This window comes from Occallatibacter sp., assembly GCF_049582745.1.
In the GTDB taxonomy this organism is placed as follows: domain Bacteria; phylum Acidobacteriota; class Terriglobia; order Terriglobales; family Acidobacteriaceae; genus Telmatobacter.
On record NZ_JBAUUO010000062.1, the window covers coordinates 115,138 to 159,378 of the forward strand.

Here is a 44,241-nt window from a genome sequence, read left to right on the forward strand (position 1 = left end):
CTTGTCTGGGTCCTTCTTCAGATCGATGGTCTTGGTCGCGTCCCCACGCCAGATCAGATCATCCAGTGTGGGGTCATACAGGTCCACAACTATGGTCCCGATTGGGACGCTGGAAGTCTGGGCCTGCATTGAGCCGTTCCACGTCCCTGAACCGCTGCCCCACCCACCCCAGCCCCTTTCGCCCCAGCCCATGCCTGAGAGATAGAGGCTCTGTTCCTGGCGGATCGCGGCGTGGTAACTCACGTGAAGGTCCGCGTTCTTCTCGACCTTGATAAGACCTTTTTGAGCCAGTTGCTCGTCAATCGCACGCTTTATCTCGTTGTTAATCAACTGATCCTCAGACGGGTTATCGGGGATCTCGGATGCGGTCGGAGGATTTGGTACGGCGCCTAAAAGGATCGTCGGAGGATCTGGCAAACCTGGAGGAACGGCGAAAGTCACTGGAGCGCCTGGTTTCGATTCCTTTGTGGCACCTCTTTTCACTGTGGCAACGGGAGTCTCTACCCATTGATAAGTTTTGTAAGCGGAAAAATTCGCTGCTCGATCGTAGTTGTAATGGACCTCCTGCCCATACGCGAGCGCAGTGGTGACGGGGAACGTCAACACCAATCGCAATAGCATTGTCAGTCTCATTTCGAAGGCCTTCCTTCTCCGACGACGTTCGTTCCATCTCTTGAACTGAACGACTGGGGAAGACAATGCCGGCAAGAATGTCAGATGTTGTGTCAGTCTCATTCGAACTCCTTTCAGGGTCGCTGTCTCAAGACGGCGCATTAACGCGTTTGATTTCGGATTGGACAGGGTTCCAAACCCCAGATCTCGGTTGCGTACTCATGGATTGTGCGATCGCTCGAGAATTTACCGGACGCGGCAACGTTCAAGATGGCTTTGCGAGCCCATCCATCACGATCTTGATAGAGGGTCCGAAGCTGCTCGTCAGCATCCAGATACGATTTCAAGTCAGCCAGATGCATGTAGTGATCGGTCTCTAGCAGAGCATCGCGCAAAGGGGTAAATACTCCTGGCTCATTCCGACTGAAGAAGTCACTGAATATAAGATCGAGGGCTTCGCGGGTCTCGTGCTCGTTCTCGTAATGCCACAGCGACCTGTACCATGAGCGGCCGTTCATCACTTCTTCAGCGTTGAGACCGAACAAGAAAAAGTTCTCCTCCCCTGCCTCCGCGGCCATCTCTATCGTCGCGCCATCACGCGTACCGATTGTCAGGGCGCCATTCATCATGAATTTCATGTTGCTGGTGCCGCTTGCTTCGTAGCCGGCGGTCGAAATCTGATTGGAAACATCGCTGGCCGGAATCAGATGTTCAGCTACGGAGACGCAGTATTCGGGAAGGAACAAGACCTTGAGACGACCGCGCACTGCGGGATCGCCGTCGATCGTTCCAGCAAGGTTGTTGATGAATTTGATGATCAGCTTCGCGAGCCGGTATGCCGGAGCGGCCTTACCTGCGAAGAGGAAGATGCGGGGATGCATGTCGAGCCCGGGATTCTGCCGCAGCCTGTTGTAGAGCACGACGACCCTGAGCGCATTAAGCAATTGCCGTTTGTACTCGTGTATGCGTTTGATCTGAGAGTCGAAGATTGCGTCCGGATCGAGAATCTGCCCTGTCGAATACTTGTACCAGGCGCAGAATTGATTCTTCGCAGCTTGCTTCGCATTCATGAATGCAGCACGAAAGCCGCTGTCATCTGCGTAGTCTTTCAGCCTTCGCAGCTCCATCAGATCGTTTATCCATGCGTCCCCGATCGCCTCGGAAATTACGGCCGAGAGCGCGGGGTTACACAGGTTCAGCCAGCGACGTGGCGTAATGCCGTTGGTCTTGTTATTGAAGCGTTCGGGATACATTTCGGCAAGGTCCCTGAGTGTTGTCTTGCGCAAGAGATCCGAGTGGATCTCGGCGACTCCATTGGTGCTGTGGGATCCAACAACGGCGACATGAGCCATCCGAATTTTCTTTCCGCTTCCCTCTTCGACGAGGCTGATGCGGCGGACGCGCTCTTCATCGCCCGGGAACCGTCTGCGAACGTCGCTGAGGAACCGGCGATTGATCTCGTGAATGATTTCGAGTTGGCGGGGAAGCATGTCTTCAAGCCATGAGACAGGCCACTTTTCGAGCGCCTCCGGCAACAAGGTGTGGTTGGTATAGGCGAGCGTGTTCTGAGTGATGTGCCAGGCGTCATCCCACGCCAGGTGCTCCTCGTCAACGAGAATCCGCATGAGTTCCGGCACCGAGAGTGCAGGATGCGTGTCATTCATCTGAAAGGCTACCTTGTCTGGGAACAAGCTCCAGTCAGAATTGAGAGCTTTGAATCGGCGGACAGCATCTGCGAGAGAGCAAGCGACGAGGAAGTACTCCTGCATGAGGCGCAGGCCCTGCCCCAGGAACTGTGAATCGTCGGGATATAGAACGCGGGTCAGGGTCTCTGCAGAGAGTGCCTGTGCAAACGCCTCGATAAAGTCACCATGAGAGAACTCCTCGAAGTTGAAGTAGTCCGATGCAGACGCAGCCCAGAGCCGCAGGGTGTTGATCGTCGATCCTCCGTAACCAATGACCGGCCGATCGAATGGGATTCCGATCAGAGTCGAAGGTCGACCCGGAACCGGGCGCAGACTGCCTCCGGTCAGTTCGAAGGAGCAGCCCAGGTGGACTTCTACTTGCTCGTTGGGACGAGCGATCTCCCATGGATCGGGGGAACGGAGCCAATTGTCTGGCGATTCCTGCTGCCATCCATTTCGAATGATTTGCCGGAATATCCCGTATTCGTACCGAAGTCCACAACCCATCGCGGGAAGCTGCATGGTTGCAGCAGACTCGATGAAGCAAGCTGCCAGTCGCCCTAACCCACCGTTCCCTAAACCGGCGTCGGGCTCCTGCTCGAGGATTTCCAGAAGGTTCAGCCTCCTGTCCTGAATCACATCGTTTGCAAGCGGGCCAAGAAGAAGGTTGGCAACATTGTTTGCCAGCGATCGGCCGATGAGGAACTCCATGGAGAGGTAATAGAGCCGTTTGCAATTCTGCTGCTGATAGGTCTTCTCAGTGAGCAGCCAACGCTGCGAGAGGATGTCTCGCACAGACCTAGCCAGAGCTTCGAAGCGGTCGCGCATGGTTGCAGCCGTTGGATCCACGCCATTGTCGAAAAGAAGATGCCGTTCATACAGCGCGTCTCTGGTTCCCGCAAACTGTACAGGTCCGCACCCATATTGAGCCTTTAAAAGCGCCAGCGGGTTTGTGGGCGCCAGCCTTTGCTCTGTCCTATTAGTTGCCATCTTTTCCCCCTCCAATGACGCCACACGCTGGGTGTAACGAGTCCTCGCAATCAAACGGCGACGCAACGCGAGTGGTGCGGGTCTTCTGGATTTGCTGGGTTAACTTCCTCACGAGCAAGTATCCGCAGAACCCGATGATCGCAACAACAAGGAGTAGCTTTCCTGCGTGGGAGAGGTATCCCGCTGCGCGATCGAGATCGTGGCTGAATACATAGCCGGCCCCGCCGTAGACGCAGGCGTAGAGAGCCGCTCCCATAGAGTCGAAGACCAGGAATCGGATTCTGCTGGTGTGCGAGAGTCCTGCGAGGGGGGGCGAAACAGCGTCCAGCAACGGCACAAACTTTGATACCAGCAGGATCGGTGGTCCATACCGCGCGAACACGCGCTTGGCTCTCCGGTCGTGGAAATCGGGATCACGCGTGAAGCGGTGGATCAAGTGCAATACCTTCGCGCCGCGGCGCCGTCCTGCCTCGTACCAGATCCAGTCTGCTGAGACGCAGGCGATGATGGTCAGACCGATCACGGCGGGAAGGTCGAGTTTCCCTGCCGAGGCAAGCGCTCCTGCAGCAAGCAAAAACAGCGGCCCAGGCAAGGGTATTCCCACCTGATGTGCGAACAGGGCAACGAACAGGAACGAATACCCGTGTTTGAGGACAAACTGGAGGATGGCCGTCACTGGCGACCTACCGTGCGCAGCAGTTCGGCTTGAGCTACGACGCGTTGCATCTGCGCATCGAAGAGAGTCGCTTTGGCGTCGGCGAGTTGAGCCTGCGCTTCCTTGAGAGCGGATTCCGTGGCCGTTTTCGCTACCACCTGGTTGTTGGTGATACGAACCAGCTCTGCACGAACCGATACGTTCTCACGGGCAGCGTCTAATCCCGTCTCCGATCGATGAATCTTGCGAACCTCGGAGTCAACATCCATGTGGACCCTATTCTGCGTCGCATGAAGGTTCTGTTCCGCCTCCGCCACCTGGCTCCTGCGCTCGCGAACCAGTCCTATGCGCTTGCCGAATTCGGAAATCGTCCATTCGCTGTGGAAGCCGAGGACATAAGCGTTCTGCGGCAGCAGGGGCGCTCCATTCTGATAGGTGTGCTGAACGATGAATGAAACGTCCGGTATGTACTCCGCGCGTGCCGCATGTAATCCCGCGCGTGCTTTCTTTACTTCCTGGCGGGCTGAAAGCAACTCCGGATTGTGCGCCGCAGCCAGGATCTCGGCATCCGTTGCACCTGATTCAACAGCAAAGACTACTTCCGCCTGCTCCATCGGTTCGACGAGCTCCGTGTTGGTTTGCAGGGGTAGACCAGTCGTGTCGTTGAACGAATTGGTCAGGTCCGCAATCTGGTCTTCAAGCGAGCCAAGCTGATGGCGTGCTTCTGCGATTTCAGCCTGCCCCTCGAGAACCTTGACCTGAAGCACCACACCGCCGTGAGCCGCGTCCTGAGCTTCCTTCAGGCGTGATTCGCCGGCCATCAGGCGCAACTCAGCTGCGTGCTTGCGTTGCTGTGTTGAAAGGAGCCCGTAATAGAGCCTCTTCAGGTTCAACGAGACTTCATTGCGTGCGCGACCGAGGTCATTGTGCGCAATACCTGATTCAGCTTGGGCTGCGCTAACGCCTGGCTGAATCTTGAACATCTGCGTTAGCGGTTGGGACACGGTAGTCTGCGTCACCTGAAAGTCCTGCTCGCCGAGCTCAATCTTGACGTCCTTGCCCGGCAGCGGTCCTGTCGCGGAGTAGGTTCCAAGCACACCCTGCTTTATCGTCAGGAATTCGGTTTCACCAGTGTGCATAGCGTTAGTCTCGTTCTTCGCTGTCGGGAAATAGTTGGCTCGTGCCTGGACCACTCTGGCATCTGCTTCGCGCGCCTTCTGCTCGGCGATTCGGACTGAAGAGTTCTCTTTCATTGCCAACTGCAAGGCTTCTTCCAGTGTGACGGTTCGGCGCTCCGGTGCAGTGGAAGACGGCTGAGAGCCGGAGGTGGTTACTTTCTGTGCCTGGCTCTGTGATGAAAACCCGACCATGAGCAAGAGCCCTGCTGCAGCCGCAATCGCAGATTTCGACACTTGGGTCTTTTTGGTGTTGACCACAACGAACAACACCGGAATGACCACAAGGGTGAAGAACATCGATCCCAGCAGGCCAAATGCGATGACGCTTGCCAGTGGCGACCACATCGTTGACCGGGAAAGAATCATTGGAGTGACGCCGACTGCCGCCGCCATCGTAGTCAGGAAGATCGGGCGAAGCCGCCGTTCTCCCGCTTCGAGAGTGGCCTCCTCCAGTGGAATCCCGTGCTTCATCCGCTCGTGAATGTAATCGACGAGAATGATCGAGTTGCGAACAACCAGACCACCCAGGCTGATCACGCCGATGAACGCTGTGAAGCCGAAGGGATTGTGTGTAACGAACAGCCCCAGCGCTGCTCCGGGCAGGGCCAGAGGAAATGCAGCCATGACGATGAGCGCGTCTGAAAGAGTGCGGAATTGCAGCAGCAGGATGAGGAAGATCAGCACCAGGCTTATGCCGAGGGCAACTCGCATCTCGCCGAACGTCTCGCGCTGGTTCTCATTCTCACCGCCATACTCGATGTGGTATCCGGCTGGCATGTCCAGGCCACGAATCTGCTTTTTGGCGTTCGCGAGAATCTCGCTGGCGAGCACTCCGTTATCCGGAAAGGCGCGCACCGTCAACGTTCGGACACCGTTGCGGCGCACAATCCGGCCTGGGTGCCATTGAGGAGAGAGAGAGGCCACAGCATTCACGGGCACCCGAGCCCCCGTTACCGGCGACAGCACATAGGTATCGGCAATGTTCTGGAAGCTTTGCCGCTGCGCAGGATTCAGGCGAAGGTCAATGTCCACATCGCGATCTCCTTCCCAGAACGTCGAAACCGTCTCGCCGTCGAAGCTGCCAGCCAATTCATTCGCAATCGTTGTATTCGTGAATCCGAGCCGGTTTGCGACTTCCTGACGTAGATCCACTCCCGCAAGCATCTGGTCCTCATGCCAATCCGTGTGGATGTAGATCGCACCGGGAGTGTGGCTGAGGATGTTCTCCACCTGATCTCCCAGAGCGCGCAATGTGTCCAGATCTTCGCCCACAATGCGGACTTCGACAGGAGCCTCCATTACATCGCCTTGCTGGAGCTCTTTCACGAACACCTTCGCTTCGGGCACGGCGGCCGGCAGTTGCTCTCGGAGCCGGTCGACTAGCTTTGGCGTGCCCTTGACGGTGTGCGTGTTGACGAGGATCTGCGCGAAGTTCGATGCGGTAGGCACCGGGTTCACGTTGTAGTAGAACCGTGGAAAGCTGGACCCAAGGAAGCTTGTATAGCTATGAACCTCCTTTTCCTTGCTCAGAGCGGATTCAATTTTGCGCACAGTGGCGTCCGTCGCTTCGATGCGCGTTCCCTCGGGCAGCCACACGTCTAGGACGAACTGATCACGTTCGGCCAGGGGGAAAAACTGCTGGCGAACCAGCGTAAGGATGCCGATGCCGGCGATAAAGGAAATTATCCCCGCGAGCAGTACTTGCTTACGATGTCCCATCGCCCAGGAGATGATGCGGTTGTAGTAATTCTGCATGTAGTCCAGCGCGGTGGGTTTCTTCTCCTTCTGCTGAACAGTGGGGTCATGCAGGCCTTTCTTGATGAATGCGCCATTGATCATTGGCGTAAGCATCATCGCGACCACAAATGAGACGCTCAGGGCAACTGCAACTGCAATGGGGAGAGCGCGAATAAATTCACCGCATGCTCCGCTCAGCAGCAGCAGAGGAAGAAACGATGCAATGATCGTCAAGGTTGCGGCTAACACTGGGACGGCCATATCGGTAGCGCATCTCCAGCATGCCTCCGCGATCGGCACCTTGTGATCGAGCAGTTCGACATAGTTGTCGGCGATTACGATCGCATCGTCCACCACCATGCCGAGCACGACGATAAGGCCTGCGATTGATACCTGGTGTAGTTCGATTCCTGCGGCGTTGAGCATTCCAAAGGTGACGGACACAGTGACAGGAATCGCAATCGCGGATACGAGTGCAACCCGCATGGGAAGCAGCACCATCGTGACAAGAATGACGGATATGATGGCAATCCCGAATTCGCGCGTGAAGTCTCTGACGCGTTCGGAAACAACTCGGGGTTGGTCGGCAACAAACTCCAGCTGAACGTCTGGCGGCAATGTAGATTGCACTCGCGCCAGGGTTTCATGTAATTGTTTGCCGAACTCCACGATATTGTTGCCTTCGTGCATCTCCACTGAGAGCAGGATGGTCGGTTCACCACCCATTCGCGCATACTCTGTTGGGTCCTTGTAGACACGGTGAACGGTCGCGAGGTCTCCGAGGTAGATCGGTTGACCTGCGGGAGACACGTCGACCATGATCTGACGAATTTGATCTTCGGTCTGGAACGGACCATTTGCTTCGATAGGAAGCTTGCTGTCTCCTCCGGGAACACGGCCGCCAAAAGCTATGGTGTTGCGTCCCTGCAAAGCCTGCTCAACCTTCCGCGGATCGACTCCGTACTGCGAAAGTCTCTCCCACGAGCCTGTAACCTCGATGCTTTCCTTCTGATCACCGATGCGCTTGATTTTTGACGCAGCGGGAATCGTGCGAATCGCGCTCTCCACGCGCTGGGCATAGTCCTTCAACTCGCGATAGCCATAATTGCCGCCCTTGACCGCGATGAGAGCAGCCACAGTATCGCCGAAATCGGAGTCTACGATTGGCCCTCGCACGCCGGAAGGAAGTTCTGTCTGCTTCAACTGAGCCATGTCGAGGCGAAGCTTCGACCAGAACTGGTCGGAGTTCTTGACCGACTTGTTCAGCTCCACATTGATGATTACGAGGCCATTGCGCGATGTGGAGTAGGTCTTCTCCCGCCGCACTTCCTCGAATCGAAACAGTCGCTCTTCAATTTTGTGAGTGACCTGGCTTTCCACTTCTTCTGCCGTGGCGCCGGGATAAGCCGCGATCACGAGACCGGTGCGGATGGTGATCTTGGGGTCCTCGCGGCGAGGCATGGTCAGGAACTCCATGACGCCGCCAATGAAGAGCATGGCCGTGAGAACAAGTGTTACCTGGGGGAAGCGAAGAGATGCGCGGACCGGATTCACTGGCCACCTCCAGCAACGCGAACCAAAGAGCCTTCGTGAACGTTTTGCTGGCCGGCCACGACGATCTGGTCATCCGGCTTCAAACCGGTCTTAATCTCGACCTCATCGGCGATCAAGTCACCTACTTCTACACGGCGAGCAAAGACGCGCTGTCGAGTGGGATCGTAGACGTATACGAATGGGAGGCCGCGAACATCGCGGACGATAGCCAACGTTGGAACTGCGAGTACGTCAATCATTGTCGAGTCGTAGACACGCGATTCGCTGATCATGCCGGCGCGAAGAACATGGTTAGGATTGGGGACAGCAATCTTCGTAGTGAACGTGCGCGACACAGAATCGGCGAAGTAGCCGACCGCTTCGACTGTTCCGTCAAATTGACGATTGTCGAGCGAGGGTATGGTCACAACCGACCGCGCGTGCTCATGCACCTTTCCAACTTCCGATTCAGGAATTCCGACCCGCACCTTCACGGGATCCAGGTCGAGAACGGAGAAGACGGGATACCCGGGAGCTACGGTGTCGCCAACGTTCACATGACGCATACCGACGAAGCCGCTGATCGGCGCTCTTAATTGGCAGTCGCCGAGGTGCTTCGTAGCTTCGCTCAACTGGCCATTTGCTGCATGCGCTTGAGCCCGTGTTGCCTGCTTCTCCTCCGCGCGTGCTCCCTCGAGCGCCATGTTGAAGCGTTGCTGTGACACGAGATAGACGGCTTCGATCTTGTGGAAGTCGTTGGCTGCGAGGCTCTGATGATCGTAGAGGTACTTCTGCCGCTGATATTCGTCTGCAGCGCGCTCGTAGTCGACATGCGCCTGCTCGAGTTCCTGCGCACGGACGCCATTTCTCGCCTGGAGTGCCGCAGCTTCGGCAGCATCCGCTTGGCCGAATGCCGACTCGTAGGCGTTGCGGTAGTCGGAGCAATCCAGCTCAGCCAACACCTGGCCGCGCTTTACGAGCTGTCCCTCTTCCGCGAGGACACGCGCCACACGCCCGCCAACCTGGAAGGCGGTTTGCGCTGTTACGTTCGCTTCCACGGAGCCGCTGGCAGCAACCGAAGACGGCTGATGCAGACGGTGTGGAGCGCGAAGCTCAACGGGCGTAGGCTGATCCGCTGCGGCAACAGGCCTGGTATGACAGCCGGCAATCGGCACAACCGAAGCGCAGACCAGTGCAAGTGTCCGCATTAAAGGTAGGGAACCGGTTTTACGATCAATGCAGAAGAAATTCATTTCGACACCTTTCGGGTGCATATGCACGCCGGGAGAATATGCAAATTAGCGTCGCACGGGCGCTGATGATTTACGTCGAGATCCGAAGGGCCCTAGCGACCTCACGAGCCCCACGTCTATGTCCTTGCAGGCAAGATGCCAAACCGGTCGAACAAGTCAGGTGCCTTGAAAATCAATCGACTGAGCGAAACCGCGATGTGACTGATATTGTCAAGAGTCACAACTGTCGACGCCGCTTTGACAGTCATACGAGTGAAGCGGGAGAGCACGAACGTCGAGCATGTCGATTGGTGAATTGTTAGTTCGCTCGACGCTTCCACTCGTGCTCCCCAGGGTGGCATAATCAGTTCGCCACTTAGCTAATGAATGGTCTCTACCCCATTGGCTGCCACTTCCACCCGCTTATCTCCGAACTATCAACTCCGTGCTGATAGGCATGGTGCTGGCAGGCAATCTGCTGATCGCGGAAAGCTTCTTTCGCGTGTGATCCGATGCGCTGCAGCTTGGGGATGCGATCGATTGCATCAATTGCCAGGCTGAAACGATCGGTCTGGTTGTTGATGGCCAATTCCATGGGCGTGTTGATATTGCCTTTCTCCTTGTATCCGCGCACGTGCAGGTTTCGATGATTGGTGCGACGGTACGCGAGACGGTGGATGAGCCACGGGTAGCCATGGAAGTTGAAGATGATGGGCTTGTCAGTGGTAAACAGCGCGTCGAAGTCCGCGTCCGTAAGACCGTGCGGATGCTCCGTGCTCGGCTGCAGCTTGAACAGATCCACGACATTGACGAAGCGGATCTTCAGGTCAGGGAATTGGCTCATCAGCAGCTCGGTGGCTGCAAGCGCTTCCTGAGTCGGAATGTCGCCCGCCGCGGCCATCACAACATCCGGCTCGCTGCCCTCATCGTTGCTGGCCCACTTCCAAATTCCGATGCCTTTGGTGCAGTGGGTGATGGCAGCGTCGATGTCAAGGAACTGCAGGTGCTTCTGCTTGTCGGAGACGATTACGTTGATGTAGTTTTCCGATCGTAGGCAATGATCGGCTACAGACAAAAGACAATTCGCATCGGGAGGCAGGTAGATCCGCGTTACTGCCGCACTCTTATTGAGCACTACGTCAAGGAAGCCAGGGTCCTGATGAGTAAAGCCATTGTGGTCTTGGCGCCAGACTGTTGATGTAATGAGCAGGTTAAGCGACGCTACCTTCCGACGCCAGGACAAGTTGTTACAGATTGAGAGCCACTTCGCGTGCTGATTGAACATGGAGTCGATCACGTGAACGAAGGCTTCGTAGGAAGACAAGAATCCGTTTCTCCCCGTGAGTAGATAACCTTCGAGCATGCCTTCCATCGTGTGTTCGCTGAGCATTTCGACAACACGCCCGTCAACCGCCAGCTCCGTTCCATTGCTGTCTTCCGGAAACGTCTCGGCGATCCAGAACTTCCGCGAGGCCTCGTAGATCGCGTCCAGCTTGTTCGAGGTGTTCTCATCGGGGGCGAACACGCGAAATGATTCGAGGTTTCGCTTCATCACGTCGCGAAGGAAGGCGCCGAGAGGCGGAACATTCTCGACTTCTTTCGAACCGGGACGCTCGATGGCGACTGCGTAGTCGCGGAAGTTGGGCAAGCGCAGCTTCTTCCTGAGTTCAGCATTGGTGTGGAGGCTGGCACTCATGCGCCTGCTACCGAGTGGCGCGAATTCGGCGATCTCGGGAATCAGCTTGCCCGATGTACCAAAGAGCTCCTCCGGTTTGTAGGACCGCAACCAGTTCTCAAGAAGTTTGAGGTGTTCGGCATTCGTCTTCACATCAGCCAGCGGAACCTGATGGGACCGCCAGAAGCCTTCAATCCTTTTTCCATCAACCTCGACCGGTGCTCCCCATCCTTTCGGGGAGCGCAGCACCACCATCGGCCAGCGGGGGCGCGTAGCGACGCCGGTCTTTCGGCATTGATCCTGGTGCGCGCGTATCTCCTCCATGCAGCGCTCCATGGTTGCCGCCATGGCCTGGTGCATTCTCTCGTGCTCGGAACCTTCAACGAAATACGGATTCCATCCGTATCCTCGGAGCAGTTCTTCGAGTTCCTCATGACTGATCCGCGCCAATAGTGTCGGGTTGTTGATCTTGTAGCCATTCAGATGAAGAATGGGCAAAACCGCGCCATCTCGAATGGGGTTGAGAAACTTGCTGATGTGCCAGGAAGTTGCAAGCGGGCCGGTCTCGGCCTCGCCGTCTCCTACGACTGCCGCAACAATCAGGTTTGGATTATCGAAAGCAGCGCCACAGGCGTGAGAGAGAACGTAGCCGAGTTCGCCTCCTTCGTGAATCGATCCGGGCGTCTCTGGCGTGCAGTGACTCCCGATTCCGCCTGGGAATGAGAACTGCTTGAAGAATTCGCGAAGGCCTCTCTCGTCCTGGCTCTTGTCCGGATAGATCTCGCTATATGTTCCTTCCAGATACACGGGAGCCAGAACGCCCGGAGCGCCATGGCCGGGTCCAGCGAGGAAGATCATCTCGGCATCGTGCTTACGAATGATGCGGCTCAAATGGGTATAGATGAACGCCAGGCCCGGGCTTGAACCCCAATGTCCGAGAAGGCGGCTCTTGATGTGCTCCGGTCTCAGCGGCTCACGCAGCAACGGGTTTTCCTGGAGATAGATCATTCCAAGCGCGAGGTATTTGCAGGCACTCCAATACGCATCGATCTTTCGCAGTTCGTCGGGAGTAAGAGGCGACCCCGCCACTGTCGCCCGCGCCGCCCCATAGGCACTCAGGGTTTTCGGCGACATCTCAGTCATCGTAAGAAGGCCCATTTCAGATTCCTCGCTTTCAGGTTGTAGCCAGCGCACCCGGCTGTTTAAGGATGATTCGCTGATCGCTGGTCAGCGGCAAGCGTCAGCAAAGGAGATCCTTTGCCTGATCAAGCCAGTTCGCATTTTTAGTCGCGCCCGAAGAAGTCGGGTCTTGACCGTACTGATCTTCAGCCCCAATTGTTCAGCGGTTTCCTGCAGTGATTGCTCTGTGCCGTGAAATTGCCGGACCAGTTCGCGGTAGCGCGGCGGCAGCCGATCCACTGCGACGCACATGCGTTCGATAGCCTGTCTCTTGATGCACATCTTTTCGGCATTTGGTGATTTATCGGGAAACTCCCACTGCCACTCGGGGTTGTCATTGGGCTGAGAGTCGTATGACACTTCGGAGCGGACCCTCCGTTTGCGCATCAACATGAGGGCTGTATTGATAGCGATTTGAGTGAACCACACCGAAAAGGTACATACGCCCCGAAATCGCTGAAGGTTCATGAACGCTCTGCAAATGGATTCCTGCATCACATCTTCCGCGTCCTCCCGATTGCGAAGCATTCGGAACAGCCTCCTTTGCACGGGAGCTGCATGTCTGCGGCAGAGTTCCGCGAACGCACACCCGTCGGAGTTTCTCGCCGCCGCGAGCAACTCGGCCTCAGAAGCCTGAGAGTATTCGGAGCCTGCGATCGAGGTAGTCAACTGCGACTGCCAGATTGGTCCGGAGTTCGCCATTTCACTTCTCCCTCTTAGAGCCCGTCAGAATTGCCCAAACGAAGGCTCTGTCTGTGGATTTGCATACGAGGAGGTAGAGTTCGTCACTCTTGCTGATTGCAATTAACCTGCCACCGAAAATCGTTGAAACTAAGGGGCCTCGCAAGGGAAAGCGGTGAAGTACTTGACGCTATCCGGGCATCTGACGCAATGGCGGCAGTCGATCAGTTGGGCAGACAACTCCCGCGCAGGCCGGCAGACGCGTAGTCGGCCTTTTCAATCCCGAGGCGCTGCATCTTTCTTTGCAGCGTGGTTCTTTTGAGGCCCAACACCTCAGCTGCACCACCGCGTCCGGCGAGCTTGCCATCTGCCGAGCGCAGAGCATCAAGGATGATGTTCCTTTCCATGTGGTGAAGGGTGTGTTCTTGGGGCACCGGAGGGATGCATGGCGAATGCAGTTCTGCGAGCGGTGGCGTGAGAGTGTCTCCACGGCTGAGAATGACCGAGCGCTCGATAAAGTTCTTCAGCTCGCGAATGTTTCCGTGCCAGGGGCAGCGCACCAGTGCGATCATTACGTTCTCTGGGATATTACGGATTGTCTTCCCCATACTCCTTGCGAACATGGAGACGAAATACTGCACGAGGAGCGGAATGTCCTCAGCCCTCTCGCGCAAAGGCGGAACGTGAACGGGGAACACGTTGAGCCGATAGAATAGGTCCTCGCGAAACTTCGCGTCGCGGATCATCTCGTGCAGGTTGCGATGAGTGGCGGCGATGATTCGCACATCGACCTTGATTGTCCTGGCACTTCCCAGGCGTTCGAATTCCTGCTCCTGCAACGCGCGGAGCAACTTCGGCTGCAGTTCAAGACTGATATCGCCGATTTCATCCAGGAACAGGGACCCCTTGTCGGCGAGTTCGAAACGACCGCGCTTCTGCATCAGAGCGCCAGTGAACGCGCCTTTCTCGTGGCCGAACAGTTCGCTTTCCAATAGCCCCGAAGGTATCGCCGCGCAGTTCATGCGCACTAAAGGTTGGTTACGTCGAGGACTGAGGTTATGAATCGCGCGGGCTATCAGTTCCTTACCTGTTCCCGTATCGCCGTGAAGGAGAACGGTAGAGGCCGTAGGCGCGACAATTTCGATTTGTTCAAAGACTCTTCGCAGTGCTCGGCTCTTTCCCACGATGTCCTCAAAGCAGGGATTCGCGCTGACATCCCATTCTGAAACCGAAGAATCAGCTTCAGCGTCACTCATCTTTGGTGCATCTGTCGGAATGAATTCCCTCAAGTCGGTCCAAGCATCCGTTGCCATTCGCGTCTCCTTTCCGGTTTCGCCGAGGCTTTGAAATGCGCTGGAGCATCGATCGGTCGCAGCGCTGCAAGATCGTTTGAGAACCAGTCAGAAATCAAATCTTGAGTCGATGCTGAACGGGACGAGGTTGAAAGCCCAGCCCACCATGGCTCCTGCGATGCGGCAGTTATCAGCCGTTGGAGGGTTGGTCGAGAATGCAAGATCCTCGGCGTTCCTATGGAGTTGATCTGCGACGCTTCTAAGATGCGCATAGGGAGCGGTCGCCGTGCGCGTCATTACCGCGTACGATCCCTTGTCCGTATACCGTTCGCCATGTTGTAGAGTCTGCATTTTCGATAATTCCCTTCTGTCACCATTGAGAAGCACCCAGGCGAAGACCAGCGAGAAGAGCTGATCTTTGTCTGCTTCCATCGCCCATGATTTGATCCGTGCTATTGGGCGGTGACTAGATTGCTGACATTCTGTCTGTAATCGCTAGGCAGCGATACTCCAGATCGAGGCGAATCACAGGCTGTGTAGTGGGATCAAGCCGCCTCTGTGGGAAGAAATCGGAGGCTTGTTTGCGGGAGGTTGGATGCCTATTTCGGGTGTGAGTACTACTTCCTGCGCGCAGAAGGCTCGATGCGTTTCCATCCAAACAGGCGAGCATCGACAGACCACAGGCCGGGGCCAAGCATGGCCAGAGCGGCTGCGATTATTGCCATCAGCAGGTACATCAATCGGTCTGCGGGTATGGCAATCATCCGGCAGCTCTCAAACAGGGCCACAAGCGTACCGACAATGGGCGTGTACAGACCGAGTATCAGAAGCAGCGCAGCGATCCCGAGGAGCACCGATGTAAAAGAGATGCTGAGGGCCGAATGATTCAGCTGAACAGAATAGGCGCTGCTGACCAGTGCGAGCCCGACGGCGAGCCGCATCAAAATCAGACCAATTCCGGGCCATCCACCTGCGAACGTTGAATATAAGCGCCGCAATGGACGCACCTCTCGATTACGTATTTATCTTCGTAAATATTTCATGAAAGCGATATCCCAGAACTAGGTCTGATCACGCCTCTTTTGAGGCATCAAAGGAGATCTTCCGAGGAAGAGGCGTCTAGAGTTCGATAATTCCGCGCTTCAGAGCGATTGTTGTGGCGTGGGTCCGGTCGCTTGCGCCTAGCTTCGAAAGAATGCTTCGCACCCGGCTCTTCACCGATTCTTCGGTGGTAGAGAGCTGATCGGCGATTTGTTTGTTCGCGTTGCCCGCAGCGATAAGACGCAGCACGTTGACCTCTGCCGGGGTCAGTGCGTCGTCAGTCGAATGCTCAACGATTTCCAGCGACGCCTCCGGCGAGACCGTCCTTTTGCCGGCATGTGCCGCGCGGATCGTATCCAGCAGTTCCTTGTGCAGAGCATTCTTGAGAAGGTAACCCTGGGCACCTGCCTTGAGGGCCCGCACAATCTGAGTGTCGCTTTTATAGGTCGTCAGCATGATGATCTTCGCATCGGGAAATTCATTGCGAATGGCAATGAGCGCATCAAGCCCGTTCATTTCCGGCATCTGCAGATCCATTACGGTAACGTCCGGCCGATGCGTTCGAAACAGCTGTATGGCTTCACGGCCGTCACTTGCCTGGCCCACCAGGATCATGTCCGGCTGAATAGCAACCAGTGCGGCGATTCCCTCGCGCACGATGGGATGATCGTCGACTGCAAGAATTCGAATTCGAGCGTTATCGGTACTCATGGCGTTGTCTCTCGATTCAAGCCGCTATCTTCGTCTCACTAACTCTGAAAGCCAAGAACGCTTTGCCGGGCTCAGATACGATGCTTCGGCAGGAATGCGCAGTTCTAGTTCGGTTCCCGTTTCAAGCTCGCTCCAAACCACCAGCTTTCCCCCTATAGCATTAGCGCGTTCTCTCATACCGGGCAAGCCAAAGTGCCCTTCGCGCCCATGCCCGGACAGAACCGCCGGATCAATTCCTTTACCATCATCCCGCACGCGCAGGCGGAACTGCTGATTGTCATATCGAATTTCAACCTCGATCTGCTGAGCCCGGGCGTGGTGAAACGCATTCCGCAACGCCTCTGTGGCGATCCTGTAGATTTCATCGCGCAGGATCGGATGCAACTCTCGCGCCTCGCCTTCAACCGTTACACGAAATGCAGGAGAGCCGTGGTTGGCTGGATCATTTGCGAGTTCCTCACCTAGCGTATTTATCGCGCGGGCTAGATCATTCGTTTGCACCACAGAGGCGCGTAATCCCTGTACCGCGTCCCGCCCTTCTGTGATCGCCTCCGCAGCCCGCTCTATCGTTCTGTCCAGTTGTTCCTTCGCTTCCACCGGGCGCTCGGGAAGCAGTTGGGAAACGATTTCAAAGCGGAGCATCAAGCCATGGAAGCTTTGCAGCAGGGTGTCGTGAAGGTCTCGTGCGATGCTTGTCCGCTCGCCGACACGCGCATCCAACGTCAGGGCGAAGTCATGGTGCAATTGCCTGAGCCTGAGTTGGTAGATCGCCCACACCAGGGCCAGAACGAGAACTACGCACAGGGCGCGGAACCAATTTGTCTGGTAATAGGCCGGCGCGATCGAGAAGTTTAGCGAATCGCCCACCTGATTCCAAACGCCGCTGTTATTGCAAGCTATGACGCGAAACCGGTAGGGGCCGGGGCGCAGGTTCGAATACTGGACTTGGCGGTCATTTATCACCTCTCTCCAGTCGCGATCCTGCCCCTCAAGCTTGTACTTGAAACGAATCTTCTCCGACGCCGCGAGGCTGAGAGCGGTGTAGTGGATCTCGAGATCGCGGGTGAGCGCCGGCAGGCGAAGATTTAAAGGCGCTGCTCCTGGCAAGTTCTGCCAATAGGTTTTATGGTCCGCTATGATTTGCTCGATGTGGACCGGAGGCGGGAGCTTATTGAAAGCAAGATGATGGGGATCAACCACCTGGACGCCTTCTCCTATCAGCATCCACAGTCTGCCGTCGATTGATTTCGCAAAGGGCGGACCGTAAGAGTTGGGCGACGATGAGTGAAGCATAACGCCGTCCGCAGCATCCCATACCGTCGTTCCAATCCTACGCGTCGGGTCGGCGATCCAGGCGTCCAGTTCGGCCCGCGCAATCCGCAGCAGGCCGCAACCAGCGTATAACCATAACGAGCGATCATTGTCCTCTAGCGACCAGTGAATGGTATTGCACGGCAAACCGTTCCTGGTGGTCATTGTTGTAATGTGACCATCTTTAATGCGGCTAAGCCCGCCATCTTCTGTTGCCGCCCACACTGCTCCATCGTGATCGAGTCGAAGACCGGGAACATGGCCTTTGCCTAGCCCGTCAGCGACGGTATAGGACGCGCGAACTTGACCATCCTTGAAATACTCGACACCACCGTCGTTCCAAAATGAAAGCCATAGCCCGCCCCGCTCAGGATCGAAGACTATGACTTTTGCTTGTTGATGTCGTCCCAGTGCTGACCAGGGGAAATGCTCGATCAAATGTCCGTCATGTAAGTGGGAGAGACCGCTGTTCCCTGAAAGCCAAACGTCGCCCGCCTTGCTTCCTGTAATGGAATACACCTCTGAACTGGGCACGCCCGTGACTGTGATGAACCGGTTGTCCTTGAGGTAGCCCAATCCATGCCCCGCGAACGTCGCCCAAGTTTGACCTCGATCATCCTGAAACAGCGACTGCACGTAACCATCCGGTAGTCCATCCGCTTTTCGTAGAATGGTAGCTTGTCCACCCCTCCATCTGGTCAAACCAAAGTAGGTTGCCAGCCAAACGCTTCCGTCAGCGCTTGCGACCACGGAATCAACTGCATCGCTGGACAGACCTTGTTTGACAGAGATGGTCGTGGCTGGGAGTTCTCTAAAACGGTCGATTCCTCCGGTAGTGGCCACCCAGATATTGCCTTCGTGATCCTCGAACAGACTCATCACAATGTCGCCTGAAAGACCATCCGACTTTCTGAACGTGTCTGCCCGGCCATCATGTACATGGATGAGTCCATGCGCCACCGTTCCGATCCAGAGACCACCATCGCGATCGCGGAGCAACTTATTCGAATCAACTTCTCGATCCCTGAGCACCCTTTTCGGATGGATTGGGTCTCGAATCGGAAAGGGTTCGACTCTGTCATCAGTGAACTGCTGGAGCCCTGCGCCGTTAGCCGCAATTAGCGGCATCCCGTCTTCGCTCTTCGCCAGGTCGCTGATTCGCACATGCGGCATCGGATAGTGCTTTGGAGCGCCGGGTTTCCATCGCCAAAGTCCTGCTTCGGAACCGGCCCAGAGAGCGCCTGAGGCGTCCTCGGCCAGTCCCCAGACAAACGACCCGAAGGCGTAACCCTGCGAATAGCACTGCGCGCCGCCTCTTCGGATTGCGCAAAGCCGGCCGGTATCAGTCCCCAACGAGCCGCCGAGCGTGCCAGCCCATACCGTTCCCTCCCGATCCTCAAGCAGTGATGTCACGAAGCGCTTATCAAATTCCGGATAATTGGTGAGCCTGACGCCGTCCCAGCTTGCAAGGCCACTAAACGTGCCTATCCACATAGTGCCGTCGCGCGTAACCAGCAGGCTGTAGGCACCTTTGTCCGGGAGATGCTGACCTGCGGGTGGTTGCCAAGCGACCCTGCGAACGCCATCGAAACGAACCAGCCCGGATTCCGTGCCAAACCAGAAATACCCGTCGGGCGTCTGAGCCATCGCGTAGATATTTCCCAGCGAGAACCCGTCGCGATTAGTCCACTCAGTGTGTGCGTACTGGCTTATGTCCAGGGATGGATTGAGCGCCCGAGCAGGCGTTCCACCGAAAACGCAAATCGCTCCAATTGCGATCAGGAGCTTCCGCGTCTGCAGCTGCCACGCTTGACGGAGCCCAACACTCCTGCATGGGCCACCGCGAACGGCAGCCTCAGAGCATGAAAATGCGAGCACGTCCAGGCGGCGGACACTCATCTTCTTACCTTGCCAGTTGAAGAATCGCCGGACTAGCAGGAGTCTGGTAGCCCGTAGTATAGCTCCGATGTACGCCATTCTTGCGCCAGGCTGGAGCGCTTTACGGAATCTTCACGCCCGATTTAGACCGGGTGATCTGTGCTTGCAATGAACTCCCGGACCTGTAATCAGCACTACGACTGAGTGCGCGCCAGCGCGATAAAACGGCGTAGGCACAGCTTCCTCTTGATCCCAATCGGCAACATCCTGAGGTGATTCGAGCGAAGTGTCTATCCATCTGAGCCACGGCCCAAGACCGGGCGCCAAGACGGGCAATTCGAAATCGAGCGATTCCCAATATGCATTGAAGATCAGGTACGCAAGAACGCCCTCGTTCTTCAACTCACCGCAGATTGCGATTGCATGCGAGTCAGCAGACCAGTCTGGCTGGTTCAGTTTCACGCCGTGCCAGGTGTGTTTGGAATCCCGGAGCACCTGTGTGAGCGGGCTGCGCGAGCGCTCATGTTCCACGTCTCGCAATACTCTTCGGCGATTGAGCAACTGGACGAATCGAAGCAGGTCCGCATGCCGCGACACTCGCTCCCAGTTGAACCAACTTGTGGCATTGTCCTGACAATAGGCGTTGTTGTTACCCAGCTGAGTACGCCGAACCTCGTCGCCGATCAAAAACATCGGCACACCGACAGAAAGCAAGGTAGTGGCTAGGTAGTTCTTGACCTGCTGATTGCGGAGTCTCTCCATTTTCGCATCATCCGTTATGCCTTCGAACCCGCAGTTCCAGCTTCGGTTGTCTTCACGTCCGTCTCGGTTGTCCTCACCATTTTCATGGTTGTGCTTTTGGTTGTAAGAGGTGAGGTCGTTGAGAGTAAAGCCGTCGTGGCAAGCAACGAAGTTGATGCTCTCCTCGGCCTCTCGGCGCCTGTAAGCATAGATCGCGGGGCTGCCCAGCAGCCGATCTGCCATCCGTCCCGCGGAGCCATTCGCGCCGCGAAAGAAGTCGCGAACATCATCGCGGAAGCGATCGTTCCACTCTTTCCAGCTGTCTCCAACAAAGGTGCCTACCTGGTACAGCCCTGCCGCATCCCAGGCCTCTGCGATCATCTTGGTTCCGGCCAGCGCAGGATCAGACTCAATGTCCCACAGCACCGGCGGGTTCGGCATCACCGCGCCAGATGAGTCGCGGGCCAGAATGGAAGCCAGATCAAAACGGAAGCCGTCCACATGCATCTCGGTGACCCAGTAACGGAGGCTGTCGACGATCATGCGCCTGACGACCGGATGGTTCGCATTCAAAGTGTTGCCGGTCCCGGTAAAGTTCGCGTACTGCGATCGATCATCACCCAGCAGGTAATAAGTCGGGTTGTCGAGACCCCGGAAGGATTGTGTAGGTCCGTCGTGCCCGCCTTCGGCTGTATGGTTGAAAACGACGTCCAGAATCACTTCAATTCCAGCACGGTGAAGCGCCTTGACCATGTCGCGGAACTCTCGAACAACCGCGACGGGGTCCGGATCGGAGCTATATGCCTGGTGCGGGGCAAAGAAAGAGACGGGAGAGTAGCCCCAGTAGTTCGTCTTTCCCGCTGGCGCATCCTGAACGTCGAACTGAAACACTGGAAGTAACTCAATCGCCGTGATGCCCAGCTCTCGAAGGTAGGGGATCTTCTCGATCAGGCCGGCGAAAGTGCCGCGCTTGTGGGGCTCAACTCCCGAACTCGGATCTGCCGTGAAGCCGCGAACATGCATCTCGTAAATGATGGTGCGCGACCAGGGAAGGTTCAGCCGCACGTCTCCGGACCAGTCATAAGAGCCAGAGTCTATCAGCACGCTTTTCATGGCAGCCCCAGCATTATCCCCCTCCTGAGATGCTGCGTCGCGGCTGTAATCGTCCGGGCAGGCAATGGCTCGACCGTATGGATCGAGAAGCAATTTGAGGGGATTGAACCGGAGACCCTGATGGGGCTCGAACAGCCCATGAACCCGGTATCCATAGATCTGACCCTCTTTCAGTCCGGGCACAAAGGCGTGCCAGTAGTAGTAAGTGCGATTGGAGCACGGATCGAGGGGGATCACGCGGATCGGGCGACTGTCGCACATTCGATCGAAAAGGCACAGTTCGATTCTGGTTGCGTTCCTGGAGAAGACTGAGAAATTGGCTCCGCCGGATACCAGTGTGGCTCCGATGGGAAAGCTATGGCCCGCCGACACGCCGTTTTCTTCCCGCACGGTTCCGCGTACTTCGCCAGGTACATCAAGCACCCGGACGTTTAGCTGGTTACTGCCGTCTCGACCCGGCGAAAGGAATCCGCTGTTAGACATAATCGGCTTTAAAGATGCTCAGCCGTTCCATCTTGCGCTGCAGAGTCGTCCTCTTGAGGCCGAGGCGTTCTGCCGCTCCACCTGGTCCGGACAGCTTCCCGCCCGCTTCGCGTAGGACTCTGACAATCGCCTCGCGCTCCATGGCGTGAAAGGTCGTGCTGGATTGCGTCTCTCTGATGGGCGCACTCTGCCGCAGTTCGGATGTCGGAGCCGCAAGCGTCTCGTCTCTGCTGAGGATCACTGACCTCTCGATGAAGTTCTGGAGTTCCCTGACGTTACCTGGCCAGCTAAAGGCGTTCATCGCGCTCATGACTTCGTCGGGAATCACTCGAATCGACTTCTTCATTTTTCGCGACAGTGTCGCGACAAAGTAATGGACGAGGAGGGGAATGTCTCCCTTTCGTTCGCGCAATGGTGGTATGTGTATTGGAAACACGTTCAACCGATAGAAGAGATCCTCTCTAAACTCTCCTTTGCGCACCATGCCCGGAAGGTCACGGTGGGTCGCGGCCACCAAACGCGTGTCTACCTTGATCGTGTTGTTGCTGCCGAGCCTCTCAAACTCGCGCTCCTGCAAGACCCTGAGCAGCTTGGGCTGTAGTTCAAGTCCGATATCTCCGATTTCATCGAGGAAGAAGCTGCCATCGTGAGCCAGTTCGATCCTCCCTCGCTTTTGTGCCAGGGCTCCTGTAAAGGCGCCTTTCTCGTGCCCAAACAGCTCGCTTTCCAAAAGACCGGACGGAACCGCTGCGCAGTTAAGCCGGACAAATGTGCGATCCCGCCTGTTGCTAAGGTTGTGAATCGCACGGGCAATCAACTCTTTTCCTGTTCCGCTCTCGCCAATCAATAAGACAGTCGAGTCTGTCGGCGCAACAATTGCCACCTGTTCAAGAACGCTCTTGATGGCCGTACTCTTGCCAACAATGTCTTCGAAGTTGTACTCGGTCTGTAATTCGGATTCCAGGTACTCTCTTTCGTGCTCAAGTCGGCGGCAGGAAAACGTCACCTTCCGGTATGCCAGCGCGTTCTCGATCGCCAGAGAGATCTGGTTCGCGATCTGTGAAAGCAACTCGAGATCACTCTGTTCAAACGAGTCCGGTTCCCGGCTTCCGAGAGAAATAATGCCAAGCGGACCTTTGTTTCCGACCAACGGAACACAAACGACGCTAACAATGGAACTTTCTCGAAGAGCCTTCGCAATCGGTTGAGGAAACTCGGCTATTTTGTCAGGACCAAAAATGGCTGCCACCCTCGCACGCATGTCGGAGAGCGCTTCGCGGCTCAAGCTTGAGGTGGTCAGATTTTCGTGGAGGCCGCGTCCGCTGCCGAAATCGAGTGTCGAAAGCTCCAGCTGCTGCATTCGTTCGTCGAACAACCAGAAGCTTGTGAGCTCGTTATCGAAATACGCACGCATTGATTTGGAGGCAGCGCGAAACAGGTCATTCACGTCGAGGTGCGCGATGGTGTGGTTGTTAATCTCGAGAATCAGCCTGAGACGGTCGCGCTCGTGCGCCAGATTGCGCTTCAGCGATTCAGATTTCTCCACTGCTAGCGCAGTCTCCAGCACATTGCCAAAGTGCATTGCGACGGAGGTCATCAACTCCAGATCCCGAGCGTCGCACTCATTACCAGAGCTGTTCACGATGATCAAAATTCCCAGATGTCTTCGGGCGCTTGACACCGGGAACATATAGGCACTGCTGGATCGCGCCAGTTGGGTGGCCTCGAGCAAGCCTGGAACTAGCTCGAGTTCGTGTGCCAGGCACGCCACGTACCTGGGCTTTTGGCTCTCGAGGACGGCCGCCAGCGTTGTGTTCTGGAGGGGGAACTCCCGGCCCATCAGGTCGTCTCCGTCGGCCACTTCGGATTCAAGCGCATAGACTCTGGCGCTCCGCCCATCCTCGTTTGCCAGGAGCAGAGCGATGCGGTCAAAACCTACGATCCTCGAGAGCAGGGTCGAGACGCTGCGCAGGGCCGTCTGTACGTCCGATTCTGACGCCGCGAGCAGACCTGACACTTTAAGCAGCGCATGATATCTGTGCTCGCTCGCCAGAATATCGCCTTGATTGCTCATCGTGAACTCCTCCTGCTGCAACATGCCGGGATTACCTCCAAATGCTGATGGATGACCGTGGGTTCCACTGTCAAGTACACGTCAAATGCGCTAGTTCTCCGGTGCCTTGTGCTGTTCTTTCTGGGCTCGTTTTGCAAGCTGCTTCAGTATTTGCCTCGTGAAGACATCTATCCCACGGAATTTAGCGCCCTCAAGGATGAGGCTGAGCAACACGTCTTCACCTTCGCGGCTGATGATTGTTAGGCCGCGTATGTCAATTACCAATTCGCAATGATTTGCGCGGAGTTGACGCTCTCTGCAGATTTTCTGTAGTTCCTCGGTCCAGGGCGGCAGAAGTTTGCCCTCCAGCACCAACAGGCACCTGGTTGGGCTTTCGATTGTCGAAATCTTTAACATGTCAGTTACCACCTGGGAGAGTGCAACTGCCATGCCAAACCGCAACAGGTCATAATCCATTTGATTTGCGCGTACTTACATCCATCCGCTCTGTCAAGAGTCGAAAGTGTCACGACAAATTCGGGCTGCGTCGCGCTCTGCGCCGGAGATGGACGGATCCTGAAGCGGGGATTAGCGGGGTGTCAGACGTAATCGTAGGGATTGATTCCGAGCTTCTTCATGCGAGAGATGAGGGTTGTTCTCCCGATTCCCAAGCGCACTGCGGCGCCATCGGCACCTCCGACTCGCCCCTTGCAGTCCATCAACGCCTGGACAATTTCATCGCGTTGCCTTTTCGCGTGACCATTACCAGGCGCCGCACCATTGATCGATGCGATCGTTTCCTTCACGATCCTCGCGATATCAGCCTCTGAGGTGGTGGTAGCAGCAGCCTGCGCAGGCTCGCTCTGCTTGGATCTGCGGAGCTCAGACAGAGGGGCTTCAAGGGCCTTGCCGCGGGTGAGAATCACTGCGCGCTCGATGAAGTTCTCAAGTTCCCGAATGTTGCCGGGCCAGTCCCATGCGGCGAGCCCCTTCATCGTAACCGCCGGGATCGCATCGATACGTTTCTGCATCAGCTTGGCGAATTTCTGTACGAAGTAGCCGACGAGTAGTGGTATGTCCTCCTTCCGCTCCCTTAGAGGTGGTATTCGGATGGGGAAGACATTCAAGCGGTAGTAGAGGTCACTTCGGAACTCGCGCGAAGCAACCATCTCTTCCAGATCACGATTCGTGGCCGCCACCAACCGTATGTTTACTCTTCGCGTAGAAGTAGAGCCTAGCCGTTCAAACTCGCGCTCCTGCAACGCACGCAGCAACTTCGGTTGGATCTCAACAGGAATATCCCCAACTTCGTCCAAAAACAAAGTGCCCTGGTCCGCGAGCTCCATGCGGCCAGCCTTCTGGCTGATCGCGCCTGTGAACGCGCCTTTCTCATGCCCGAACAGTTCGCTTTCGAGCAGACCTGTGGGTATCGCCGCGCAGTTGAGCTTCACAAATGTGCGTTCTCTGCGCCGGCTCCGATCGTGAATCGCCCGAGCAATCAGTTCCTTGCCGGTTCCCGTTTCGCCGAGCAGGAGAACGGTTGAATCGCTTGGAGCGACTGTCTCAACCAGCTGGAGAACCTGCTTGAGCGCATCGCTGGAGCCAATGATCTGCTCAAAGCCCATCTCGCTCCGAATCTCTTCCTCGAGATAAACCTTCTCCTGCGCGAGTCTGTCACGCAGCTCGGATATCTCCTGATAGGCCCTCGCGTTGTCGATGGCGATCGCAATCTGGCCTGCTACCTGAGAAAGGAGCTCCATCTCGTCGGAAGCGTAGGGAAGCTGGGCTGTTCGTCCGACCGCGAGAAGCCCGACAGGACGACCGCGATTGACCAGGGGGATAAAGCAGACTGTCTTCGGCTCTTCCGCAAATGCTACCTGTTCTGGCAGGTCAACAGGAAAAGTCTCAGGGTTCGTCGTGCTCGCAAGCATTGGCTGCGGGGTTTGGAAGAGGGCTTTCCCGGACGGGGTGAGAGCTACGAGCATACCCTCTTTGACGATACCCGGACTGCCTGGAAAATCCAGCGCATAGACCCGGATCATGCCCGGTTCAGCGTCGACCACCGAAATACAAACCAGATCACCGAGGAGCACTTCCCGAATATTGCCGGAGATCGATCGAACCACCTCACGTAGATCAAGATTCGAGGTGATCTTGTTCGTCAGACACAAGAGCAAGCGAAGCCGTTCATTCTGGCGAACCAACTCTTCGTGCACGGTCATATGAGCCTACCGATCTCCCCGATTTGAAGAATGCCTGTCAAACTTCTATTCCAGAGTGCAGCACGTTGCGTTGCATGCACAAGATGTTAGAGCGGGCTTGCTGTCCGCGGAACTCTACATGAAGGCAAACCCCAGCCTTTATGAAGGCACCGCCATGCCTCGTTTGAGGCAGTCACGCTGGCTGCACCGGAGCGGTCCCCCTTCCGCAACTCCGCCAAGTTCCTTCCTCGATTGCACTGCCGCAATGGCGGCATTTGCCGGCTCAGCTGTAAGCAATCCTCTTGGGGACATTTTCCTATCCTGCTGAATACGTTGCGCTTAGACGATTGGCAGATCTGGCCGCACGCATGCATACCTTCTAGGTGAAACGGCAATCGTGCAAACGGCTGCGAAATGGAAGGAATCGAGTGATCAGACAGGCAATCTCTTGCGACATGTGCGGCGTGCAGAAGCGTGAAGCGAATCATTGGTTCATTGCTTTCGAGGAGAAAGGCGAGTTGCGCATTGCCGGCTGGGCCTCCCCTCGCCGGCTCAGCACCGGGACGGCACACCTGTGCGGTGAAAACTGTGTTCATAAACTGCTAAGCAGTTTCTTTGCGCATGGGCCCGCGACCACGCAGCAAGTTGAACGTCCTGAGCACGAGCAGCTAATTGAAAGGACTGCAACGACGACGGTCTTATCCAGCACGGCTCATGGCGACGGAGCTGGGGCTGCGGGCAGATATGGATTCAGGTGCGCGCGAAGGAGACTTGCCAGAACGTAGGCTTCTCTAAACGTGGGCTTCTCCATCGGTTGAGCGAACCTTCCATATCCGCGAAGTCACGTCCGCGCTTCACCAATGGACTGGCGAACTCGCTTCAAAGGCCCGGCCAGGCAAGCGTGCAGGTCCTCAATCAAGCAGACTGCCGCAAGAGGGCACAACTTCAGATTCAGGCAGCCTCGCTCCATTCGAGACATCCGTTGGCCACTCGCGCCATCTGCTCTCGAACTCTGCAATATGCGCTACAGCTGCAACTCGCGCTTCGCGAACTCTTTCACGCGAACTGCGCAGCAGAAGTGCGCAATGACGGCTTGAGTAGCGTTCGAGAACGCAAATCACGTACACCAGCCTGTCAAAGCTACTTAGCTCCAAAATGCCCGCCGAGTAGTCCGCCGTGTAGACAGAGCCTTGGCTGGCGGCAGGAAGCAGGGGAATTGCCTGATCTTCTTTGTGCCAATGCGACTCCCCCTTGGATTCGTCCACGATCGCAACTCCGTTTCGGATGACGCTATTTCGGACCCACGCCGGTAGCTCCTCGCTACGGACTCGAGCGCTCGTCATGCACTCCCTGATCGAGCGGATGATGCACTCCTCGGCTCTGTCGGCTTGTGCGGTGAGAAGCAATGCCAGGCAAAAGAGATCGCTCATCGCTGCTGCGAATTGTCTCTGGACGTCGGTTGGCGTCCCCCAATCGAGACTGGCCTGACTTGTTGAAAACGTGTTTGTGCTCATCTTGTCTATCTCGCAATTCCGAAGTAGCGGGCCATAACTCAGCGTGCTTTTGACCAGCTCCGTTCAGGTTGCAGATGCCATTAGAATCATCGCAACCCGCTCAGTAAAGCCCCACCACTTCACTCCAGGAACCTGCATGCGGGTTGCCAAACGGAACAGCGGTTAAGCTGCCGTGAGTCCCTTGACTGCCACACGGTCTCCTGCCGTGTCTCGCATCTCCTGCTGCGAAAGAGTCGAACACCCTATTAAGGTCTGATTTCGCCGTTCCATGATGTTCTTCAATCAAGCCTGACAGATGCCTACCCTGACCGCTGCGCGTCGATCGGCAGCAAGTAGCCCTGCCTCTAAACCGCTTGATCGAAAGCAGTCCTTCTTGCCGCTTCGGCGGCAAGTGCCGCACTTGCGGCATAGCTCGCAGACTCAAACCGCTTGTCGAACGCCGGATCTTCTTTGAATTCAGCCAAAGCACTCTCCTATCCCAGTGGCCAACCGCTTGCAATCTGTACGGGCATGTTGCGAATCACATTGCCATCATCGGACGGTCCGGGAATCGTGGTTCTCGAGGGAAGACTAGCCGGACTGTGGGCGCAGGAACTACTGCGCGTTGCGCGAGAGGCAAATCACGGTCCCGGAACCATCTTCGATCTCCAGGAAGTCTTTTATGTCGATTCACACGGCGAAGAGGTATTGCGAACCTTGAGCCACGTTGGCGCGACATTTGCCACGGACACAGCTTACGGAAAGGACCTCTGCAAGCGCCTGAGGCTTCGCAGAATCTCCGGCATCAACACGCACCTCGGCGAGCAAGACGTTGAAGCGGATGCCAAAGCCGGCGAGCAGATACACGATCAACCTGATCTATCGAAGGCTACTTTCCAGAGCCAGCAGCGTTCGCGCTGTAGAGAGTGAGTAGTTTCATGCAGGTCGAAGAGTTGCGGGAACTCCCAGTTGGCACGCGGGTCACGGGAGAGCTTCAAAACACGAGGAAGGTGCCCGGCGTCGTCGAATCGCTGAAGAATGGCCCCAGCTTCATTCGATGGGCCGACGGATACGTCACCTTTCCATTCGGCTGGGTCCAGGACTACGACGAGTATGTCGCCGCGCGAACCGAACTTCATCCGGCTCGATGCTCGCGTATTCATTTCGAAGTTGATCCTGACCCTAAAAGACTTGAACCCCACATGAGCTTGGAACCAGAACAGGCGATTTCAGCATGAACCGAGTACAGACACAACACGAAAGCAAGTCGATCCGACGCATTCTTCAGAGCATGGCCATCGCCGCAATCCTCCCTCCGATGGCTCTTCTCCAAACGACTGGCTTGAACGCGCAGATCACGTCAAGACCAGGAGTGATCAAGGGGCAGGTCTTGGTCGTTGATTCGTCTGGAAGTTCCTACGTCCCGGCGACCACGGTTGTGCTGAATGGCCCTGAGAACCTGACGGCCGAGTCCGATCCAAACGGCGCGTTCAGCTTCCCTTCGGTGGCGCCTGGCACCTATGTCATCCAGGCAACTGCTCCGGGACTCGAAGGCGAAATGTCGGTCAGCGTTGATGCAGGCCAGGTTGCCGACGTGGCACTGAAGATGGAAGTCGCCGCAACCACCTCATCCGTGACCGTGAGCGCAGATGCGCCCACCGTGGACATCGCTACTGACGACCAGACAGTCAAGCAAAAGACCATTGATGACGCTCCCAATGCTGATCAGAAATTCGAGAGCCTGCTTCCTCTTGTTCCAGGGGTTCTGCGTGGGCCCGATGGTCGAATCAACCTGAAAGGAACGCGTAATACGCAGAGCGGCGCGCTTGTGAACAGTGCAAATGTAACCGACCCCGCTCTCGGCGGTCCGGCGATCAGCCTGCCCATTGATGTTGTTTCTTCCGTGCACGTCGTCTCTGATCCCTTTGATCCTCAGTACGGGCGATTTACGGGAGCCCTGTCCACAGTTGAGACGAAGACCGGAGACTATCAGAAACGGCACTTCTCGATTCAGAATGTTGTTCCTCGCTGGCGCGATCGCGCGGGCACCATCGCGGGCCTAGGAGCAGCTACTCCCCGCCTCACCTATACCGGTCCGCTGGTTCGCGACCGAGTAGCACTCACCCAATCGTTCGAGTACCGCTTTATCAGGACACCCGTAAACAGCCTGCCCGCACTCGAGCGCGATACCAAGCTAGAAGGGTTCAACTCATATACCCAGGCGGACATCATAGCCACCTCCCGGCAAACCGCAACCATCTCGCTTGCAATCTACCCGCAGAAGTTGAATTACATGGGCCTCAGCACCTTTACGCCGCAGCCGTCGACGACAGACTTCAAGCAACGCGGCTATCAGGTGTACGCACAGCACAGATACATGTCCGGTGCGGAAAGTGCGCTGATCTCCCAGTTCAGTTTCAAGACCTACGACGTCGATATCAATGCGCAAAGCGACGATCCCTTCCGTTTGCTGATCGATACGACTGAGGGGGGATTCTTCAACCGCAAGAATCGAAGAACCACACGCTATGAGTCGGTGGAGAGCTACCAATTTGCTCCGCGCAAGTACCTCGGTTCGCATCAGTTCAAGGCGGGATGGGATTACGCGCACTCAGATCTGCAAGGCATCGAGAAGTCTCTGCCCGTTGAAATCGCTGGGAGCGCGGGCAACGCTATTGAGCGAATTACCTTCACTCCGTCCCCCTGGTTCGACATCGATCAGAACGAAACCGCATTCTACGTGTCCGATCAGTGGACGATCACACCCAGGCTCTCCTTCAATACGGGCCTCAGATTTGACCACGATACGGTTACTGATTCCGCTCACATCGCGCCGAGAGGAGCCGTCCAGCTTTCGCTTACCGGTGACGGCAAGACGCTTCTCAAAGCTGGAGCCGGGATCTTCTACGATCGAGTTCCGCTGCTTCTTCCAGCCTTCGAACAGTTCCCCAACCGCACTGTGACGATCTTCGAAGCGAATGGCGCGACGTCGAGTTCGATCCCGTATCAAAACAAGATCGTCGGCTCAATCGAGAATCCAAGAAGCACCGCGTGGAATGTAGAGATTGAGCGGCAAGTTACATCCCAGCTTGCAGTCCGTGCAGCATACGACAACCGCAACACCGCGCGTGACTTTGTAGTGTCGCCCAGCAGCGGAATCGACTCCGGCATCGTTGGGTTATCGAATTCCGGCAGCGCATCTTATCGCGAGTTCCAGGTGGCGGGCCGTTACCAACTCTCTCGTGTGACCCTCAACGGCTCCTACGTGCGCTCCCGCTCATACGGTGATCTCAATGATCCACTTCTGTTCTTCGGCAACTACCCACAAGCCGTCATTCAGCCGAACCAAAAGGGACGTTCTCCATTCGACGCTCCGAACCGGGAGCTCTTCTGGGCGGACGTAAAGGGCCCTTGGAAGCTTACGGTGGCTCCCGTTTACGACATCCATACCGGCTTTCCCTATTCAGTCGAGAACGAGTACCGCGAGTACGTCGGCCCCCGCAGCTCCAAGCGCTACCCGCGATTCTCATCGGCTGACCTGCAGATCACGAGGCCCTTCACGGTCCACGCCGGCGACAGGGATCTAAAGCTGCGAGCAGGAGGCTCTGTCTTTAACGTTTTCAACCACGATAACCCACGCGATGTGCAGAACGATCTCAATAGCACCAAGTTTGGATCATTCTACAACGATGCGTGGAGAGAATTCCGCGGAAAGCTGGTCTTTGAGTTCTGATGAGAGCCCATCGACTTGCGACTTCCGCACCAGTGCCAAGTGGCTTGCAAGTGCAGCCGCGGCCATACGAGCCGATTTGGCTCGCCATTGATGGAGGATACGGTGACAAACACTAAGCTAGCTCTAATTCTTGCTGCAGGTAATGGCAGTCGAATGGCGGGGAGGTCAGGAGAACTGCCCAAGCCGCTCGTAAACATGAATGGCAAGCCACTCCTTGAGCATGTGCTCCTTGGCGCGCGTGCGGCCGGCATCGAGAGATTCATAATCGTTATCGGGTACCGCGGACACGCGATCAAACAGTGGTATGAGAGTCGTCCGATTCCGGGAATCGAAGTAACTTGGATCGCGAACCCCGAGTACAAGAAGGACAACGGCATTTCCGTTCTACGTGCAAAAAAGGTTATTCGCGAGAACTTCCTCCTGCTCATGGCTGACCATCTGTTCGAGCCTGAAACCGCGAGATCGCTTCTGAGCGAGCCGTTCGGCAGCGAGGAGGTCATCCTCGGTGTTGATACCAACATCTGCCGGGTCTTCGATATAGATGATGCAACCAAGGTCAGATTGGAAGACGGCCATGTAATGGAGATTGGGAAGGCGCTCCGCAACTACAACGCCCTCGATACTGGAATGTTCCATTGCAGCCCCGCTCTGTTCGATTGGCTCGAGCTCGCGGCGGTAAACGGCAACTGTTCTCTGTCCGACGGTCTGCGTTTGATGGTTCAGAAGGGCACGTTTAAAGGATTCGATATTGGCGCGGCACAGTGGCAGGATTGCGATACCCCGGCGGCTCTTGATTATGCGCAGCAGGTAATCTATCCGCAGCTTCGGGCCTCGATTGGGATCGCGGGAGAAGCTTATGCCTGATCGTTCGCGCCTGAGAGCGGCTCTCCTGCGGCTTACACCCCTGGTCGGAGTCGGGCTTCTCGTCTATCTCCTATCAACGGTAGACCTCCACACGATTAGCGCAAACATCGCTTCGATCGGCTGGGGACTGCTGTCCGTCATCGCACTTGCAGGTGTGTCGCACGTCATCAAGACTTGGGCGTGGAGATTGACTCTGCAGCGCGAAGGCCGAAACGTATCTTTCGGACGAATGCTCGGGTTGCGGCTGATTTCTGAAGCCATAGGACAGTTTGGGTTCGTCGGGATGATTGGAGGAGAGGCGGCTCGCGTTTCTCTCCTGGGGTCAGGAGTGTCCGCGGAGGGAGCGATCAGCTCCGTGACACTCGATCGCAGTCTGTTCATCGTCGCCGGCGCACTTGTCACCATGGCTGGCGTGATCGGCCTTCTTCTGGTTGTCTCCGTTTCGCATGCTGTCCAGTATTATGCCGCCGCGCTTTTGCTGGGGCTGCTGCTGATATTGATTTTCGGAGCCCTCGCTATGAAGCGGAGATGGCTCGTCATCTCGAGCACTGCGCGGGCGCTCGCCCGCGTTCGGTGGTTCCGGAATTGGATCCTCTCTAAAGAACAGACGCTTGTGCGGACAGAACAACGGCTCCTGGGTTTCTACGCGGAAGCACCGCGAGCATTCTGGTGCAGTTTGTTTCTGAATCTTATCTGTCACTTCCTTGCCATCGTCGAGGTGTACATCATCATCCGGATGCTTGGAGCTCCCGCGACGCTCCTCGGCGCACTCATTCTGGAATCTCTAACGAAGTTGATCAATGCCGCAGGTTCCGTCAATCCAGGCAACGTGGGAACATACGAAGGAGGCACGATGGTGATCGGCCGCCTTGTACGCCTGTCCTCAACGCAGGGGTTGTTACTCGCTTTCTGCAGAAGGCTTCGTGCCGTCTTCTGGGCTATCATTGGAGGGCTCTGCTTCTTATGGATTTCCCGGCGGCGGAGCTCGCCCGCTCCCGTGCGCATGGCGGAGACTGGGTCGCAGCAGGGGTATCCACCCGACTCTGATCCCCATCTGGAGAAGTGCGAGTGCAGGGCGGTCTTCATTCTGGCCCACGACTGCCCCCGATCCGCAGGCTTCGAACCGGCAAGCGCACGGGTCGCAACGTTGCCGGTTCTTCTGCGCGGCATTCTCAGTCTTCAGCACAAGTGCATTGTGCGCACCATCGTCGTAACCAGTCGCGCTTCAAGCAATGCGATCTGGAAGAAGTTGTACTCGACTGGCAGGCTGCCCGAGGACATCGAGTGGCTTCAGGTCGATGAGGGTGCGAGTCTGCCGCATATCTTGCGCGTGGCAGACGTCAGGGCCGAACGATTTGACCTGATCAGAGGCGACTTCATCTATCGCCCGGACCTATTTCGAGCGCTCGAGGAGTGGGATGGGAATACCGGAGCCGTTGAATTGTTGAGTTCAGGTGAGCCAATCGGCATCTTTGGTCTCGGGCGGGAAACGGCGGAGAGACTCGCTGCTGAACCCGATCGAAAAATTGTGACAGCTCGCGATCTTCATCAATGGACCGCGGAACAACTCGGCAACCAGCATGGAGCCTCGAAGCAAATCGAAGTACCCAAAGAGTCTTGGCAAGCGATTACCTGCTTCGCAGACTTGATAACCGCCGAATCCAAGCTGGATCGCTGGCTCGTGAAACCCACAGACGGCATCTTCGCCCGAATGAATCGCCGGGTATCTATCCCGATCAGCCGTTGGCTGATGAAGTATCCCATCACGCCCAACATGGTGTCGGTCTTAACGCTCGTCTTGAGCCTAGTCGCGGCCGCGCTGTTCGCGATTGGTGGATACTGGAACTGCCTTGCGGCCGCAGTACTCGGCGTATGGGGCAGCATTTTAGATGGGTGCGACGGGGAAATTGCGCGTCTGAAGCTTCAAGCTTCCAATTTCGGCTGCTGGTTAGACACGATGTGCGATTACACGTACTACTTCGTTACATTCGCCGGCATCATTATCGGAGTTATGCGAAGCACGCGTGATCCATACATCCCGGGTCTGGCAATCGCCATCTTTGCCGGGGCGCTGCTTACATTCCTTGTGTCGAGCCTGGGGCGCAGCCGGCTTTCCGGCCGTCGTCCGGAGCTGTACCTTCAGGTCTGGCAGAAACATGCCGAAACTCAGAAGTCGAGTCTCGTTCTCAGATTGGCTCGACAGACAGAATTCATCGTTCGCCGCTGCTTTCTGCCTTATCTTCTTCTGGCCTTGGCGGCTCTCAACCTGATGCACGCACTTGTCTACATGATTGCATTCGGGGCAAACGTAGTCTGGATGGTTTCTCTGCGGTCGCTGTTCGCCTTTTCTCGAACCAGCAGCGCGCGCGCGCGCACTGAGCCTCGGAAGATAGTGCGGCAGCCTGGGAAGGCTTTGGCCGTAAAATCTGAAGCGATCTAATCTCCGAAATACAAATGAACGATCTCGACATTGGCTCATTCTCAGACAATCGACCTCTCCTTCGGTGGCCCAGGCCCGTTCGCATAGTTAGCTGGAATGTAAATCGCGGACTCCGCTTGGCGGATGTACTCCAGTTCCTGGTAGCATCTTCAGCCGACTTGGTGTTGCTGCAGGAAACAGACGTCAATGCCCGGCGGACACAGTACGTAAATGTGCCGCGCACAATTGCGGAAGTCCTCAAGATGAACTACGTCTTTGGCCGTGAGTTCGAAGAGCTGGCGCAGAGTACGGGCTCTTCACCGGCGCTTCACGGCCAGGCTACTCTTTCCCGGTTTCCGCTCACCAACTCACGTATTCTCCGGTTCCGCAGCCAGTCTGGATTCTGGCGTCCGCGCTGGTTCATCCCTAATCTGCAGCCATTTCAGAGACGCCGCGGAGCCAGAATGGCCCTGGTTTCTGATATCAGGATCCAAAACCGAACGATGGTCCTCTACAACGCTCATCTTGAGAGCCGGGGAAACCACGAACTGCGTTACAGCCAATTCTCGGAGATCCTCTCGGATGTGAAGAACCAGGTCGGCAATGGTCATGTAATCGCCGGCGGCGACATGAACTTCAATGTTTCGGAATATCCGGCAACTGCAATGATCGCCCGCGCAGGGCTGCAGTGCCCGTTCGCGCACTTGAAGGGCAAGAAGACAGTGCAGGTACGCCGGGCTGCGGATTCAGGAGCGATCGATTGGATATTTACTGACCAAAGCCTCGCCACGGCCGCTCCGCAGATCCACGATTGCGCCCGCGGTTCCGATCACTATCCACTAAGCTTGGAGATCTACCCTTAGGCTGCGCCCTGGTCCCTGTTCGCAATTCATTCCACTCGTGACCGTTCGCCGCGAAAGCTAGAGCAAACGCTGAGCACCGGGCAGCTTGCCTGGCAGATAATCTCGTACGCATCTGAACCGGACCCGCTTCCATAAAGAGAATGATCGTGTTCCAATCCCAACACGATCAGATCATTCCTATTTCGTTTGGCAACATCGAGCACTGTGGCCGATAGCTTCCCTGCGGCGCCTTGGTAGCGAATCGAGGATGGCTGCTTTCCGGTCGGGCCGGGACTCAATGCGCTGCTGAACTCTTCGGCGGAAAGTAACAGGTCGGGCCGATCGAGTGAATCGAACTGCAGGAGATCTATCGCCGCGCCCCAGGTTCTCGCGGCCATCGAAACGTACGGAATCACCGCCTGCGATTCCTTGGAGAGGTCGGTAACGAACAGGATTCTTTTCACTGAGAGCTCCCTGCTCGGTCGACGGGACAAAGGACCCAGTGTAAGAACGGGACAGGATACGTTACGACAGATCTCCTCCGCCACTGACCCAAAGAGGAACTTTGAGATCCCGGTTCGTCCCCGCGTGCCCAGAACCAACAAATCGACTTTCAGCTGGCTTACTAAGGATCCGAATACGTCGGGTATCTCGCCATCCATATTCCAGCAGCGCGATTCGATGTCATCGAGGTCTCTCACTGCTCCGAGCCGTTCCATGAAATCATCGCAATCGTGCTTCGTCAGTTCGTCCAGCTCGATCATTAGATCCGGAACCATCGCAAACTCGGAACGGCGGACCGCATGGAGGAAGTGCACCACCGCTCCAAACTGGCGTGCGACCACCAGGGCGTGCCGTGCTGCCTGATAGGACCATGGGCCGAAATCAGTGGCGACGGCAATGTTCCGAATAGCTACTTCCTGCAAGGATTCACCAATCACGCCTACAGTTCTCCTTTCGGCTTTTCCGCGAAGGACCATGACTTCTATGCGAGTATCGGATCATCGGTGGCAGGTCAGGCTAGGCCCACCATTGCATCTGCGCATCAGCGGGTTCCCGCCTCGGGCGGAGTGGTTGAGGATTCCGGTGCTGCCGTGATTCGGTACGACTGGTAGTCGATCGACATGGTTGCTGTCCCGCCGATGCGAACCTTGGTCTCACTCTGATTCTGTTCTGGCAGCCAAAAGCCGTTGGTCAGATGATTGGTATGGTGGATCATCGTGCGCGAAATCCAGAATGAAGGACTTTTAGCCGGCTGAACCTCCATCTTTGCCACTGCGAAATCGGCAGCATCCACCCATATCTTGCCCTCATAAAGGAACTTGCTTGGCGAGATCGGTTCCACACTGAGGACATATACCAGGCGTTCTTCCAATCGATCAGTTCCGATGAGATCGAACCGGTAGTTGTGGGCATTGAGCCCAGTCGACCGTTTGTCGAGCGATGCCTCTCTTTCGCTATCGAGAGCGCGTACTAAAACCTTCTCGCAAAGCATGCCCGAGCCTTTCTGCGAGATGATCCGGAAGCTTTTTCCCGAGGAAGCATCGTAATCGACCTCCACGTCCATGTTCGCGGTGATGGTCTTGGCGAATCCTTTGTATATGACCGAATAATGACGGAGACTCTCGTAGTTTTGAAGCGTGCTCGACTGCAACTGATCATGTCGCTGCATTCCCTGAACAATCGAAGCTGCCGTCGGGTCGGGCGTGGGCGTTTCTTGTGCTTGAATTGCCGGCGAGGTTCCAATTGAAATCAAAGCCAGAGATCCGAGTACGCAACCCCGCACTGCAGATCGTGCAGCACTGACCTTCTTGTCTCGCAAACAGACTTTCCTTCGTAATGAAATAGAAAGATCCCTCGCCGTGAATTTCATTGTTTTCTCCTGTTCAGCTCCGATGACTTCATTTCAATGTGCATCCTTCTTGTTCTTGGCCAGGCCGGGAGTGAATCGCGGCAAGATGAACTCCTGCGCGAATCCGCTGAGCATTCTCTCTGCTGTGCCGATTGCAAAGGTCCCAAATACCAGGCTCACGCCCCGATTCGATTGCGGATAATAGGCGTTGGACAGAGCGCTCGCTGCCAGGTCACCGCCGAGGCTGGAGTAGTTCGGCTGCAGTTGGCCGTTATCTCCTCTGCAAATGAAGGGACTGAACATCGCATGTCTCAGGCGCGAGCTGGTAGTGCCTGTGCCCTGATAGAAGTAGCGGGGATCCTGGTGCAGCAGCGATGGAAGTATTGCCCCGCCAATTAGGATGTCAGTCTCGGCATCGGCTGCAACCACCCCAAATCGTTGACCATACCCCTTCGCCCCTTGTGCGAAATCGGGCCGATTCGCAGCCTGATTGATCGCTGCCATCCCAGCCACTCCGGCAATGGTCACCGGATCTGTCGAAACTTTAAGGGCAAGTTTGAACTTTAGCTTGGTTGTAAGCGGCACAGCATTCTTCGCGTCATAAACGACATAGAAGTTCGGAATGATTCCTAGAACTCGCTGCTGCTCTGCCAGCCGGACTTGCTCAGCTGCGATCTGCTCAGTGGAAGCGTAAACAGTAACGGAACTTGATTCTGCCAGGATCTTGATCCGGACATCTGTCAGAAAGTCGTACTGACCCGGAGTAAGAACGATCGGGCCTGACGTCCAATCTGCAAAGCCCTGGGCTTTGACGGTAAGGTTGTACGGAACACCGGGTGCTAGGTCGGTGAAAACAAATGCGGCGGTGTCATTCGCAACGGCTTCGCGGTGTTCGCCTGATTGTGGGTCTGTGACAATGACGGTTGCGCCGGGGACCAGGTCACCGTTGACGTCAAGAACCGTGCCGCTGATGTTTGCTGCCTCGCCAGTCAGGCCGGCCTTCTTCGGAGCTGTCGCCGGAGAGGAACTATCATCGATCGGCTTGGCTTCACTCGAATTGAGCGACACGGGTGCGGGGGCGTCTGGAAGTGTGGACGAGGGAACGAACTGCTGTGCGCGCCCGGCACACCAGGGGACAAACATTGCCGCAGCAACAGTAATCGTTCTGGCGAATTGGAGAGACAAATTCATCTGGCCGCCCTGTGCATCACTGGAGCGCTCGGATGCTGGTGGATTCTCTTCAGTGAAATCGTGCTGACAAAGGCAAACAGCAGGACGACAGTTCCGATCAGTACGCCCATCGGGGTATGATTCTCATTTGATCCAAGCAGACTGTGTGCTGCCAGCGCCCCGATTACTTCCGCTGCAACAACGACTATCTGGAGGCAGAAGACCGAGATCGTAGTTAACACGACGACTGGTCCCCATGAATCAGAGGCGCCGTATTTGCGCCAGGAATACACGGCAAAGCCCGACAAATAGACAGTGAGCATCGTCGGCAACTGCGTGATACCGGTGTGGCTGATCGACAAGATCAGCCCGACGGACGAGAAAAGAAGGCTGAACCTCAAGAAGTTCTTGACCCAGGCCTCGAAGGGCTGCCCGGTTACCATCCTTGTGCAGAGGGCCACTCCCCCGCCGAGCATATTGATGCCCAGGAACACGTAGATGAGTTTCAACAAATTGAGCATTATGATCTCCTGTAAAGTTTTGAGAACGTTCGTGTCAGTTCTGGTGTGCATCTGACATTCGGTGTTGGGATTTGGCTGTATGGAGGCGCCCCGATCGGAATCCTGGATCGCCTTGCGCAAGCGCCGAGCCGCTCGATTACGGTCAGAAGCGCTTTCGCTGAAGCGCCAGGCGCAATCCGCTCGTCGTAGGTGCTGTAATCAGCCTTTAGCTCGTTCCGCTGGATCAATAAAATCTTCGCGCAAGGCCAGCGACGTCTGATGTAAGCCGTCAATACCCGCATTTGCGGCAAAGAAAACGTGTTGTGGAGAATGGCGACGTCAATCTCTTCGGATCCCAGCAGAACCGATAAATCCCAAGTAGACGAGGCGACGTATAGCCTGCATCTGGAGCGCGCCAGCAGCACGTCCCGGATCAAGATGCCCTGGTCCTGAGATCCAACGGACAACACGTGCAAGTTGCTGATCATGCGCTCACCTCCGGGAATCCCGCCGATGCTGATCGCTCGCTGCTCCAAGGTCGTCCTTCGAATATCCGCCAAAGCGCGTTTGAACACGCTGGCTCAATAAGCGACCAGTGGCAATCGATCAACAAGGCGCAGTCGTGGACAGAAAAGTTTAGATACAGGTGCAGGATGAGTGCGGCGCGTTCGATCGCGTTTAGGCGGCCGCAAATCTCAAACCCTGCCAGGCTCCTCAAGCTCTGCCTGTCGCAATTCAGAATTTCGAAAGCTCTATCAGAGCGAAGGTCGAACCTCCATGTGGCAATGATCCGATTGATCTCTGACCGACTCTGCTCCACTGCCTCCCGGGCAACGCACCGCCGGAGCCAACGATCACGCCATTCAGGCGCTACGTACAGTGATCCGGCGGCCCGTATCAATCCGCTTGCAATGCAGCTCTCCGCAGACTGCGGATCGCCCACGATCACCTCTGCGATCCATTGCAACTCTTCCGTCTCGATATCAAGCATCTGCTTCGGCTCTGCAGAAGTGGCTGAGAAAGACGAAGAATGTTCAACGCTTCTGATGTTCATAGGGTCTTTCTCCGCTGAAGAAGCACTGGCCGGATGCAGCAGACCACCTGGGTCGGCTTGCATTCGAGATGTCCCAACCTGCCCGCGACTCCAACTCGGGTAACCTCACTTTTCCGCAAGACCGCGTCCGCTGAGTGCGACAGATTGATCGTGACCACGCACTTGGTTGGATCGATTTTGTTCACTGGGTCGCCTCCGACTAGCCGTATGGCGGTTCGCCTCAATGCGGTGCCGCACACACCCTCCTGATGGCACGTACATGGCCATTTGCTCGATCTCCCTAACTTGTGCTTTTCCCTGAATAAGCAGCGTTTAGTGACGATCGCTTCCAGTCGCCGCCACACGCGATAGCGGCACCTGCCGCCATTGCGGCAACTCGGCTGACGGAAAGGAATAGAGGCAAGGGGCTATTAAGGATGGACAGCGCGCTTCAGAGATGCCCACATGCTTCTTGCGGCCGAGACGAATTCGAACGAACTCGCCTGCTCAGACAAAATGGCGTCAGGCTAAAACAGCATTATCTGCAAGAGTTGATCGCGTTGCGCACCGAGTGCTATGCGAATTCCCAGACAGGAAGTTTTCGCGACATACAGCGCGCTGGCAGGAGCGGAACTTTCCAGGGCGCATCTTATTGCGCCCTCAAAGTCCCCAAGGGTCCGCTTAAGTTATTGATTTTATTGGTTGCGGGGGCTGGATTTGAACCAGCGACCTTTGGGTTATGAGCCCAACTGACAACTGCTAAGTCCTATTGATTTCAATGCCCTTAGCTCATGAAAACGCCCCAAATCCGCTCAAATTCACCTAGTTTTGGACCCTAGTTGGACCCTGACGCTAGGTCCATTGCTTGGCTACTGTAGCCTCCAAGTTCTTGATTGGTTTGTGACCTCGCGATGCGTCTGCGGGTTGAAATCCGCGCGTATTCAGCCGGCAATGCGCAACCCATGGCCACTGTAAATGCCGATCAGCAACCCCTCGAAGGCCCAGATGCTCGGAATGTAACCGCCGACCACAAACTTCTTCTGAAAGTTGAAGCGGAGCTTTTGCTAGCAGCCTCAGGCCGTCAGATGTCTAGAAAGCTGCTGATCACTCGCAAAAACGAATACCGTTAGTTGCGCATCCACTTTAAATAGTTGCCTAAAGACTCTCCGGAAAGTGTGTATAGGCTTACATCCATATGCAGATCATCATGAAGTACTTTATTTGATTTGTTTTTGACAGGAATCAGAGAACTCACTGTTATATTATGGGGAAAGTCGGTACGAAAGATGATGCCGCCGTTTTTCTTGCTGAAAGCGCTTGCTTTCTGCTCCGCTGATTCCGACTGTTCGCTGATTTAATCGAGATTTTCATGCCTTGTGGAATGTCTTCATCCAAGTGAGGATGGCGAAGCCTTGCGAAAAGACGGAAATGAAGAGGTTCGACCGGACAGTACCGCGACGGAGAGTGACTCGAACTGGTTTGCGGTGTATACGACTTCCCGTCATGAGAAGCGGATCGCACAACACATGGTCCAGCGGGAAATCCACCACTATTTGCCTTTGTATCGGGCGGATCGAAAGTGGCGCGATGGGTCAAAGGTCACACTCGAGCTGCCCCTTTTCCCGAGCTATATCTTCGTTCGCATCACGCGCTCAGAGCGCGTGAGCGTTCTCAGTGTTCCCGGTGCCCTGGCACTGGTCGGAGGGACGGGTGGCGAGCCTGCACCTCTTCCAGATAGAGCAATTGAATCTCTCATAGTTGGTCTGCGTGAGCACAGAATCGAGCCCCATCCCTTGCTTCGCATTGGGCAGATGGTCCGAATTCATTCCGGAGCTTTTGCCGGAATGGAGGGGGTTGTAGTTCGCCGCAAGAGCGGATGCCGTGTGGTGCTGACTTTGGAGCAGATTATGCAGAGCGTTGCGGTGGAGGTTAATGAGGACGATCTGGAATCCGTACGTCAGGACAGTAAGATTACCTGCTATCCGCTGGAGGCAGGGGGGCGGTTCTGCTGGCGCGAAGCATCCTAAAAAACGGGACACTCGTGAATCTGGTGAACCGGCCGATTACTAAAAACCGACCCTGACAAACCAAGGCTTTTCGAGCGCGATTCTGAACAGAAAACTAAACCTCACAAAGTCTTGCAGTCTTTCTGCACCTGTCGGCTGAACTGCACTCAGCTGCGCTGGCGATTGACTGCAGCTCCATTTGACAAATTGCTTTGATTTCATGGTTCTTTTTCCGACCGAAACGAGCGAATGATCTTCCAAAAGCGATGAGAGAAGGCGAAACACGTTGAGCTTCGGTCGCAACCGAAGCGAACCTCGATTGGGTCCTGCCATTTCAAAACAAGCAGCGAGAGAACATATGAGCGAATTCCCGGGGGCAACACGAGGCAGTACTGAAGAGCGCATGTTATCCACTGCGGCGTCGCTGTTTGCCAAGTTTGGCTACAACGGGGTAAGCACACGCGAGATCGCTTCGGCGGCGGAAGTCAGCGAGGTGACGATTTACCGGCACTATCCCCGCAAGCGGGACCTTTACGTTGCGGTTCTAGCGGCAGAACTACAACGCATTCAGTTGCGAGGCGAACTTTTGACGCGACTGGCCGATGCGCAGAACGGGCGCGCAGCCCTTGTCTGCACATTTGAATTAATTACGACAACTTTGGTGCAGCAGCCGCAACTGCTTCGGTTGCTGCAGTACAGCGCCTTGGAATTGGGTGATGACCTTGATCCCCTTCTCCGCAGGCATCTTGGTCAGCTTGTCGACGTGGTGGCACGGTACCTGGAACCGTGGATTCAACGTGGTGAACTACGTGGTTCCAATGCAAAGACGCTGGTGCTGACGTTGATTGCGATTATTCTGAGCCGCGGTCCGCTGCGGCGCGTGTTTCTTGGCGATACCGAAAATCTCAATTCCTTATTTGAGACATATTCAGAGTTTTGTCTCGCGTGAGTTGTCACCATTTTGTTTTATGCGCATTGAGCAGCCAGCGTAAATGCAGGGTCAATTGCAGCCCACCCACGCGCATCAACCGTTTGGTGCATGCAAACTAGCCAGATGCCAACACTGGAGAGAAGACACTTAACATGAGCGAACTACCGAACGAAAGACAGATTCTGGGAGTGAGATTCTGCCTAGGAGAAGCCGATGAGATCATATCCCGTCTAGGAAGTGGCGGTCTGCTGGTTGTGCCTTCGGCGCCTTCGTTCATGGAGATTGTCCGCAATGAAGAGTATCGAGATGCGGTCACGAACGCGGATGTGGCGATAACGGATTCAGCACTTATGGTGCTTCTCTGGAATTGGCTGGAAAACGATTCCATTGGCCGTCTCTCCGGGCTCAAGTATATTCGGGCATTGTTGCAGGAGGAGGAAGTGCGCACGCCGGGACGAACATTCTGGGTGATGGCCGGAAGGAAGAGCGCAGAGAAGAACCTTTCCTGGCTCAAGTCGCAAGGAATTGAAGTGCCTGCGGAGTGTGTTTATTACGCTCCGCTGTATACAGGCAAGATAGAGGATCCAGAATTAATCGAAAAACTGCAATTGTTGCGACCGAAGCACGTGGTGATCACAGTTGGGGGCGGCACCCAGGAGCGTCTTGGGTTTTATCTCAAACGCAATCTTGAGAACCTTCCGGCAATTCATTGCATTGGCGCTGCCATCGCCTTTCTCAGCGGTGACCAGGTGCGGATTCCGAACTGGGCTGACCGCCTTTATCTTGGCTGGCTGTTCCGCTGTATATCGTCGCCCAGGCACTACGTTCCTCGGTATTTCTCCGCGCTACGGTTCATACCACTTCTATGGCGCTATCGAGAGCACCTTCCGGTGCCGCAGGAGCTAGCTGCGTTCAATACAGGCAGATGAGGACGTGTTTCGACTGCCAAACTGCAGAGAGAATGGAGAGGATTCGCAACGTGAATGCAAAGGGTAAGTCCGTGACGATTGCGGTTGTTGGTTCAGGTTATGTCGGCCTGGTGGCGTCTGCTTGTTTCGCGGAGATAGGTCATCATGTCGTCTGTGTCGACAATGACGAAGCACGGGTCCGAATGCTGCAGCAAGGCGGAATCCCAATCCACGAGGAGCATCTGCCCGAACTGCTGGATCGTCATCGCGGCCGTTCGCTCGAGTTTACGACAGACCTGTGTGCCGCCACACAAGCGTCTCGCGCAATCTTCATTGCGGTCGGAACACCCCAAAGCGACAGCGGCAGCGCTGATCTTTCTTACGTGGATGCCGTGGCAAGCGAAATCGCGCGCTCCGTCGACTCCTACAAGGTGATCGTCGAAAAGAGCACGGTTCCCGTCTACACCAACGAGTGGATCCGGCGTGTGATCGAGCGAAATGGGGTGCCG

General features: G+C 56.0%; 31 protein-coding genes and 1 pseudogene (1 of these 32 only partly in view). 10 read left to right on the forward strand and 22 right to left on the reverse strand.

Translation table 11 applies throughout. The annotated features are described in order from the left end of the window. The 18 genes and pseudogenes from WCA10_RS09235 to WCA10_RS09320 form a co-directional block, all read right to left on the reverse strand. Window positions 1-633, reverse strand: the 5' portion of a protein-coding gene (locus tag WCA10_RS09235) for a DUF4136 domain-containing protein (RefSeq protein ID WP_472822215.1). 72 nt of this gene lie to the left of the window's left edge; the window shows 633 of its 705 coding nt (coding positions 1-633); the start codon lies at window positions 631-633; its stop codon lies off the left edge, out of view. Between the two features lie 140 nt (window positions 634-773). Continuing rightward, window positions 774-3,287, reverse strand: coding sequence for a glycogen/starch/alpha-glucan phosphorylase (locus WCA10_RS09240; RefSeq protein WP_472822216.1), 2,514 nt, complete (start codon window positions 3,285-3,287; stop codon window positions 774-776). Beyond that, entirely contained in the window at window positions 3,277-3,963 is a 687-nt protein-coding gene (locus tag WCA10_RS09245) for a DedA family protein (RefSeq protein ID WP_472822217.1), read from the reverse strand. The genes WCA10_RS09240 and WCA10_RS09245 overlap by 11 nt, the downstream gene beginning before the upstream one ends. Beyond that, window positions 3,960-8,411, reverse strand: a complete 4,452-nt coding sequence (locus WCA10_RS09250) for an efflux RND transporter permease subunit (RefSeq protein ID WP_472822218.1) — start codon at window positions 8,409-8,411, stop codon at window positions 3,960-3,962. Before WCA10_RS09250 ends, WCA10_RS09245 begins: the two co-directional genes overlap by 4 nt. Next, on the reverse strand, window positions 8,408-9,598 hold the full coding sequence (locus WCA10_RS09255; RefSeq protein WP_472822219.1) for an efflux RND transporter periplasmic adaptor subunit: 1,191 nt from the start codon (window positions 9,596-9,598) through the stop codon (window positions 8,408-8,410). Before WCA10_RS09255 ends, WCA10_RS09250 begins: the two co-directional genes overlap by 4 nt. Window positions 9,599-10,016: 418 nt before the next feature. Next, entirely contained in the window at window positions 10,017-12,431 is a 2,415-nt protein-coding gene (locus tag WCA10_RS09260) for a phosphoketolase family protein (RefSeq protein WP_472822248.1), read from the reverse strand. Between the two features lie 93 nt (window positions 12,432-12,524). Further along, the gene (locus tag WCA10_RS09265; RefSeq protein WP_472822220.1) at window positions 12,525-13,178 is read right to left on the reverse strand and encodes an RNA polymerase sigma factor; all 654 of its coding nucleotides are present in this window, start codon (window positions 13,176-13,178) and stop codon (window positions 12,525-12,527) included. Between the two features lie 203 nt (window positions 13,179-13,381). Continuing rightward, the gene (locus tag WCA10_RS09270; protein WP_472822221.1) at window positions 13,382-14,470 is read right to left on the reverse strand and encodes a sigma-54 interaction domain-containing protein; all 1,089 of its coding nucleotides are present in this window, start codon (window positions 14,468-14,470) and stop codon (window positions 13,382-13,384) included. An 87-nt stretch (window positions 14,471-14,557) separates the two neighbouring features. Further along, entirely contained in the window at window positions 14,558-14,881 is a 324-nt protein-coding gene (locus tag WCA10_RS09275) for a hypothetical protein (protein WP_472822222.1), read from the reverse strand. A 185-nt stretch (window positions 14,882-15,066) separates the two neighbouring features. Next, window positions 15,067-15,447 carry a hypothetical protein gene (locus WCA10_RS09280; RefSeq protein WP_472822223.1) on the reverse strand — a complete coding sequence of 127 codons (381 nt, stop codon included), beginning with the start codon at window positions 15,445-15,447 and terminating at the stop codon, window positions 15,067-15,069. Between the two features lie 121 nt (window positions 15,448-15,568). Beyond that, window positions 15,569-16,201 (reverse strand): response regulator, encoded by a 633-nt coding sequence (locus tag WCA10_RS09285; RefSeq protein WP_472822224.1) that lies wholly within the window; start codon window positions 16,199-16,201, stop codon window positions 15,569-15,571. Window positions 16,202-16,225: 24 nt separating this feature from the next. Continuing rightward, window positions 16,226-18,676 (reverse strand): sensor histidine kinase, encoded by a 2,451-nt coding sequence (locus WCA10_RS09290; protein WP_472822249.1) that lies wholly within the window; start codon window positions 18,674-18,676, stop codon window positions 16,226-16,228. A 318-nt stretch (window positions 18,677-18,994) separates the two neighbouring features. Then, window positions 18,995-19,489 (reverse strand): annotated as a pseudogene (locus WCA10_RS09295) (two-component regulator propeller domain-containing protein); the annotation flags it as partial. Window positions 19,490-19,522: 33 nt separating this feature from the next. Beyond that, window positions 19,523-21,727, reverse strand: a complete 2,205-nt coding sequence (glgX, locus tag WCA10_RS09300; protein WP_472822225.1) for a glycogen debranching protein GlgX — start codon at window positions 21,725-21,727, stop codon at window positions 19,523-19,525. Next, window positions 21,720-23,801, reverse strand: coding sequence for a sigma 54-interacting transcriptional regulator (locus WCA10_RS09305; protein ID WP_472822226.1), 2,082 nt, complete (start codon window positions 23,799-23,801; stop codon window positions 21,720-21,722). Before WCA10_RS09305 ends, glgX begins: the two co-directional genes overlap by 8 nt. A gap of 90 nt (window positions 23,802-23,891) precedes the next feature. After that, complete coding sequence (locus WCA10_RS09310; protein WP_472822227.1) at window positions 23,892-24,257, reverse strand: hypothetical protein; 366 nt, start codon at window positions 24,255-24,257, stop codon at window positions 23,892-23,894. Between the two features lie 122 nt (window positions 24,258-24,379). Next, window positions 24,380-26,002 (reverse strand): sigma 54-interacting transcriptional regulator, encoded by a 1,623-nt coding sequence (locus WCA10_RS09315; RefSeq protein ID WP_472822228.1) that lies wholly within the window; start codon window positions 26,000-26,002, stop codon window positions 24,380-24,382. 890 nt (window positions 26,003-26,892) lie between these two features. Continuing rightward, window positions 26,893-27,495, reverse strand: a complete 603-nt coding sequence (locus WCA10_RS09320) for a hypothetical protein (protein WP_472822229.1) — start codon at window positions 27,493-27,495, stop codon at window positions 26,893-26,895. Between the two features lie 450 nt (window positions 27,496-27,945). Here WCA10_RS09320 and WCA10_RS09325 point away from each other — a divergent pair, with 450 nt between their 5' ends. The 6 genes from WCA10_RS09325 (at window position 27,946) to WCA10_RS09350 (ending at window position 35,353) form a co-directional block, all read left to right on the forward strand. Continuing rightward, the gene (locus WCA10_RS09325) at window positions 27,946-28,404 is read left to right on the forward strand and encodes a hypothetical protein (protein WP_472822230.1); all 459 of its coding nucleotides are present in this window, start codon (window positions 27,946-27,948) and stop codon (window positions 28,402-28,404) included. Between the two features lie 8 nt (window positions 28,405-28,412). Beyond that, entirely contained in the window at window positions 28,413-28,712 is a 300-nt protein-coding gene (locus tag WCA10_RS09330) for a hypothetical protein (RefSeq protein ID WP_472822231.1), read from the forward strand. Beyond that, window positions 28,709-31,207 carry a TonB-dependent receptor domain-containing protein gene (locus WCA10_RS09335; protein WP_472822232.1) on the forward strand — a complete coding sequence of 833 codons (2,499 nt, stop codon included), beginning with the start codon at window positions 28,709-28,711 and terminating at the stop codon, window positions 31,205-31,207. Before WCA10_RS09330 ends, WCA10_RS09335 begins: the two co-directional genes overlap by 4 nt. Before the next feature lie 102 nt (window positions 31,208-31,309). Beyond that, window positions 31,310-32,071 carry a phosphocholine cytidylyltransferase family protein gene (locus WCA10_RS09340; protein ID WP_472822233.1) on the forward strand — a complete coding sequence of 254 codons (762 nt, stop codon included), beginning with the start codon at window positions 31,310-31,312 and terminating at the stop codon, window positions 32,069-32,071. After that, window positions 32,064-34,511 carry a lysylphosphatidylglycerol synthase domain-containing protein gene (locus WCA10_RS09345; protein ID WP_472822234.1) on the forward strand — a complete coding sequence of 816 codons (2,448 nt, stop codon included), beginning with the start codon at window positions 32,064-32,066 and terminating at the stop codon, window positions 34,509-34,511. Before WCA10_RS09340 ends, WCA10_RS09345 begins: the two co-directional genes overlap by 8 nt. A 14-nt stretch (window positions 34,512-34,525) precedes the next feature. Continuing rightward, window positions 34,526-35,353 carry an endonuclease/exonuclease/phosphatase family protein gene (locus WCA10_RS09350; RefSeq protein WP_472822235.1) on the forward strand — a complete coding sequence of 276 codons (828 nt, stop codon included), beginning with the start codon at window positions 34,526-34,528 and terminating at the stop codon, window positions 35,351-35,353. A gap of 26 nt (window positions 35,354-35,379) precedes the next feature. On the opposite strand, the gene WCA10_RS09355 is transcribed toward WCA10_RS09350, so the two are convergent. The 4 genes from WCA10_RS09355 to WCA10_RS09370 all read right to left on the reverse strand — a co-directional run bounded on the left by WCA10_RS09355 (window position 35,380) and on the right by WCA10_RS09370 (window position 38,926). Continuing rightward, window positions 35,380-36,273, reverse strand: coding sequence for a universal stress protein (locus WCA10_RS09355; protein ID WP_472822236.1), 894 nt, complete (start codon window positions 36,271-36,273; stop codon window positions 35,380-35,382). A 104-nt stretch (window positions 36,274-36,377) separates the two neighbouring features. After that, window positions 36,378-37,088, reverse strand: coding sequence for a hypothetical protein (locus tag WCA10_RS09360; RefSeq protein ID WP_472822237.1), 711 nt, complete (start codon window positions 37,086-37,088; stop codon window positions 36,378-36,380). Window positions 37,089-37,238: 150 nt separating this feature from the next. Continuing rightward, window positions 37,239-38,375, reverse strand: coding sequence for a carboxypeptidase-like regulatory domain-containing protein (locus WCA10_RS09365; RefSeq protein WP_472822238.1), 1,137 nt, complete (start codon window positions 38,373-38,375; stop codon window positions 37,239-37,241). Then, complete coding sequence (locus tag WCA10_RS09370) at window positions 38,372-38,926, reverse strand: hypothetical protein (RefSeq protein WP_472822239.1); 555 nt, start codon at window positions 38,924-38,926, stop codon at window positions 38,372-38,374. Before WCA10_RS09370 ends, WCA10_RS09365 begins: the two co-directional genes overlap by 4 nt. Before the next feature lie 2,373 nt (window positions 38,927-41,299). On the opposite strand from WCA10_RS09370, the gene WCA10_RS09375 reads away from it, so the two are divergent. The 4 genes from WCA10_RS09375 to WCA10_RS09390 all read left to right on the forward strand — a co-directional run. Beyond that, complete coding sequence (locus tag WCA10_RS09375; protein WP_472822240.1) at window positions 41,300-41,914, forward strand: UpxY family transcription antiterminator; 615 nt, start codon at window positions 41,300-41,302, stop codon at window positions 41,912-41,914. A gap of 337 nt (window positions 41,915-42,251) precedes the next feature. Next, window positions 42,252-42,842, forward strand: a complete 591-nt coding sequence (locus tag WCA10_RS09380) for a TetR/AcrR family transcriptional regulator (RefSeq protein ID WP_472822241.1) — start codon at window positions 42,252-42,254, stop codon at window positions 42,840-42,842. Window positions 42,843-42,976: 134 nt separating this feature from the next. Further along, window positions 42,977-43,753 carry a WecB/TagA/CpsF family glycosyltransferase gene (locus tag WCA10_RS09385; protein WP_472822242.1) on the forward strand — a complete coding sequence of 259 codons (777 nt, stop codon included), beginning with the start codon at window positions 42,977-42,979 and terminating at the stop codon, window positions 43,751-43,753. A gap of 32 nt (window positions 43,754-43,785) precedes the next feature. Then, window positions 43,786-44,241: 2-dehydropantoate 2-reductase N-terminal domain-containing protein (locus tag WCA10_RS09390; RefSeq protein WP_472822243.1), on the forward strand; the 456-nt coding region annotated here is incomplete at its 3' end.

Excerpts from the sequence above, each read along its gene's own strand:
- WCA10_RS09240 (WP_472822216.1), bottom strand. The coding sequence starts at position 3,287 with ATGGCAACTAATAGGACAGAGCAAAGGCTGGCGCCCACAAACCCGCTG.
- WCA10_RS09255 (WP_472822219.1), bottom strand. The coding sequence starts at position 9,598 with ATGCGGACACTTGCACTGGTCTGCGCTTCGGTTGTGCCGATTGCCGGC.
- WCA10_RS09260 (WP_472822248.1), bottom strand. The coding sequence starts at position 12,431 with ATGTCGCCGAAAACCCTGAGTGCCTATGGGGCGGCGCGGGCGACAGTG.
- WCA10_RS09265 (WP_472822220.1), bottom strand. The coding sequence starts at position 13,178 with ATGGCGAACTCCGGACCAATCTGGCAGTCGCAGTTGACTACCTCGATC.
- WCA10_RS09270 (WP_472822221.1), bottom strand. The coding sequence starts at position 14,470 with ATGGCAACGGATGCTTGGACCGACTTGAGGGAATTCATTCCGACAGAT.
- WCA10_RS09275 (WP_472822222.1), bottom strand. The coding sequence starts at position 14,881 with ATGGAAGCAGACAAAGATCAGCTCTTCTCGCTGGTCTTCGCCTGGGTG.
- WCA10_RS09285 (WP_472822224.1), bottom strand. The coding sequence starts at position 16,201 with ATGAGTACCGATAACGCTCGAATTCGAATTCTTGCAGTCGACGATCAT.
- glgX (WP_472822225.1), bottom strand. The coding sequence starts at position 21,727 with ATGTCTAACAGCGGATTCCTTTCGCCGGGTCGAGACGGCAGTAACCAG.
- WCA10_RS09305 (WP_472822226.1), bottom strand. The coding sequence starts at position 23,801 with ATGAGCAATCAAGGCGATATTCTGGCGAGCGAGCACAGATATCATGCG.
- WCA10_RS09310 (WP_472822227.1), bottom strand. The coding sequence starts at position 24,257 with ATGGATTATGACCTGTTGCGGTTTGGCATGGCAGTTGCACTCTCCCAG.
- WCA10_RS09315 (WP_472822228.1), bottom strand. The coding sequence starts at position 26,002 with ATGACCGTGCACGAAGAGTTGGTTCGCCAGAATGAACGGCTTCGCTTG.
- WCA10_RS09320 (WP_472822229.1), bottom strand. The coding sequence starts at position 27,495 with ATGAGCACAAACACGTTTTCAACAAGTCAGGCCAGTCTCGATTGGGGG.
- WCA10_RS09330 (WP_472822231.1), top strand. The coding sequence starts at position 28,413 with ATGCAGGTCGAAGAGTTGCGGGAACTCCCAGTTGGCACGCGGGTCACG.
- WCA10_RS09335 (WP_472822232.1), top strand. The coding sequence starts at position 28,709 with ATGAACCGAGTACAGACACAACACGAAAGCAAGTCGATCCGACGCATT.
- WCA10_RS09345 (WP_472822234.1), top strand. The coding sequence starts at position 32,064 with ATGCCTGATCGTTCGCGCCTGAGAGCGGCTCTCCTGCGGCTTACACCC.
- WCA10_RS09350 (WP_472822235.1), top strand. The coding sequence starts at position 34,526 with ATGAACGATCTCGACATTGGCTCATTCTCAGACAATCGACCTCTCCTT.
- WCA10_RS09365 (WP_472822238.1), bottom strand. The coding sequence starts at position 38,375 with ATGAATTTGTCTCTCCAATTCGCCAGAACGATTACTGTTGCTGCGGCA.
- WCA10_RS09370 (WP_472822239.1), bottom strand. The coding sequence starts at position 38,926 with ATGCACACCAGAACTGACACGAACGTTCTCAAAACTTTACAGGAGATC.
- WCA10_RS09380 (WP_472822241.1), top strand. The coding sequence starts at position 42,252 with ATGAGCGAATTCCCGGGGGCAACACGAGGCAGTACTGAAGAGCGCATG.
- WCA10_RS09385 (WP_472822242.1), top strand. The coding sequence starts at position 42,977 with ATGAGCGAACTACCGAACGAAAGACAGATTCTGGGAGTGAGATTCTGC.